Origin of the sequence: Halobacteriovorax sp. (genome assembly GCF_041587335.1) — a bacterium.
In the GTDB taxonomy this organism is placed as follows: domain Bacteria; phylum Bdellovibrionota; class Bacteriovoracia; order Bacteriovoracales; family Bacteriovoracaceae; genus Halobacteriovorax.
Window position 1 is genome coordinate 1 of record NZ_JBFGYP010000009.1, and the last position, 46,529, is coordinate 46,529.

At 34.7% G+C, this 46,529-nt stretch carries 53 protein-coding genes, 1 tRNA gene and 1 pseudogene; 29 read left to right on the plus strand and 26 right to left on the minus strand.

The features are described from left to right. Window positions 1–1,285: primosomal protein N' (gene priA / locus ABX784_RS02610; protein WP_372652214.1), on the plus strand; the 1,285-nt coding region annotated here is incomplete at its 5' end. 73 nt (window positions 1,286–1,358) lie between these two features. Next, the gene (locus ABX784_RS02615) at window positions 1,359–2,858 is read left to right on the plus strand and encodes a bacteriohemerythrin (RefSeq protein ID WP_372652217.1); all 1,500 of its coding nucleotides are present in this window, start codon (window positions 1,359–1,361) and stop codon (window positions 2,856–2,858) included. Here the strand turns inward: ABX784_RS02615 and ABX784_RS02620 are convergent. The 6 genes from ABX784_RS02620 to ABX784_RS02645 all read right to left on the minus strand — a co-directional run bounded on the left by ABX784_RS02620 (window position 2,855) and on the right by ABX784_RS02645 (window position 9,287). Then, window positions 2,855–4,372, minus strand: coding sequence for a S8/S53 family peptidase (locus ABX784_RS02620; RefSeq protein WP_372652219.1), 1,518 nt, complete (start codon window positions 4,370–4,372; stop codon window positions 2,855–2,857). The genes ABX784_RS02615 and ABX784_RS02620 overlap by 4 nt on opposite strands. Window positions 4,373–4,474: 102 nt before the next feature. Then, complete coding sequence (locus ABX784_RS02625) at window positions 4,475–5,098, minus strand: flavin reductase family protein (protein ID WP_372652221.1); 624 nt, start codon at window positions 5,096–5,098, stop codon at window positions 4,475–4,477. Further along, on the minus strand, window positions 5,098–6,399 hold the full coding sequence (locus ABX784_RS02630; RefSeq protein ID WP_372652223.1) for a deoxyribodipyrimidine photo-lyase: 1,302 nt from the start codon (window positions 6,397–6,399) through the stop codon (window positions 5,098–5,100). Before ABX784_RS02630 ends, ABX784_RS02625 begins: the two co-directional genes overlap by 1 nt. Continuing rightward, window positions 6,396–7,355 (minus strand): YbgA family protein, encoded by a 960-nt coding sequence (locus ABX784_RS02635; RefSeq protein ID WP_372652226.1) that lies wholly within the window; start codon window positions 7,353–7,355, stop codon window positions 6,396–6,398. The genes ABX784_RS02630 and ABX784_RS02635 overlap by 4 nt, the downstream gene beginning before the upstream one ends. Before the next feature lie 13 nt (window positions 7,356–7,368). Continuing rightward, window positions 7,369–7,899, minus strand: coding sequence for a lipocalin family protein (locus tag ABX784_RS02640; protein WP_372652228.1), 531 nt, complete (start codon window positions 7,897–7,899; stop codon window positions 7,369–7,371). Between the two features lie 11 nt (window positions 7,900–7,910). Continuing rightward, on the minus strand, window positions 7,911–9,287 hold the full coding sequence (locus tag ABX784_RS02645) for a TIGR01777 family oxidoreductase (RefSeq protein WP_372652230.1): 1,377 nt from the start codon (window positions 9,285–9,287) through the stop codon (window positions 7,911–7,913). An 86-nt stretch (window positions 9,288–9,373) separates the two neighbouring features. On the opposite strand from ABX784_RS02645, the gene ABX784_RS02650 reads away from it, so the two are divergent. Then, a complete protein-coding gene (locus ABX784_RS02650) occupies window positions 9,374–10,300 on the plus strand; it encodes a MerR family transcriptional regulator (RefSeq protein WP_372652232.1) in 927 nt (308 codons plus the stop codon). A 7-nt stretch (window positions 10,301–10,307) separates the two neighbouring features. Here the strand turns inward: ABX784_RS02650 and ABX784_RS02655 are convergent, their stop codons facing one another. From ABX784_RS02655 to ABX784_RS02670, 4 genes are read right to left on the minus strand one after another with little or no spacing between them, the layout of a single operon-like run. After that, entirely contained in the window at window positions 10,308–10,751 is a 444-nt protein-coding gene (locus ABX784_RS02655) for a 6-pyruvoyl tetrahydropterin synthase family protein (protein ID WP_372652234.1), read from the minus strand. A gap of 10 nt (window positions 10,752–10,761) precedes the next feature. After that, entirely contained in the window at window positions 10,762–12,084 is a 1,323-nt protein-coding gene (locus ABX784_RS02660; protein ID WP_372652236.1) for a D-alanyl-D-alanine carboxypeptidase/D-alanyl-D-alanine-endopeptidase, read from the minus strand. Window positions 12,085–12,124: 40 nt separating this feature from the next. Further along, window positions 12,125–12,340, minus strand: coding sequence for a membrane protein insertion efficiency factor YidD (gene yidD / locus ABX784_RS02665; protein WP_372652238.1), 216 nt, complete (start codon window positions 12,338–12,340; stop codon window positions 12,125–12,127). A gap of 43 nt (window positions 12,341–12,383) precedes the next feature. Next, window positions 12,384–12,809, minus strand: coding sequence for a hypothetical protein (locus ABX784_RS02670; protein ID WP_372652240.1), 426 nt, complete (start codon window positions 12,807–12,809; stop codon window positions 12,384–12,386). A gap of 237 nt (window positions 12,810–13,046) precedes the next feature. Here ABX784_RS02670 and lipA point away from each other — a divergent pair, with 237 nt between their 5' ends. From lipA to ABX784_RS02695, 5 genes are read left to right on the plus strand one after another with little or no spacing between them, the layout of a single operon-like run. After that, on the plus strand, window positions 13,047–14,012 hold the full coding sequence (gene lipA, locus ABX784_RS02675) for a lipoyl synthase (protein WP_372652244.1): 966 nt from the start codon (window positions 13,047–13,049) through the stop codon (window positions 14,010–14,012). Further along, window positions 14,009–14,743, plus strand: a complete 735-nt coding sequence (gene lipB, locus ABX784_RS02680) for a lipoyl(octanoyl) transferase LipB (RefSeq protein WP_372652246.1) — start codon at window positions 14,009–14,011, stop codon at window positions 14,741–14,743. Before lipA ends, lipB begins: the two co-directional genes overlap by 4 nt. A gap of 49 nt (window positions 14,744–14,792) precedes the next feature. Continuing rightward, window positions 14,793–15,449, plus strand: a complete 657-nt coding sequence (gene nth, locus ABX784_RS02685) for an endonuclease III (protein ID WP_372652248.1) — start codon at window positions 14,793–14,795, stop codon at window positions 15,447–15,449. Window positions 15,450–15,451: 2 nt separating this feature from the next. Beyond that, the gene (locus ABX784_RS02690) at window positions 15,452–16,135 is read left to right on the plus strand and encodes an alpha/beta hydrolase (RefSeq protein WP_372652250.1); all 684 of its coding nucleotides are present in this window, start codon (window positions 15,452–15,454) and stop codon (window positions 16,133–16,135) included. Continuing rightward, window positions 16,136–16,933, plus strand: coding sequence for a DUF2797 domain-containing protein (locus ABX784_RS02695; protein WP_372652252.1), 798 nt, complete (start codon window positions 16,136–16,138; stop codon window positions 16,931–16,933). It begins immediately after the preceding gene. Between the two features lie 2 nt (window positions 16,934–16,935). On the opposite strand, the gene ABX784_RS02700 is transcribed toward ABX784_RS02695, so the two are convergent. Next, window positions 16,936–17,352: an ApaG domain-containing protein gene (locus ABX784_RS02700; protein ID WP_372652254.1), complete on the minus strand. Its 417-nt coding sequence runs from the start codon at window positions 17,350–17,352 to the stop codon at window positions 16,936–16,938. A 311-nt stretch (window positions 17,353–17,663) separates the two neighbouring features. Here ABX784_RS02700 and ABX784_RS02705 point away from each other — a divergent pair, with 311 nt between their 5' ends. Beyond that, window positions 17,664–17,795, plus strand: a complete 132-nt coding sequence (locus ABX784_RS02705; RefSeq protein WP_372652257.1) for a hypothetical protein — start codon at window positions 17,664–17,666, stop codon at window positions 17,793–17,795. Here ABX784_RS02705 and ABX784_RS02710 read toward each other — a convergent pair whose 3' ends face one another. Further along, on the minus strand, window positions 17,796–18,227 hold the full coding sequence (locus tag ABX784_RS02710; RefSeq protein WP_372652259.1) for a gamma-glutamylcyclotransferase: 432 nt from the start codon (window positions 18,225–18,227) through the stop codon (window positions 17,796–17,798). Next, complete coding sequence (locus ABX784_RS02715; RefSeq protein WP_372652261.1) at window positions 18,224–18,607, minus strand: hypothetical protein; 384 nt, start codon at window positions 18,605–18,607, stop codon at window positions 18,224–18,226. Before ABX784_RS02715 ends, ABX784_RS02710 begins: the two co-directional genes overlap by 4 nt. Before the next feature lie 86 nt (window positions 18,608–18,693). Here ABX784_RS02715 and ABX784_RS02720 point away from each other — a divergent pair, with 86 nt between their 5' ends. After that, the gene (locus tag ABX784_RS02720; RefSeq protein ID WP_372652263.1) at window positions 18,694–19,545 is read left to right on the plus strand and encodes an alpha/beta fold hydrolase; all 852 of its coding nucleotides are present in this window, start codon (window positions 18,694–18,696) and stop codon (window positions 19,543–19,545) included. Between the two features lie 11 nt (window positions 19,546–19,556). Then, window positions 19,557–20,303: a GAF domain-containing protein gene (locus ABX784_RS02725; RefSeq protein WP_372652265.1), complete on the plus strand. Its 747-nt coding sequence runs from the start codon at window positions 19,557–19,559 to the stop codon at window positions 20,301–20,303. Here ABX784_RS02725 and ABX784_RS02730 read toward each other — a convergent pair. Then, window positions 20,295–20,930: a type 1 glutamine amidotransferase gene (locus tag ABX784_RS02730; protein WP_372652267.1), complete on the minus strand. Its 636-nt coding sequence runs from the start codon at window positions 20,928–20,930 to the stop codon at window positions 20,295–20,297. The two genes, ABX784_RS02725 and ABX784_RS02730, sit on opposite strands and share 9 nt — an antisense overlap. Between ABX784_RS02730 and ABX784_RS02735 the strand changes: the two genes are divergently transcribed. Beyond that, window positions 20,929–21,393 (plus strand): methylated-DNA--[protein]-cysteine S-methyltransferase, encoded by a 465-nt coding sequence (locus ABX784_RS02735; protein WP_372652271.1) that lies wholly within the window; start codon window positions 20,929–20,931, stop codon window positions 21,391–21,393. The genes ABX784_RS02730 and ABX784_RS02735 overlap by 2 nt on opposite strands. Before the next feature lies 1 nt (window position 21,394). Here ABX784_RS02735 and ABX784_RS02740 read toward each other — a convergent pair whose 3' ends face one another. After that, window positions 21,395–21,604: a hypothetical protein gene (locus ABX784_RS02740; protein ID WP_372652274.1), complete on the minus strand. Its 210-nt coding sequence runs from the start codon at window positions 21,602–21,604 to the stop codon at window positions 21,395–21,397. A 195-nt stretch (window positions 21,605–21,799) separates the two neighbouring features. Continuing rightward, complete coding sequence (locus ABX784_RS02745) at window positions 21,800–23,056, minus strand: M48 family metallopeptidase (protein ID WP_372652276.1); 1,257 nt, start codon at window positions 23,054–23,056, stop codon at window positions 21,800–21,802. A gap of 72 nt (window positions 23,057–23,128) precedes the next feature. Here ABX784_RS02745 and ABX784_RS02750 point away from each other — a divergent pair, with 72 nt between their 5' ends. The 4 genes from ABX784_RS02750 (at window position 23,129) to ABX784_RS02765 (ending at window position 27,380) form a co-directional block, all read left to right on the plus strand. Beyond that, a complete protein-coding gene (locus ABX784_RS02750; protein WP_372652278.1) occupies window positions 23,129–23,899 on the plus strand; it encodes a hydroxyacylglutathione hydrolase in 771 nt (256 codons plus the stop codon). Between the two features lie 9 nt (window positions 23,900–23,908). Next, window positions 23,909–24,382 carry a thioredoxin-dependent thiol peroxidase gene (gene bcp / locus ABX784_RS02755; protein WP_372652280.1) on the plus strand — a complete coding sequence of 158 codons (474 nt, stop codon included), beginning with the start codon at window positions 23,909–23,911 and terminating at the stop codon, window positions 24,380–24,382. A 138-nt stretch (window positions 24,383–24,520) separates the two neighbouring features. Beyond that, entirely contained in the window at window positions 24,521–25,618 is a 1,098-nt protein-coding gene (locus ABX784_RS02760; protein WP_372652282.1) for a hypothetical protein, read from the plus strand. Between the two features lies 1 nt (window position 25,619). Continuing rightward, window positions 25,620–27,380: an ABC transporter ATP-binding protein gene (locus ABX784_RS02765; protein WP_372652284.1), complete on the plus strand. Its 1,761-nt coding sequence runs from the start codon at window positions 25,620–25,622 to the stop codon at window positions 27,378–27,380. 1 nt (window position 27,381) lies between these two features. Here the strand turns inward: ABX784_RS02765 and ABX784_RS02770 are convergent, their stop codons facing one another. From ABX784_RS02770 to ABX784_RS02780, 3 genes are read right to left on the minus strand one after another with little or no spacing between them, the layout of a single operon-like run. After that, window positions 27,382–28,095: a substrate-binding periplasmic protein gene (locus ABX784_RS02770; RefSeq protein ID WP_372652286.1), complete on the minus strand. Its 714-nt coding sequence runs from the start codon at window positions 28,093–28,095 to the stop codon at window positions 27,382–27,384. A 4-nt stretch (window positions 28,096–28,099) separates the two neighbouring features. Further along, window positions 28,100–28,450, minus strand: coding sequence for a hypothetical protein (locus tag ABX784_RS02775; RefSeq protein ID WP_372652288.1), 351 nt, complete (start codon window positions 28,448–28,450; stop codon window positions 28,100–28,102). Further along, window positions 28,447–28,743 (minus strand): hypothetical protein, encoded by a 297-nt coding sequence (locus tag ABX784_RS02780; RefSeq protein ID WP_372652290.1) that lies wholly within the window; start codon window positions 28,741–28,743, stop codon window positions 28,447–28,449. Before ABX784_RS02780 ends, ABX784_RS02775 begins: the two co-directional genes overlap by 4 nt. Window positions 28,744–28,784: 41 nt before the next feature. On the opposite strand from ABX784_RS02780, the gene ABX784_RS02785 reads away from it, so the two are divergent. The 5 genes from ABX784_RS02785 to ABX784_RS02805 all read left to right on the plus strand — a co-directional run bounded on the left by ABX784_RS02785 (window position 28,785) and on the right by ABX784_RS02805 (window position 35,376). Further along, complete coding sequence (locus tag ABX784_RS02785; protein WP_372652292.1) at window positions 28,785–29,552, plus strand: hypothetical protein; 768 nt, start codon at window positions 28,785–28,787, stop codon at window positions 29,550–29,552. Continuing rightward, on the plus strand, window positions 29,552–31,693 hold the full coding sequence (locus tag ABX784_RS02790; protein ID WP_372652294.1) for a LysM peptidoglycan-binding domain-containing protein: 2,142 nt from the start codon (window positions 29,552–29,554) through the stop codon (window positions 31,691–31,693). Before ABX784_RS02785 ends, ABX784_RS02790 begins: the two co-directional genes overlap by 1 nt. Window positions 31,694–31,777: 84 nt before the next feature. Beyond that, entirely contained in the window at window positions 31,778–34,321 is a 2,544-nt protein-coding gene (gene topA, locus ABX784_RS02795) for a type I DNA topoisomerase (protein ID WP_372652296.1), read from the plus strand. Next, window positions 34,321–35,292 (plus strand): DUF368 domain-containing protein, encoded by a 972-nt coding sequence (locus ABX784_RS02800; RefSeq protein ID WP_372652298.1) that lies wholly within the window; start codon window positions 34,321–34,323, stop codon window positions 35,290–35,292. Before topA ends, ABX784_RS02800 begins: the two co-directional genes overlap by 1 nt. A 7-nt stretch (window positions 35,293–35,299) precedes the next feature. Then, window positions 35,300–35,376, plus strand: a tRNA-Arg gene (locus ABX784_RS02805). Window positions 35,377–35,450: 74 nt separating this feature from the next. Here ABX784_RS02805 and ABX784_RS02810 read toward each other — a convergent pair. The 5 genes and pseudogenes from ABX784_RS02810 to ABX784_RS02830 form a co-directional block, all read right to left on the minus strand. Further along, a pseudogene (locus tag ABX784_RS02810) lies at window positions 35,451–35,882 on the minus strand (recombinase family protein); the annotation flags it as partial. Between the two features lie 84 nt (window positions 35,883–35,966). Next, window positions 35,967–36,854, minus strand: coding sequence for a hypothetical protein (locus ABX784_RS02815; protein ID WP_372652300.1), 888 nt, complete (start codon window positions 36,852–36,854; stop codon window positions 35,967–35,969). Between the two features lie 65 nt (window positions 36,855–36,919). Then, a complete protein-coding gene (locus ABX784_RS02820; protein WP_372652302.1) occupies window positions 36,920–37,141 on the minus strand; it encodes a hypothetical protein in 222 nt (73 codons plus the stop codon). 145 nt (window positions 37,142–37,286) lie between these two features. Then, window positions 37,287–37,598, minus strand: a complete 312-nt coding sequence (locus ABX784_RS02825; RefSeq protein WP_372652306.1) for a PDZ domain-containing protein — start codon at window positions 37,596–37,598, stop codon at window positions 37,287–37,289. A gap of 106 nt (window positions 37,599–37,704) precedes the next feature. Continuing rightward, on the minus strand, window positions 37,705–38,112 hold the full coding sequence (locus ABX784_RS02830) for a hypothetical protein (protein ID WP_372652308.1): 408 nt from the start codon (window positions 38,110–38,112) through the stop codon (window positions 37,705–37,707). A 393-nt stretch (window positions 38,113–38,505) separates the two neighbouring features. Between ABX784_RS02830 and ABX784_RS02835 the strand changes: the two genes are divergently transcribed. From ABX784_RS02835 to ABX784_RS02850, 4 genes are all read left to right on the plus strand, one after another. After that, the gene (locus tag ABX784_RS02835) at window positions 38,506–38,877 is read left to right on the plus strand and encodes a hypothetical protein (RefSeq protein ID WP_372652310.1); all 372 of its coding nucleotides are present in this window, start codon (window positions 38,506–38,508) and stop codon (window positions 38,875–38,877) included. After that, complete coding sequence (locus ABX784_RS02840; RefSeq protein WP_372652312.1) at window positions 38,877–39,236, plus strand: hypothetical protein; 360 nt, start codon at window positions 38,877–38,879, stop codon at window positions 39,234–39,236. Before ABX784_RS02835 ends, ABX784_RS02840 begins: the two co-directional genes overlap by 1 nt. Then, window positions 39,236–39,505: a TMEM165/GDT1 family protein gene (locus ABX784_RS02845; RefSeq protein ID WP_372652314.1), complete on the plus strand. Its 270-nt coding sequence runs from the start codon at window positions 39,236–39,238 to the stop codon at window positions 39,503–39,505. The genes ABX784_RS02840 and ABX784_RS02845 overlap by 1 nt, the downstream gene beginning before the upstream one ends. A 107-nt stretch (window positions 39,506–39,612) precedes the next feature. Continuing rightward, on the plus strand, window positions 39,613–41,592 hold the full coding sequence (locus ABX784_RS02850; RefSeq protein ID WP_372652316.1) for an ATP-binding protein: 1,980 nt from the start codon (window positions 39,613–39,615) through the stop codon (window positions 41,590–41,592). Here ABX784_RS02850 and ABX784_RS02855 read toward each other — a convergent pair. Then, window positions 41,589–42,134 carry a pentapeptide repeat-containing protein gene (locus ABX784_RS02855; RefSeq protein WP_372652318.1) on the minus strand — a complete coding sequence of 182 codons (546 nt, stop codon included), beginning with the start codon at window positions 42,132–42,134 and terminating at the stop codon, window positions 41,589–41,591. The two genes, ABX784_RS02850 and ABX784_RS02855, sit on opposite strands and share 4 nt — an antisense overlap. A 144-nt stretch (window positions 42,135–42,278) precedes the next feature. Further along, a complete protein-coding gene (locus ABX784_RS02860) occupies window positions 42,279–42,782 on the minus strand; it encodes a murein L,D-transpeptidase family protein (protein ID WP_372652320.1) in 504 nt (167 codons plus the stop codon). Window positions 42,783–42,959: 177 nt separating this feature from the next. Between ABX784_RS02860 and ABX784_RS02865 the strand changes: the two genes are divergently transcribed. From ABX784_RS02865 to ABX784_RS02880, 4 genes are all read left to right on the plus strand, one after another. Continuing rightward, the gene (locus ABX784_RS02865; RefSeq protein WP_372652323.1) at window positions 42,960–44,924 is read left to right on the plus strand and encodes a hypothetical protein; all 1,965 of its coding nucleotides are present in this window, start codon (window positions 42,960–42,962) and stop codon (window positions 44,922–44,924) included. 64 nt (window positions 44,925–44,988) lie between these two features. Beyond that, window positions 44,989–45,591: a pyridoxamine 5'-phosphate oxidase gene (pdxH, locus tag ABX784_RS02870; protein ID WP_372652325.1), complete on the plus strand. Its 603-nt coding sequence runs from the start codon at window positions 44,989–44,991 to the stop codon at window positions 45,589–45,591. A 3-nt stretch (window positions 45,592–45,594) separates the two neighbouring features. Beyond that, window positions 45,595–46,152 carry a hypothetical protein gene (locus ABX784_RS02875; RefSeq protein ID WP_372652327.1) on the plus strand — a complete coding sequence of 186 codons (558 nt, stop codon included), beginning with the start codon at window positions 45,595–45,597 and terminating at the stop codon, window positions 46,150–46,152. Window positions 46,153–46,243: 91 nt separating this feature from the next. After that, window positions 46,244–46,529 (plus strand): hypothetical protein (locus ABX784_RS02880; protein ID WP_372652328.1); only part of this gene is annotated, 286 nt, incomplete at its 3' end.

A 46,529-nucleotide genomic window follows, 5' to 3' on the forward strand; every position in this document is an offset into this window, starting at 1 on the left:
CCTAGGTCTTGTCATAGTTGATGAGGAACACGATCAATCATTTAAGCAAAGTGATAGATGTCCATACAATGGAAGAGATGTAGCAATAAAAAAAGCTCAACTGTCCAATTGTCCAATAGTCCTTGGTTCAGCGACTCCCACAGTTGAAAATTTTCACTCTTTTTCTGAGAAGTCAGATAATTACTATCCTTTAGAAAAAAGAGCTTCAGGTGGATTTCCTGATATAGAACTGATTGATTGTAGAGAAGAAAAGAGATCTAGTGGCCCAAAGTTTGAAATTAATAACCTATGGCCAATTCATTCAAAATCTCTTGAGGCGATTAAAGAAAAACTAGAAAAAGGTGAGCAAGTACTAGTCTTTGTTAATAGACTAGGGTTTGCTAACTACATTCAATGCAGAGGCTGTGGAAAGAAGTTTGAAGATCCAAATACAAATACTCCGTTAAGATATTTCAAAAGAAAGAATGTTTTAAGAAGTGCTCACAGTGATTATGAAATTCCCATGCCAGAGATATGTCCGGAATGTGGAAATATGAGTCTACTTCAAAAAGGATTTGGAACGGAGAAGATTCAAGAAGTTCTTGAGGCCCATTTACCTAAATATAATATTGAACGTTTTGATAGAGATGAAATCAAAAATGTAACTCAGCTTGAGGATAAACTGAATCGTTTTCACAATAAAGAGATTGATGTATTTGTTGGAACACAGATGCTTTCAAAAGGTCACAATTTTGAAAAGGTAAATTTAGTCCTTGTTCTTGGTGTAGACTCTATAATGAACTTTCCTGATTTTAGGGCGATTGAAAAGGCATATCAATTGATCACGCAGATCAATGGCCGAGCTGGTAGGTATTCACCAGATGCAAAAGTTTTAATCCAAACTCTAAGTCCATCTAATAAAGTTTTTGAATATATTAAAGATCACTCATTTAAAGAGTTCTATGAAGATGAATTAATTATTAGAGATATTTCCAATTTTCCTCCATTCTCTAAGATGGCCGCAATATACTTCCACTCTCGCTTCAGAGAGAAGTTGACTGATAATGTGATCTCTGTGGCACAAACTTTGAAGGATGTTTGCTCGAAGAATAATTTAAATGTCGATATTTTAGGGCCAAGTCCTGCCATGATTGAGAAAAGATTAAATCAATTTACTTGGTATATAGCTCTGAAATCACATGATATAAATCATCTTCATAAACTCTTAACCTACTTTGAAAGGTCATATAATCGTTCAAATTCAATAAGTTACAAGATTGACGTCGATCCTTATCAAATTTTCTAGATTTTTTCTTAACCATAAATTAACTCACACCATAAAGTGACTTACCGTTATTGTTAGCATGAGGAGCTTTTTTATGAAGTATGTTAGTTATGTCGGTTTACCATTATTTATTGTGTCTATCACTGGAGTAAATTACTTCTTTGATGTTAATCAATATATTTGGGGGGGGACACTTCTAATAACAAATTTATTTCTATTTACATTACTTCTTAAAAAGCAAAAAACTATCTTCAAAGTGCAAGACGTTTTAAAAAGCTTAGAAAAATCTAATAGAGTTATTCTTGGGACCTCAGATCAAATATTAAATACAAATAGAGAGCTAGAAGAGGGATCTTTGGAACAGTCAGAGTCTCTTCATGAAACGGCAACTGCATTAGATGAGATTAATGCAATGTCTAGTCGAAGCTCTTCAAATTGTGAAAATGCAACGACTCTATCTAATGAATGTGTTAGTGCATCCAAAAAAGGGGCCGATGCCGTAGTTAATTTACAAGATAGTTTTAACAAGATTAAAGAGGGAAATATTACATTTTCAAATTATATATTAGAATCTAATAATAAGATTTTAGAAATTAGTAATGTAATCAAAGATATTAATACGAAAACAAAAGTTATAAATGATATTGTTTTTCAGACGAAATTACTTTCGTTCAATGCTTCTGTTGAAGCGGCTAGAGCGGGAGAACATGGAAAAGGATTCGCTGTTGTTGCAGAAGAGATTGGTAACCTTGCTAATCTAAGTGGAACAGCTGCAGACGAAATATCAACAATGCTTGAGGAGAGTACTGCCCGAGTTGATGGTATCGTTGAAGAAAGTGAGTTGGCAGTTAAAAGAATATCTGAAGACAGTGAGAAGAGTATCTCTATGGGTGAAGAAGCAGTTCTTCTCTGTGGAAAGTCTCTTGAAGATATCTCTTTAAGAATTGATGAAGTTAATAGATCTGTAAATGAAATATCCTCTGCATCAGTTGAACAAAGGCAAGGTGTAGAAGAGATTACCCAGGCAGTAAATCTTCTTAATCAAGTAAATCAAAAAATTAATTTAGTGGTAGGTCAGTCTAAGCAAGTAGCATACAGTGTCTCTCAAGAATCTCAAAGTTTAGATGAAATTGTAGATAATATAGTTTTATCTACAACTGGTAAGAAAAGGGTTACTTCTAATGATGCAGAACTCTTTGAATGGAAGGATGATTATTTGATTCATGTTGATGATATGGATGATGAGCACCAGATTCTTGTTAATAAAATTAATATCCTCGTTGATAGCCTCAACAATGAAACATCTGCAGAGATGTTACCTAAATTTAATGATATGTGTGATTACACTGTTGAGCACTTTACTCATGAAGAAGAGTTTATGAGAAGTTTTGAATATGAGGAGTATGATGCTCATAAGAAAATTCACGATAATCTCTTATCACTATTAAGAAGTCATGAGGCCGATATCAAAAATGGAACTGTTAATAAGCAAAAGCTTGTTGCATTTTTAAAGAATTGGCTAGTAAGTCATATTATGGGTGTTGATACTAAGTATGCCGGTGTCTATCAAGACACTAAGACAGTGGCAGCTTAGTATCTACTAAGCACTTGGTTGATGTAGTCTGTTAGCTCTAGGTTCGCCCCAATTAGGGATCTTTCTAGGTAACTTCTAACAGAGGGAAGAAGTGGAGACTTCAGTTCGGTTAAGAAATGAACAATCCAATATTTACTTATTTTCTTATCTAGCACTAGGGCCTTAGATAACTGAACTTGATAATCATCAGAAAAGTAATCTTGATATCTAAAGTAGGCTTCAAAGTATCGCTCATCATTGATTGCACTAAGCGCTCCTCTTTCCATCTGTGAAATGACTGTATGTGACAGTCTAAATCTATTTTTCAAATTACTGTAATACTCTGAGTTCTTTGTGTATCCAATTTTAGTGTAGATTGAATCAAGCTCACCCCAGATCTGTGGGGAGTCTAAAAGAAGAGATATTTTTCTAAGTCTTTTGAATTCTTTCTGTCTCTGTTCACAGCTCAACTCACTATTTAAAATATCGTCTTTACTAGGGAGTATCTGTACTTGATCTCTGAAATCAAAGTTTTCATCATTATCTAGTTGCTTCGAAACGCAGTCACTATCCTTTGAATCAATATTATAGAGGCACGCTAGAGCAATTCTTTTAGCGACCCTATACGCTTTGTAGGCATTAAAGATTCCTGGAGAATATGTATAGTTTTTATTTGTTTCAAAGCTAGGTAGATTGGTTTTCTTTATCAGCTTCTTTGTTTGTTCGTAAGTGATATTTGGAATTAAAGAAGCAATATTTACAATACTTCCTGCTACAAGAGGTGTGGCCCCACTAGTTCCACCAAAATTAGTATGTTCTCCTTTTCCATCTATACTTGCTTGGTAGTCATCTCCACCGGCAAGGGTGATAACATTCTCAGAAACCTGAGAAAAAGAAGACTGAAGTCCACTAGGAGCATGAGATCCTACTAGAAGTGCTCCAGAGTTATTTTCAACTTCTGAAATCTCTAAAGGGTAATCATTTCCTGAAGCGAGAAACCAAAGTATGCCTCTCTCTTTTGCCATAAGAGATAACTCTCTAGTTCTCTCTGTATTTTGCCATCCATATGAATTAGAAATTATTTTGGGATATTTTTTTATTTTCTCGTATCTATTAAATTCAGATCCATACATTGCGGAATATTTAACATTTCGAAGTCCAAGATAATCTACTTTGTTACTCACTCCATAGCTGTTATTTCCATTAATAATATTTGCAACACTTGTTCCGTGGTGGGCCGTCATCTTTCTATTTCTTATAATAAATGACGAGTCTACTTTTGTTGTTTGAGAGATATTAATAAACTCTTTTTCAAAACCACTATCAAATACTGAAACGTTAACTCTCTTGGCCCAAGGAATATTATCAAGCTCTTCCTTTACTAAGTCTGTTCCTGCGTACTCCTGGCTCCAGAATACAGATAGCTTCTTACCTGATAGAGAAATTGGTTGGTGTCCTTGGTTGTTTACTAGTCTGCATTCTATAGCGTGTACAGAGCTTAAGGTGAGAATTGAGACAAGGGCAGTTTTGAACAAGTAAGGACTCCAGTTATTGGTAAGTCCTTAAAATTTAACATGATTTGAGATTCTTCTATTGTATATTGAAATATTTCCAACCTCTGTCAAAATTGTGATCAGCTAAGGTTTTGCGTAGGGGAGTCTCTCGAGTTTAGAGATAGAGTGGTAGCTATCGAGCCCCGTTACGCATACCGATCCCGCATCTAAGATACTGATATGACCATCACTTTCAAGTGCTGAATCTGGAATCCAGGCCCCAAGAATTTTAGAAATTAACATATGGGTACCATTTTCAATAATAGGTACTTCTCTTACGAGTTCCATTGAAAGCTTTATATTTGACTCTTTAACAAAGGGAGCTTTAAATTCTTCTAAATATTCTTCAGTTAGCCCACAAGCATCGAACTCCGATACTTCTCTAGGGTAGCGAGCACTTGTCTGATGTGCTTTTTGGTAAATATCTTCATTTACATGATTTAGAGTGAAGAATTTTTCCTCTCTTATATTATCAAGTGTATGTCTTGGAGAAACATCTGGCCTAATAATTATTCCCATAAGTGCAGGTGAGGCTCCTAAGTGAAAGGCAGAACTAACAATACTTAGATTCGTTTGAGAGTCACCAGATATTGTTCCAATAAGGTTCGCGGACTTTACTCCACTTAGTGAGTTTACGAAGTGTGCCCTTTTTCTACTTTCAAAGTTAGCAAATGTTTCATTTGGTACATATATAAGATTCTTTTCCATTATTTAACCGCCCGGTTATAAGTAAAGATTGCTCTGTGATAGGCCTCTTTGTGGTCTACGATTTCTGAACAATATTCTTGTGTTCCATACTCTGGGACCCATTTTTTTACATATTTAAAATCAGAGTCAAACTTCTTAAGTTGAGTCTCTGGATTAAAAATTCTAAAGTAGGGAGCTGCATCACAACCTGTGCCAGCTGCCCATTGCCAATTTCCATTGTTAGAAGCAAGTTCGAAATCTAGAAGTTTACTCGCAAAGTATTTCTCTCCCCATCTCCAATCAATGAGTAGATCTTTAATTAAAAAACTTGCAACAACCATTCTTACTCTATTGTGCATATGTCCGGTAGCATTGAGCTCTCTCATTCCTGCATCTACAAGTGGAAAACCAGTTCTTCCTTCGCACCATAGTTTAAATTCTTTCTTGTTATTTCTCCATTCAATCCCCTCATATTTTTCTCTAAAGGGAGCGTTTTGAACGTGAGGAAAGTGATAGAGAATTTGTGAGAAGAACTCTCTCCAAATAAGTTCACTAAGCCACACTTTATTAGTATGAAAAGCAATAGATGCTAATTTTCTAACACTAACTGTTCCAAACCTTAAGTGGATTCCAAGTAGAGAAGTTCCATCTACTGAGGGAATATCTCGGGTGTTATGGTAATCATTTAATATTTTTTTTCTAATGACTCTTTTAGGTATTTTTATCTTCGAAGGAGTGAAACCAATATCTTCTAAGCTGTGAATTTTTTTTTGTGTTGTCGTTAAGAAATGTTGGATCATTTTCTCTGAACTGAAACTTTTGAAGTCCTCGGGAGTTAGAGTTTCTAGCCACTTGTTCTTGTAAGGCGTATAGACGGTATAAGGCTTTCCATCCTTTTTTAAAACATCATTTTTAGAAAATATACAATGATCTTTGTGCTGAATAAATTCTACGTTATTCTTATTTAATAGTTTGGAAACTTTTTCATCTCTAGATATCCCATATGGTTCATAATCTTCATTTGAGTAAACACAGTCAATATCGTAGCTTTTAAGTATTTCCTTCCAAGCATCTAGAGGAGTATCAAAATATGTATGAATATCTTTTTGGTGAGTTTTAAGCTTTTCTCTTATCTTAGAAAGTGAGTCATGTATAAATGTAACTCTTGCATCCTCATCATCAAGCCCTTTTAAAATATTTTTATCAAATATGAAGACTGGTATAACTGGATACTCTGCATTTAAGGCATGGTATAGGGCGGTGTTATCTTCTAATCTTAGATCTCTTCTGAACCAAAAAATATTTACTTTGTTTTTTTTCATATCTCTTTTAATAACTTTAATCCTTTTGGACAAGGAGCGAAGTAGTATTGTGTTAATAAGTAAGGAACATCATATTTCTTTGTAAGTAAATCAAAGTACTTCAAAAGCACATCATAATTCACAATATCGTCTCGATAGTCATCAAGTAGAGTTAAGACTTCGCTTTTTTCATGAGACTCAAGATTTTTTTTAAAGTAACCCATTAGGTGTTGGAGAGTATTACATCTTGTCTTAGGAGTTGCTTCAATTGAAAGTGTTTCAAAAAAGAGAGTGTAGTAATCATTAAGTGAATCATTTATAGTTTCTTTCTTTGCATCAGCTACAATTTTTCCAAGCTTCTTCAAGTTAATAGTTGAATGGTCCATCAGTATATACTTATACTTCTTATGAAATTCTTGAAATTTTCCAGGAGTTTTTTCCATTGTTTGAAAACGGTAGTGAGCATAAACCCCTTTTAGAAAGTTTTCTCTCAATGATTTATTTAAAAGTCTTCCACTATCTATAGTTGGAGTACTTGGGAAGTTTTCAAGTATATTTTTTGCAAATAGACCAACTGACCTTGTTACTACAGAGGGATCATCTTTTTGAATTGTTTTAACATTGTCTAGGCCACAAGAAGGTGATTTTTTAGTCAGAATAAAACCATCGATATTCTTAGTAAATAGATCGGTATTCATTCTTTTATATGTCTCTTCAGCTAGTTCTGTAAGATCACTTCCTTCATATTTATTTTTTAGTCTTATATCGGTCTTATCTTCCTTATTAAAATAGAGGTGAATCTCTTCTCTTGGAACTCCAAGTCCCATCTCCATCTCGGGACAAATAGGTACAATCTCCACATATTTTGATAGTTCTTGTAAGATCCATTTATCTTGACAGTGATTCTTATCATATCTAACTAGTTTACCAAGTAGGCATGAGCTTATTGCAATTATTGGCTTTGATTCTTCTTGCATTTTATACCTTTGGTTAATGAATAGTTTTTAGTAACTTGCTAGTGTCAAAACTCATGTCTTCTGCTTTATCAATTAATTCTTGATAGAGTTCTTCACTGATAGAACTTGTTCTGCTTAGGAACCAAAGGTACTTCCTTGAAGGGTCTCCTATTATTGCATATTCATAGTCAGGTCCTAGATCTAGAATCCAATAGTTACCTGCAAAGAATGGTAGTTTTATTGCTCTAAGAAAAAATTGAACTTTGAGTTTTGCATTTGTATCTTTATCGATAACCCAAGCTTTTGCTTTAGCAATCTTAAGCTCTCCATCTGGTGTGTGTTTTCTACAAGTATTTGTCACATCGACATCGCCATCTTTTCTTACACGATATGTTGCCGTGACGGCCGTGCAGTTTTTTTGAAACTTTTGTTCAAAGCGAGCAATTTCATACCACTTACCTGAATAACGCTCTAGATCCACACTATTAACAGTGTCTAGAGGAAGGTCATTTGCACTTAGAGTGGTGCAAGAAGCAAATAACAACATTAAAAATAGCTGTTTCATCAATTCTACCTTTAAACAAAAGTCTTGTTTATTACAGAGTTTCTAAAGTTAAAAATATTCGATACATCACGCTTGATGTACCAACCAGCAACAAGTTTTCCTAAGAACCCGAGAGGGATTTTATAGACAACTTTATCTGAAATTAGGGTTCCTTTTTTTACAGGAATAAAATCGTGCTTATGAATCCATTTTGAATAAGGTCCTTTCAGCTGCTCATCTATAAAGGAGTGACCTTCATTAAAGTCATTTATTCTTGTTTTCCACTTAAAAGGTACACCATGGATTTGTAACTTATAATCAATTAACGAACCTGATTCAATTTTTTCTGTATTCATCCCTAAGATTTTGAAGTTGAGATACGCTGGAGTAATCTTCTCTAAGTTTTTTGCCTCTGAAAAGTATGAGAATACATTATTTATTGGAGAATTAACCCACTGGTACCTTTTAAAAAGAACTTCTCCGTTAAGGTCGTACATTAGAATTTCTTTTAGGGCAGCGCTAAGTTCTTTATATTGAAAATTAAATCCTTCAGCCGTTAGCTCTGTTGGCATAACTCTCTGACCTTTTAATAGAATATCAGACATCTCTCCAAATATTAGCTTAAGCATGAAGCCTGGTGCAGGAGAGAAAGTTGGTCGGCTCAATACTTTTCCTAATACTTTAGTGAACTCTTTATTTGTAAGTGGGTTAGGAGAAACTCCATTATAGGCCTTCTGCTTACAGTCGTGATCCATAATAAAAATAAAAGCACTTACTAAATCATCTCTGTGAATCCAGCTCATATATTGCTTACCAGAACCTAGGATTCCTCCTACTCCCATCTTAAATGGGGTAAGCATTTTTGTTAAGGCGCCACCTTCGCTACTTAAGACAATTCCAGTTCTAAGAGTATGGGCCTTCATTCCCTCTATTTGATGGTTCAATAGTGTTGACTCCCAAGCTTTACAAACATCTGCCAGAAAGTCATTACCATGTTCAGATTGACTTGTTATAACCTTATCACTTAAGTCACTTCCATAAATACCAACAGCTGAAGAGGAGATAAATTTCTTTGGTTTAGTAGTACTTCTAGCGATCTCATCTAAGATTATTTGAGTACCTTTTACTCTTGAGTTAAGTATTCTCTTTTTTCTTTCCTCACTCCATCTGCCGTCAGCAACACTCTCTCCGGCCAAGTGAAAAATAATATCTACACCCTCAAGTGCACCTGATTCTATTTGATCTTTTAATGGGTTCCATTCAAATATTTCAACGGGGAAGTCGATACTTTTCTTAGCTCGGCTCTTGCTTGTCGTAAGGATTCTGATGTCCTCTCTACCACTGAGAATAAGCTCTTCCATTAGTCTCGTTCCGACTAGGCCTGTAGCACCTGTAATTAGAATTTTCATAACTTTCCTCGATCGTTGATTAATTAATGATTATGTATTATAGTATACATTAGTTAGTCAAATATTCTATATTTATTGAGGTCTTTATGAAAAATAGTGTCGGAATTAAAGTATTATCAAAGGCTTGTGGTGTTTTGCCACACTCAATCCGTACTTGGGAAAAAAGATATCAGGCATTTACACCAGAAAGAACTGAAGGTGGTCAAAGATTGTACTCTTTTGAAGACCTAGAAAGGGCGACACTAATTGGTGATTTGTTGAACCAGGGACATGCTATTTCAAAGGTTGGAATGTTATCACTGGAGGAATTGACTACACTTTCAGAGGCCTCTGGTGATGTAAAAGAGGATAGCTCCTATTGGACAGATGTAAGTATCTCCAAACTGTTTGAGCATCTTTCAAAGTATGCAATAGACGAAGTTGTATCAGAACTTCAACACTTAAGAATGAATTGTGGAGCAAAGGAATTCATTTTCAAAGTCGTTTTACCTGTGATGCAAGAGATTGGAATGAAAGTCAGTAAGGGGGATTTTTCAGTCACTCAAGAACATATTGTTTCAACAATTATTCGTGACCAGCTTGCACAATTAGCTCTTCCAAACTTTCTAGACTCAAATAATCGAGTAGCTCTGGCCACCCCTGATGGAAACTTACATGAGTTATCAATTCTTATTGCTGATATTATTTGTAGATCAAATAGAGTATCAACGAGCTATTTAGGAGCTTCACACCCAGCTGTATGCTTAGGTGAGGCAGTAAATGCACTTAAAATTAATACTATTATAATGGGGGTCGTTTCTTCTGATAAGTGGGATTATGAAAAGAATATGGTTCATTATTTAAGTGAGTTGGATAAGCATTTAACTATTGAGACTACTGTTATACTTGGTGGAGGATGGGACTTAGACTTTCCAAGGTTCAAAAAAATTAAAGAAGTTAGAGTGATTAAAGATTTTCAAACCTTTGATAAACTTATCCTCAACCCTAACTTCTTTTTAAATGCTTACTTATAATTACTTATTAATTTTTAGGAATTAGTATTGCAGAGTTCTTTTCATTCTCTCTTACTTCTAAGCGAGATATCCATGCTCTGTTATTTGTTAATTTCTTTATCATAGGGTTTACCTGTTCATATACGTATTGAGCAGTTCCTTCCATTCCTGCATTTGGTAAAACTCTAAGTTGGATAACACCATCTTTATCTAGTTGTTTAAATGTTTCTAAGAATGGATCATCAGAAGATGCAAGAAAAGTATGATCAAACATATCATCTAGCCAGATCTTTATATCCTTTAGTCCGCCAAAGTCTACAACCCATCCTTCTTTTGTGAGCTCTGTTGACTTAAACTCAAAGTAGAATGATCTTGAGTATCCATGTACATACTTACAATGTGAATCCGCTTTCCATTGTCTATGAGTACAAGGGAATCCAATAAAGTGCTTCGTTGAAATAAATTCTGTCATGTATATGTCCTTAGTTATTATCTATAAATTCTTTTAAAAAACTATCTGTTCTATCAAGAGATTTTTTTCTCCAAGTTTCGGCTTGATTCTTGAGAGTTTTATAGTTCTTTGAATCAAGTTCACTTATTGCTTCTCTTTTTTTATCTTCTGTATGGAGGAGACTAAAGCTATACCACTTTTCTGATCTCGTTCTAATATAGCCAGCAATATTATTAACAAAGTCTAGAGATCCTGTCTTTGCAAAAACTCTCATATTATAGCCAGGAGAGGCAAGTCTATTTCTTAGCCATCCTGATTGTCCAGAGTACGATAAAAGGCTTAGAAAAGTATGATTTTTCCAAGACTTCTGAAAGTTACTCTTTAGAAAGTTGGTCATATCTTTGGCCGATAGTTCATTATCTACGGATAGACCTGATGAATTGAATATTTTTGGTGGTGACTTTGAATTTATTGACTTAGAGATAACTTTGGCACAATTCTCTAACGTTAGTGGACTAATTCTTTTCTCTACACAGGCCCTAAGCGCAATGGCTTCAGCTAATAGATTATTAGAATACTCCATAGTTAAAGTCACTAAATTCCATAAAGGGAGACTCGCTTCACTAGAAATTAGAGTTGAGTCTTTAGGTAATTTTTTCATTGCGACTTTTGTTACTTCAACCCCAAAATTATTTAAGTGGTACTTTAGTAACTGTGCTGACCACTGACCAGCATCTCTTATAGGTAAATCTGTTCTTAAAGTTAACTTCGCATTTTTTCTCATCCACCAGGACTCCTTAGCGTCATCGTTTGATCTAAAGTCTTGAGTAGGCATAAAACCACTCTTAGCTTCCTTTATCTCTAGAGGCATTCCTGGAATAATTGACTTTGGAGGTCTAGTGCTTGTCCACAGACTCAGTCTATTAAATTCTGCATTTAGTGCTCCCACACTTGGATTATATGTCTGATCTCCAAGGCCAAGCTTAGATAACACATCTATCTGAGGAAAGAGGGTGTTATCATAATATAGATTACCGTTGACCTTTTTAATTTCTCTTCTGACTACTGAAAGTGCTGTGTTTACTAATTGTGGATGATTGAAATATGGATCCCCATCTCCAACAAAGTAAAGGTCTCCATTTAAAATATTATTTTCGATTTTTCCTGTGTGGAATATTTTTGTTTTAAATTTAAAGTTTGGACCTAAGACATTAAGTGCATATGTCATACTGAATATTTTAAGGACAGAGGCCGGAGCAATCTTCTCCTCGTCTGTTTGAGAGTAAACTTTACTACCGTTTATTTCAGAAAAGTTGATTGATACCTTTTCAGATTTATTTTTTTTAAAATTCAATTCATAACTATAGCTACTCATGACCATTAAAAAAATAAGACTAGCTTTTAGGAACTGGATCATAACCGCCTCGATTGAAAGGATGACATCTTAAAATACGCAAGGTGCTATAGTAGAGTGCCTTATATAGAGGAAGTTTTGAAATGGCTTCTTTGGTATAGTGAGAACAGGTTGGGTAGAATCTACATTTACTCCCAAAAAGAGGAGAAATCGCCACCTGATAAAGATTAATTAAAGAAATAAGTAACTTCCGCATGCTAATTTATAGCATTAAGAAGTTACTCTTGGCCAATATAGGACTAGATACTAACGACCTTTCTCTGGCTTAAGTTTTGGTGAAGATCCATTTGTTGTACCTCAACATTCTTCATTAAAGATATGAATTTTTTTCGACTATTATTCCATGTCTTAGATTTATATTCAGTTAGTTTTTCAAATTCCTCAATGGCCAAATTAAAATCTTTTACCATTTGTACAAACTGTCCCTTGTTTTGCATCATGACTCTTTTTGAGGACTCTAATATTTTCTCTTTTAATGCCTGTACTCTTTTATGTGTGACAATAAGCTTCATACTTTGTTCTTCTAGAAAGTAACCTCTCATAGTCTGGGTCTCTTCATTCAAATTAATATTGTGTGATATTTTTGTTGTAGGCTTAAAAGTAATGACTAGAGCTAGAATTATTATTGGTTTAATTATAAGTAGCGTTGTTAATTTGTTTTTCATGTGAACTCCTTTTCATTATTGCCTAAGATCCTCTTGATCTCACTATTAACTAAGCAAGGGATATGCCAATAGTAACGTATTGAAAATACATAGCTAGTAGTATCAACTTGTCTAAAGTTGGGGCTATAATGTCCGGAGTCTAGCTATTGGTAGACAAAAGATTCACTTATATAGACATACTTTTAGGACTGAAGCATATTAGTTCAAAAGTACTACTTATAAATCTAGGTCCATATTATGTACGATTACGATGAACAAAGAGAAAAGATTAAGAAAAAAAGAGAAATGGCCCAAGAGCTGCTCAAGAAGAAAAATAAGCAATCCTTAGAGAAAAAGCCTGATTGGTTTAAGATCCGTCTACCTGGTGGAGATAATTATACTGAGCTTAAAAAGAATCTTAGAGATAACAAGATATGGACAGTGTGCGAAGAGGCAAGTTGTCCAAATTTAACTGAGTGCTGGGATGCAAAGACTGCAACAATGATGATCCTAGGTGGAACGTGTACTAGGGCATGTAAGTTTTGTCATGTTGATACTGGAAACCCTAAAGGGGTCATAAATGAAGAAGAGATTGCTAACGCTGCTAATATGGCAAAAGTAATGTCCTTGAATTACCTCGTTATAACAAGTGTCGATAGAGACGACTTGCACGACTATGGGGCATCTCACTTTGCTAAGGTTATTGAATCTGTAAGAGATAATCATCCATCTACTCTAGTGGAGGTTTTAGTTCCAGATTTTAATGGAGTAGAAGAGCATATGGTAACTCTTGGTAACGCAAAGCCTTTTGTTATTGCTCAAAATATAGAGACAGTAGAAAGGCTTACTCACACCGTTAGGGACAGAAGGGCGGGATATCAGCAAACTCTAAACTGTTTGAAATTTTATAAAGAAAAATTTCCTAAAATATCCACTAAGACATCGATTATGGTAGGTCTTGGTGAAGAGAAAGATGAAATACTTGAATGCATGGATGATCTGAGAGCAGTAGACTGTGATATTGTAACTTTTGGACAATACCTAAGACCTACACAGAAGCACTTACCAGTTTCTAGGTACTACAAACCTGAAGAGTTTGAAGACCTTAAAAAAATTGCTTATGAAAAAGGCTTCAAGTTTGTAGCCAGTGGTCCACTTGTTCGTAGTAGTTATAAAGCTGCAGATTACTTAAAGCATCTAAAGAATCAGGGGCATGACGTTTGAATTTTTTTGATGGATTAACTTTATCTGAGTTTGATCTGACTTTTGAGAATATTCATATAAAGGGCAAGAATACCTTCTATGTAATAAAAGAAAATTGGAGTTATGAACTCGCACTTTTATTTCAAGAGGAAGTTGTCCAAAGAGTCTATCTAGATAAGAAGGTTAAGGTTATTATTCTTTGTAGTCATCCCCACTGTTTAACATTGGGAAGAGGACTTCAAAGAAGAACTAAAGCGGATACTTTTCTAATTGATTTTGATAATGAATTGAGAGAAGTCATAGGTATTCCAATTCATGATATAAAGAGAGGTGGAGGTGTAACTTTTCATCACCCCGGTCAATTGGTTTTATATCCAATTGTTAGTTTAGAGAATTGTAAGAAGAAAGTGATGGATTTTTTAAGAGAGATTTTAAATGAGGTTAAGGGGAGTTTAGAATCTCTTTATGATCTTACAAATCTTTCATGTGAAGAAGACCTCATTGGGATTTGGACCAATGATAAAAAATTGGCCTCAATCGGGTTGTGCTCCCACAAGTTTATTACTTATCATGGTTTGGCGCTAAATCTTTACCTTGATGAAAAAATGCAGAAGGTATTATCAAATATTTACCCATGTGGAATTAGTGGAGATCGCTATATTTCTCTCGATCAAATTACAAAGCATAAAGATAACTTTTTTGAAGAAATATCTAGTGAAATAATCCAATCTAGCTCTCTTTTTGGCGAATAATTCCCTTCATTATGTAGAATATATGTTGGTTATTTGATAGTTTGTGTCCATGAAAACAAAAAAAGAACGCGCAGCGTACATAGATAACAGGCTAGAAGAACTCTTTCCAGAGACTCCTGTTCCTCTTGACCATTCAAATCCTTTTACTCTATTGATTGCAGTTCTATTATCTGCTCAGTGTACAGATGAAAGAGTTAATAAAGTAACTCCAGCACTGTTTGAAAAGGCTACATGTCCAGAAGATATGGTTAAGCTAACAGTGGATGAGATTCAGGCGATTGTAAGACCTTGTGGGCTTGCACCTAGAAAAGCTAAGGCCATCCATAGGTTGAGTGAAATTCTTATTGAAAAGCATGGCGGAGTTGTCCCTGCTAACTTTGAAGACCTTGAAGAACTCCCAGGAGTAGGTCATAAGACAGCTGGGGTGGTACTAGCTCAATCTTTTGGTATTCCTGCTTTTCCTGTTGATACACATATTCATCGTCTTGCTCAACAGTGGGGACTAACTAGTGGAAAAAATGTTGTTCAAACAGAAAAGGATCTAAAGCGCTGTTTTCCAGAGGACAGATGGAATAAGCTTCATTTGCAGATTATATTCTTTGGAAGAAAGTACTGCGCAGCTAGACAATGTGATGGTTTACAGTGTGAGCTTTGTCAAACATGTTACCCTGACAGAAAAAGAGTAAAGAAATATCAAAAGGCCTAAATATGAAAGTTGAAAGAATTCAAGATATCGATGCAATAGTGAGTAAGAAAGACTCTAATATTGCAGTAGTAGTCCTTCATGGTTACGGGGCAACTTACCAGGACTTTGTTCCATTTTCAGATATTGTAATAAAAGATAAAAATCCATCATGGTACTTTCTAAATGGAATCACTCCTGTTGTTATGGGTCCTTATGAATCAGGTCGTTGCTGGTTTCCAATCGACATGATGGGGTTAGAGCGCGCATTAAATAATGGAACATTCTCAGATTTTTTTAAAGGACATATTCCTGAAGGAATTGAGGAAGCTAGAACAAAAGTTAAAAACGTATTACAAAATCTTCGAACAGAGTATGATCAAATATATCTTGGAGGGTTTTCACAGGGTTCTATGGTTAGTGCCGATATTGCTTTTCATAATCCTGAACTCGTAGATAAATTATTTCTTCTTTCTTCGACTATGGTTGCAGAAAGTGTTTGGAGTAAAGTCTGCCAGAATAAGCTCCCATTTAAAATATTTCAAAGTCATGGAACTGTTGATCCTGTACTACCTATACAAGGTGCAAGAGAATTGAAGAGCTTTTTAGAAGGGTCTGATAATACACCTAAGTATTTAGAGTTCTCTGGTGCGCATGAAGTTCCACCAGTTGTGGTAAATGAGTTAGATCAATTTTTAAGAGAGTCATAAATGAAAGTTAGTGGAAATATATTAAAAATGAGAACGACTCTCGAGTCTCCTGTTAAGTATGAACTTCCAATTGGAGATGAACTTGTTCTTATGAATGACTTAATAGGGAAGAAGATTAAGTTATCTTTTGATGGACAAATTAACTGTATCTCTACAGGTGAAAAAATATCAAAAAGTTATAATCAAGGCTATTCGTATAGAGCATCTCAAAAGCTTGCTGCTTGTGACATCTGTATTGTTAAGCCTGAGCTTTGTCACTTTGCTGACGGAACTTGTAGAGAGCCAGAGTGGGGGAAGGCCAACTGCTTTCAACCTCATATTGTATATCTTTCCGTTTCAAGTCATTTGAAAATAGGTATAACTAGACAGTCTCAAGTTCCTACTAGGTGGATGGATCAGGGGGCAACTTATGCACTTCCTATTCTTAGAGTCGAAGATAGGCTTACATCTGGTTTGATAGAGAAAGAAATCTCTAAAATACTTTCAGATAAAACTAACTGGAGAAAGATGCTCCAAAATGATGTGGACAGTATTGATCTAGAGGACGCGCGAGAAAGAATCTTTGAAGACTTTGCAGATCTTTTAGATGATTTTGATGCTGAGGACTTAGATGAAGAAGTTATACAAATTGATTATCCAGTAAATGAATATCCAACAAAAATTACATCTCTTGGATTTGATAAAAAGCCTGTGATTGAAGGTGTGTTAAATGGGATTAAAGGACAATATTTAATTCTTGATTGTGGTGTACTAAATATGAGAAAACATCAAGGTTATTTTATTACTATAGAAAGCTAGTATTACTCTGCTAGCTTTTGTAGGAATACTGTCTCTTCCTCTTTAAACATTCTAAAGAAAGTTAGAGGGATTTCAACTTCTACAATTTCATCTGTTTCAATAACTCTCACAAGAAGAGTACCTCTAAGGTTTCCAGTCGTTGTTCTCATTGTATGAAATTCTGAATACTCGTATGTATCTCCGGCTGCAACCCAGGCCTGCTCTTCATTTACATCTTCATACTCAACACATGTTTGAACTTTTCGACCATCTCTAAAATACAAGGTCTTACCAAGGATTTGAACATCACTCTCTTCACTATTAGAGATAGTAACATTATACTTGAATACATAATCGCTCTTGTGAGGACGTGATAATTCGTTGATGTACTCTTGAGTTATCTTTATAGTCAACGGCTGCTTCTTAATGAGCTCTAGCATTTCTTCCCCATAGTGAAATTAGTAGATATAATTTTATATATATTTAGAATTTAGTAAAATTAATATTCTCTAAAGACTCCCGCAATTTCTCTTAAGATTGGAGAATTGACCACTTTATATGCCAATTAAAAAGGACTTAGTGCCTGTGTTTTCCTATGAAAACGATAGATTATGTATATATCTTCACACTTTTCAATAGATTGTATTTTCTAATCTCTAGGACCTCTAAAGCTTTGAATATGTGTTCATAAATAAAGACATGCTAGCATAGCTATAGTTTTAAAAGTATCAATTGCCTCGAGGGGGGGACAATGTCTGATAAAGAAATAGAGATTGAGCTTTCGGAAGAAATGGAAAACGAGTTTGAGAAAATGGCAGAAAGAAAACTCAAAAAGTATACAGAGAGTATCGATACTATTCAGATAGAAGTCTCAGGAGAGTAGTTACCAGGGCGCTTCAATACCCTTATCAAAGTATGACATAAAACTTTTCACCCTAGAGATAAAGGCCGTGTGAATTGTAGATTTATACCAGTCTTCATAAGACCAATGAGTAGTACTAGCAGGTAAACTTGAATCAGCTATAAAAGCATAGAGAGAGTCTTCTTGGCCTGTTATCAAAGTGAGTGGGTTCTCGTTTCCTTCATAGTAGGCAAGTCTTTCTAGATGTTTGTTAGATTCAATAGATATAATTTTACCTTGAGTAGTGCTACCTGTTTGTTTAATTAACATTGGGTAGTCTTCATCTTGGACGTACATTGCTTGATAGTTTGAAATTGTAAATAGGGGGATTTTGTTTAAGTCTCTATACTTTTCTCCGATCACTGTATTCAAAACTTCTTGGCTTAACAGTGAGCCGAATATAAAAATTTTCACATTAAGTCTTGGCCCAATTCAATCGTCATATTATATTTTTCTGCTGTAGTATTTAAAATCTTAAGAAGTGTAGACCTTTTTATTAATAGGTCTATAACAGAGAGGTTGTGCTCAATAGGTATTGGGCATCCGTCCTCACAGCTAAAGTCGCTAGTAAAGAGTTCTATTACAGCGATAGGTTCTTGATTTTGAAAATTAGAATACCATTTGAAAAAGCTCTCTATCTTTTCTGTAAACGATTCTAAGAATTCTTCATTTGATATCTCTCCAAAGTTAAAGAGAAATCTTCCTGAGTCCATTTTCTTACCATTTATCATTAGGTGAACTACACCACGAGAGTTAATTGCTAAAGTATTATTAAAACATTTTGGACAGTACATAGGTCTATTCTAGAGCATAGTTAATATTTCTCAAAGTGAAAATATAGTAAAAGTAGGCTATTATATTAAAAATAAAAGGAGTTTACGTGATACGTGATTATAAGTTTTTAAAAACTATTGATGATAAAGAGTTACATCTTGAAATTTCAGAAAGTGGAAAAAAGAAATGGTTAATTGTTACCCATGGAATTGGAGAGCATTTAAACAGACATAGCTATATCGACGAAATATTTGGAAATAGTTTTAATATATTAAAATATGATTTAAGAGGACATGGCAGAAGTCAGGGATGTAAGAGAGGCTATGTTGATAACTTCTCTCAATTCTTTGATGACTTGAATGAAGTGATTCAATTCTTAAAAAAATCTTATAAAATGGAAGAGTTTTGTTTATTTGGACACTCTATGGGAGCTTTAATTACTGCTGGCTATATGCAAACGTTAGCAGATGAGGAAAACTATCCTGAAGCTGTTTTCTTGAATGCTCCTCCTGTTGGTTTTCCGGGAGTGTTAGGAGAGTTAATGAATATCTCTCCTGTAAGCTTTGTTCAAAAATTAGCCTCTATGCCAGTGTCATTAAAGCTTGGTGGCTTAGTTGATCTAGATTATCTTTCTCATGACTCTAGGATAAAAGAAAAGTACGTAGAAGATGAGTATAATATTTTGAAACCTCACTCTAAGTTATTATTTGAAATGGTGAAAGCATCTAAAGAGATATTTTCCAGACCTCTTAGGATTACTTGTCCAGCATTTGTTTCATATGGAACTGAAGATAAGGTTGTAAGTATTAGTCAATTGAAACACTATCTTGCTATGGTTGATAAGAGTTTTAAGGTTCATCCAATAAATGGTGCCTATCATGAAACTCATAACGAAATAGAGAAGTATAGAACTCCTTACTTTGAGTTTTTAAAAGAATCTCTTGAATCTATTTTATAGTAGGAATTATCGTGGATGTAAGTACTGATATTAAAAATTTATTTTTGTTAAATGTTTTAGAGATTGATTACTCTCTTAGTGTCTATATTCAGGGAGGAGAGTCTCTTGAGTTAATCTCTTCAACTGGAAACGCCCTTGGTGTATTAAACTTTGAGAAAAAGAAACAAGAGAAAAAGAAAGAGTTAATGCTACCTATAGAGTTGCTTGGTAGTGTTGTTGGTGCTCTTCAAGTTAAAATTCCTCATAAGCATGAGCTAACTAAGAAAGAAAGTATTAGGCTTGATGAGCTGACTAAGAGTCTTGCTCCTATTTTAAGAAATGGTGGTGACGCCAGAGAGCTCTATTATAATACTGAGGTCTATAAGTGGGTTCTTGGCGCTAAAGAGAAAATTTCTCAAATTGCTGATTGGATTGGAGTTTATTATAAAACTGAGTATATATCAGGTTTAAAGTCTGAGGATTTAGTCTTAGGTCCATATATTGGAGAGTCTACTGAGCATGTGAAGATTCCTATATCAGAAGGACTTTGTGGACTTGCTCTAAGAGAAGACCGAGTAGTTAATGTCGAAGATGTTCAAAGTGATGAAAGACATATTGCATGTAGTTTGAAAACAAAGTCAGAGCTAATTATTCCACTTAGAAATTCATATGGAGATTCAATAGCTGAGTTAGATATTGATTCAAATCGCTTATCTGCTTTTTCTAAGGAGATTGAAGAGGAGATCAAAGAGTACTGCCTCAGCTTTCCTCTAAAGTAGAGAGTACTCTTTTAGAAAGCTTTCAATGAACTCAATTCCATCTTTTGAAGCGAGTTCAATCTCTAGTTTTGTCATCTTAACACCTTTAAGCGTTGTATCTAGAAAGAACTGAGAGGCCTCAGGGTGTCCTTGGATACCAGTGAAGGGAAGGTCTCTGTGCTTGATAATTTCATTAGTACATAGACTTGAAGCTCCTAGGTTCATAAAGCAACTAGGGACTTCCTCTACTTGATAAGAGTGGGCCACAAAAAGAGATAGCTCTTTATTTTGAGTGTTTACTTTTCTAACACCTTGATAGGATTCATTGTTTATATTGTTTACGACCCTTGCACCATAAAAGTCTGCCATTAGTTGATGACCAAAACATATTCCTAAAATAGGGATTCCCTCTTGGAGTTTCTTATCTATAAATAGAGCTAAGTCTTTTTGCCAATTCAGTCTATCAACAACATTTGAGTAGCTTCCAAAGATAATGTAGGCACTTGAGCTATCATCTTTCAAGCTATCCATCCCATAGAGTGATGGGCAGTGGAATTTCATTGGTATTGTGAAATATTCGACTAGTCTATTGTAGCAGTTATTTGTTAACGTCTCGGTTGCACAATCAATAATGGAGATAATACTCATGGATGCGATCCTAAATACTAAACTTGGAAAATTCTATATTCAATATACTAGTAAGGGCTTAAGTCTACTCTCATTTACAATACCTCGCAAAGTAGAATCAAAGAACAGTGAGAGTAGCTTTGTTGATCAAGTGACAAGAGAGATTAATGAGTATGCAAATGGAGAAAGAAAGACATTTTCAATAAAATTAGATCTTTCTGGTACAGACTTTCAAAAGAGTGTTTGGAAGAAGTTACAGAAGATTAAATACGGTGAAGTGAAGTCATATGGGGATATTGCTAATGAACTCTCTCTCAAGGGTGGTCAAAGAGCAGTTGGAGGAGCGAACAATAAGAATAGAATACCTATTATTATTCCATGTCATAGAGTAATCAGAGCTGATGGCGCTCTTGGAGGCTACGCCGGAGGATTAGACTTAAAAGTTAAGCTACTCGCAATAGAAGGAGTAGCTATAGAGAAATAGTTTAGCCTTTCTTTCCGCCTGGGCCTTCATCGTTAAATGGAGGCTTCTTGTCAGTAAGAATAATAGTAGACCTATCTTGAACTCGTTTATCTTGCTTTCCGCAGCTGTCTTCACAGACAGGACCTTCGTCATTAAATGGTCTTTGTTTTTGACCAGCATTCGCACTAGCCATTACACTTAAGAAAATTGCACAGATCATAAATAGCTTCATAATTCCCTCTCACAGAAATAATTCATACAAGTCTAAAATGAACCTATTAGTCCTACGTGTCAAAAAGATATTTTCTATATAAAAAATATTGACACGGTGTTTCGGTAACTTAGAAAATAAATGTAAGAAAGGGGGCTAAACTGACAGAAGAAAAATAGGAGCTGGTGTCAAAAGTTAACCAACTCCTAGGTATTGTTACGACTTTATAAGTGACTCAAGATGCTTCACTCTAACTAATGCAGGAGGGTGAGAATGATAGAATTTACTATATCCAGGGTCTGGAGTTAGTGTACTTGCATTGTGTTTATAGAGTTTAACTAGTGCTGTTATTAAGTCCTTCGCATTTGCGTACTGGCTCGCAAATTCATCTGCCTCAAACTCGTACTTTCTTGAAGTCATCGCATTTAGTGGAATAAGTCCAAAAGTATAAACACCTGAGACCATCATAAATAATAATAGTGCAGCATGTGTACTTGGCGTTGCAACTCCGTGACCTGTAAAGAAAGGTACCCAGTCAGCTAAAAATCCTAGTATTGCAAAACCTATGAAACTTAAAACAACAGACTTAACTAACCCTTTAACGATGTGTTTCTTTTTAAAGTGACCAAGTTCATGAGCAAGAACGGCCGTAACTTCATCAGCGGAGAGGTTCTTTATTAAAGTATCAAAGAAAACAATTCTTTTATTTTTACCAAAGCCAGTGAAGTAGGCATTCCCATGACTACTTCTAATACTTGCATCCATTACAAAGAGACCATTACTTTCGAAACCTGTCTTGTCTAGGAGTGCTACGACCTTATCTTTTACTTCCCCTTCTTCTAGCTCAGAGAACTTATTAAAGAGAGGTGCAATAAATCTTGGGTAGGCCCAAATAATTACAAATTGTGTAAGAGTTAAGAACGCCCAAGCGTATGTCCACCAGAATTCTCCTAAGGCCTCCATGATCCAAAGAATTGCATATAAAATTGGAAAACCAATAATGGCTCCAAGGGCAATTCCCTTAAGAGTATCTATGAGAAATGTCTTTGGTGTAGTCTTATTGAAACCAAACTTCTCTTCTAAAACAAAAGTAGAATAAAGTGACTGAGGAAGCCCAAGTAGTAGGCTTACAAACATATATATTGCAAAAAATAATACTCCTGTAAGTAGTTCACTTAAACCAAAAGTTTTTGCTAGTTTGTCGAGTGACTCAATACCACCACCAAGTGTCCAAAGAAGTAGTATTACAAGTTCTACAAAGTTAAATATTTTAGAAACTTTAATTTTTTCAATAGAGTAGTCGGCTGCTTTTTGATGATCTTCTAAAGTTATTTGATCATTAAACTTTTCGGGTACAGAATTTCTATTGGCCAAAATATGCTTTCTATTTCTATTATCGAGATAAGACTCAATTAGAGATTTCGTGAAAAGAAAAAATAAGAAGGCCTTTGTTACGGCTTCAGCTGCTTGCATAGTTGTCCTCAGTGATTTTGAGTTTACGGAATAACTTAATGATTTTACTCGTATTTAAAAAAAGGTGTCAAAGTGCTTATTCATCAAATCTATACATTTAGCCCTCTTAGAAATTTTTCTTATTTAATTGAGAGAGAGAATGGCAGTGCGTTGTGTGTCGATCCTTTTGACGCATATCAAATGTTAGAGTTCGCAAAGTCTTTAAATTTAAAAATTGACCTTATTGTTAATACTCATGAGCACTTGGATCACTATTGTGGCAATGCTGGGATCGTTGAGGAGACAGGGGCAGAGGTCTACGCACATGAAAATGCCAAAGGTAAGATTCCAGGAGTTAACCATTTTTTGAAAGTGGATGATGAAGTTAGTGTGAAAGATGGAGTGCTTAGTATTATGGATACGCCTGGTCATACATTCGCTCACCTTTGCTTGAAGTATATTTATAAAGGTAATGCTGTTGCTGTGTTGACCGGAGATACACTATTTAACGCAGGAGTAGGTAATTGTCATAATGGTGGGGACCCTGGAGCTTTATTTGAAACTATCAAGAAACAATTTCATACTTTGAGTGATGAAGTTATTTTATTTCCTGGGCATGACTATATTGAAAATAACCTTGAGTTTACTCTAGACAGAGAGCCTAGTAATAAGTGCGCCTGTGAGTGGCTAAGTAAGGTAAAGAGCTCTGACTCTACTAAGATGACTTTCAATGTTGGAAATGAGAGGGAGTTCAATACTTTCTTTAGGTTAGACAATGAAGAAGTTGTCAGTGGGCTCAAGGGTAATGTAGATTCTGAAAAAGAAGTATTTTTAAGATTAAGAGAATTAAGAAATAAATGGTAAGGAGAAAGTATGTCATTTCCAAAAGTAGGTAATTTAGCACCAGCATTTACAATGCTTAACCAAGACGGTGAGAAAGTTTCACTTAAAGACTTTAAAGGGAAGAAGAATGTTGTTCTTTATTTTTACCCAAAGGCAATGACTCCTGGTTGTACTGTACAGGCCCAAGGTATTAGAGATAGCAAAGCAATTCTTAAGAAGTTAGATACAGTTGTATTAGGAGTTTCTCCAGATGAAGAGAAGAGACTTGTGAAATTTATTGAGAGAGATGAGTTAAACTTTGATTTATTATCAGACCCTGAGCACAAGATCACTGAGAAGTATGGTTGTTGGTCACTTAAGAAGTTTATGGGAAAAGAGTATATGGGCGTTGTTAGAACAACATTTATCATTGGAAAAGATGGTCGCCTAAAGCACGTTATGGATAAATTTAAAACTAAAACGCATCATGATGATTTAATTGAATGGTTAAAAGCAAATCTATAAGTGATTGATATAAGGGGCGATTTCTTCGCCTCTTTCTCTAAAAAATATTCAAAATAATCAAACTTTGACATAAGAGATATGGAAAAAGAGCAATGACTTTGCTAAAAGGAGTAAATCTAACCCTAACGGAGAATTACTTTGAAATCACTCTTAATTTCTTTAGTTATATTTGCAAGCCTTCCATGCCTTGGAAAAACAATTGAGATCATGTCTTACAATGTTGAAAACCTTTTTGATATCGCTCACGACGAGGGGAAGAATGACTGGACTTTTCTTCCTAAAAAATTAAAAGGAAAAAAAGAAGCTTGTGACAAAGTTAAATCTAGTTATAGAAAAAAAGAGTGCCATGAAACTGATTGGGACAAAGATAACCTTGAAGTTAAAATTGAAAACATAACTAAAATGGTTAGAAGAGATGATAAGCTTCCAAATATTCTAGCTCTATCTGAAATTGAAAATGAAAATGTAATTGCTCAATTAGCAAAGTATATTGGATATAAGAAATATACAGTCTCTGATTCTCCTGACAAAAGAGGAATAGATCTCGCGATTCTTTGGAATGAGACTGATGAAGTAAAGTTTGTTTCTAAAAAAGAGCATGTCCTTAAAGGTGAGTACTTCAAAGAAAGACCATCAAGAAATATTTTAGAAGTTGAATTTTTAATTGGTAAAAAAGAAAAGTTAACTATTTTTGTTAACCACTGGCCTTCATTAGGTAATCCTACTGAAACAAGATTAATTGCAGCGAATACGCTTGCTAAGAGAACAAAAGAAATTTTAAAGAAAGATAAGTCTCATAATATTATGGCAGTGGGAGACTTTAATACTATTGATGAAAACTATCCACACCCATTTAAAAGTGTTCTTTATAAAGACGAGCTTTACACTGATCTTCATACTTCTTTTAAAGATGACAAATCAATCAGCTGGAATGTTAAAAACCAAATGGCCCCTGGGACTTACTTCTATGGAAGAGGTATGACTTGGAACTTACTTGATAGAATGTTTTACACAAAGAATCTTTTAGACAAAAAGGGATTAGAGATTGATATACCTTCTTATCAAATTTATTCACCATCGTTTGCTACTAAGACATATGAGTATAGAAGTAAGGGAAAATATCTTTATGGCTCATCTATAAAAGGCGCTCCATTTAGAGCTGAGCACAACTCTACATCAAATAAGAGAGCAGGCTACTCTGATCACTTTCCATTAATTGTTAACCTAAAGTATTAATTTGAAAGAAGAAACAACTCCACTTAAAAGATTATTGAAGTATATGCAGGCCAGACGACAAGATGTCTGGCTGGCTTCTATATATTCAGTTTTAAATAAAATTTTTGATATAGCTCCTCCCTTACTTATTGGTATGACAGTTGATGTTGTCGTAAAGAAAGAGGACTCCTTCGTCGCAGGCTTTGGGTTTAAGACTATGATGGAGCAGATTTACGCTATTGCTGCACTTACGATCGCAGTATGGGTATTGGAGTCGTTCTTTGAATATCTATTGAAAGTAAAGTGGAGAGGTCTTGCTCAAAATGTTCAAAATGATTTAAGACTAGATACTTACACTCATGTTCAAAAGTTAGAGCTAAGTTATTTTGAAAATAAAAGTACTGGTAACTTAATTTCAATAATGAATGATGATGTTAATCAACTTGAGCGCTTTCTAGACGATGGAGCAAACTCTCTCATTCAAGTAGCAACTACAGTTATAAGTATTGGAATTATATTTTTCTACTTTTCTCCTCTTATTGCTGCACTTTCATTTCTTCCTGTCCCACTGGTTCTTTTTGGGTCATACTTTTTTCAAAAAAGAATCGAAAAACTTTATAGAAATGTAAGAGACAATGCAGGTCTACTCAATAGTATTTTAAATAATAACCTTGCAGGTATTGCCACGATTAAGAGTTATTGTGCTGAAAAGTTTGAAATATCTAGAATCAAAGATCAAAGTACAAACTATGCTGAAGCAAACTTTTCAGCAATTAGACTGAGTTCTCTTTTTTCCCCACTGATTAGAATGGTTATTCTTTGTGGCTTTTTAATGACTATGATCGTTGGAGCGCACAAAGTTCAAACTGGATATCTTGAAATTGGTTCTTATAGTGTATTGATCTTTTTAACTCAGAGACTGTTGTGGCCTTTGACATCTTTAGGTCAAACATATGATCTCTTTCAAAGAGCTATGGCCTCTGCGAATAGAATCTTCGACTTAATGGAAACTCCTCTTGGTATTCAAGACGGGACTATGATGGCCTCAGATAAGGTAGGAGATGTACATTTTAGTAATGTTACTTTTGCTTACGAAGAAGGATTTGAAGTTTTAAACAATATAGATATTAAAGTTGAGTCTGGTAAGACGATTGCTATCGTAGGCTCTACTGGTTCGGGTAAGAGTACGCTTGTTAAATTGTTACTTCGATTTTACGACTGTTCTAAAGGCTTTATATCTCTAGGGGATAATAAAGTTACAGATATATCTCAAGAGGACCTTAGACGAAATATTTCTTATGTCGGACAAGATAATTATCTTTTTCACGGAACTGTTGAAGAGAATATTGCTTATGGACTTACAGATGTAAGCACAGAATCCGTAATTGAAGCAGCTAAAATGGCCGAAGCCCATGAGTTCATCATGTCGCTACCAATGAAGTATAAAACTATAGTAGGCGAAAGAGGTCAGAAGCTCTCTGGGGGTCAGAGACAGAGGATTTCAATTGCGAGAGCAGTAATGAAGAATTCTCCTGTGTTTATTTTTGATGAAGCAACTTCAGCTGTTGATAATGAAACAGAAGCGGCAATTCAAAGGTCTTTAGACAAGATAACGAATGAGAAGACAACTATAGTTATCGCTCATAGACTTTCTACTATTAGACATGCTCATCAAATTTATGTACTTGAAAGCGGTTCCGTTAAAGAGAAAGGAACTCATGAAGAGTTATTGATGATGAATGGTCTTTATAAAAATTTATGGAGTGTTCAAACTGGAGAGTAACTTAGAAGTTAAGTAACTCTTCATACATATCTGTTCTTTTTAACTTTCTTAATCCTTCGTCAAGTTTTTTTGAGAGGGCCTTAGACTTAGGACTATCTTTATTGAAGGCCAGGTAGATACTACTTGTATGACTGGGCTTATTCTTTATATTTTTTTTAGTACCTGGCATTCTATCTAGGTGGTACTTTGCAACTTCATCATACATTATGGTTATTGCTGGCCTGTTACTAATAAGCATATTGATTATTTGCTCTTGGCTATGAACGTATTCAATATCAAACTTATGCTTATGTTGTTCAAAGTCCTTACCATATTCAAAGCCTCTAATTAGAATAAAGGCCGTGCCTTTTGGTAAGTCCTTTAAGCTTCTAAATTTGAACGATCTTTTTTTATGGTAGAAGAATGAAGCTTTCGCTTTTAATATTGGCTCTTTACCAAAGTGAAACTTACCTAAAGTTGATGGCTGCTTTGATACATTAAAAAATCCATCTAGTTGTCCATTTAATACTTTCTTTTCTGCACGTGCATATGGATAGGAGTCAATCTTTACTTTAACTCCTGACTTTTGAAATGCTTTCTTTATGATGACTTGAGAAACTCCAATTTCATTTTGGCCGGAGTATGGTGGCCAATTGTCTTCAGCTGCTAGGTTCGCCTCAAGAGCTATAGTGCTAGCTGATATAGAAGCGATTATAAGTAGCAGGATTGTTTTCATACAATTATAGTTCGTACGGATACACACACTCATAGTCAATAAATCGAACTTTCGAACCAATGAAGACCTTCATGTTTCCACCATACTTCTCTTTCTTTTCTTCCGGTGCAAGTGTTTCTTCTTTTACTATTTTAAATGGCGTAGGGTGACAAACTGATCTTATTCTAGCTATGGCCTTATTTCTGCGCATTTTTGTAAGATGCTCAATTCCATAAGGATTATAGACAACTGTTCCACCAATATTTTTGCCTTTCTTGGTTAGAATTACTTCTAATTCTGGTGCAATTCCATTTGTTATGCTTGAGCAACCGGAAATAAATGCCGTCGTAAGTAATAATAGAATCATTTTCTTCATATACTATCCTCTTTAGACTCATCGAGTAAAATTTCAAATGGAACTTTGTTTTGCAGTGTGTTCAAAACGTGACGTAATTCTTGTTCAAGTCCCGCATGTGCCTTTATTGTTATATCTCTATAGGTTTCTTTTAAAGATTCTTCTAAAGTAGAGTAGAAACATAGCCCCTCATTTGCCTCTAGTTGAAAATACGTAAAAGCTGCATCGGCTTTAGGAACCCTAATTATTAAATGAATTACTCGGTTATTGTCAGATTTGTGAGTCATTGCGTTGCCACCAATTTCATTTTCCATTACTATATTATTAAGAGCTTATATGTCATGGAGGACGAAAAGTGAAAAGTATTTCTGAAAAATTCTTGTTAAAGTTTACAAGTGCTTTAACTCTTCGAAATTTTTTAAGTTTCTCACTCGTTTTGACTCTTTCTTCGTGTTCTTGGATTAGTAGTAAAAGAAGTTTATTTGGTGATGATACCAATGAAACTAAAGATGAAGTAAGAAGTGCTAAGCTACAAACTGTTCCTAAGGAGCAGTATGAACAACTTCAAAAAAAATATAACGAGCTTTTATCTAAGACTAAAGAGCTTCCTGTTCAACAAGAAGCGCCACAGATGGCCCCTGAAGATATTGTAAACCAACTCAACCAAGCAAAAGAGAGTTCTGACTTAGTAGAGACAGTAGATGTCTTTGGTAAAGATCCTATTCCTAAGAAAATTAACTCTATCGATACTAGACAAGTTGTTGCAGCTGTAGAAGTTCCGGCTTCAGAGGTAGAGTCACAAATTATTAAATTAGAAAGAGCACAAATATTAACATCACAAAATAAATTTGATCAATCTCTATCAATTCTCAAGGGGCTTGAAAATTCTAACGTTAGGCAAATAAAAGTTAGGGCCAAGTATGAAATAGGTGAGTTGCTATTTATCCAAGGTGAGTACGATCTTGCAATGCAAGTCTTTGAAGAAATCATACATAGGGAAGCATTTTCGGGAATTGTCCTAAAAGTTTTAGGGCGATTAATCGTTTGTAGTGACAAGTTAAAGTTATCTAAAAAGAAGCAAAAGTATTATTCAATTCTTCATGACTTTTTTGAGCAGGCTTAATGAAAAAAAATAAGATACTAAATTTATTTCTACTTATTCTTATTTCTCAGAGCTCTTTTGCTCAGGATTTAGACGGATTAGATCTGATGGATGAATCTGATATATCTGTTTTAAGAGAAGAAACAAGTAGTCCAAGTAGTGCAATAGATCTCTCTTCTATGGAAGAGATAGATGACTTAGAGTCATTGAAAGAAGATGTTGGCGAAGAGCTATTTGAAGATAAAGCTGAAGCAGCTATTAAAAAATCTCAGGCAACAATCTCTCTTGATGAAGAACCAGAAATAGTAATAAAAGAAAATGTGACTATTAGTAATGAGAATACTCGAATCGGAGATACATCTTCAGAGAAGACTGAAATATTTGATGTAGGCCAAGAGGAGAGTGAGCTCTTAGAGTTATCAAAGTATGTAGAAACCAAAATACCATCAAAAGAGTGGGAAGAGATATCCACAGGATCAAAGCTTGATAGATATATCATTCAAGAGGGTGATTGGTTATGGAAAATTTCTCAAAAGCTATTTGGTTCAGGATTCTATTACTCTAAAATTTGGTCATTAAACCCTCATATCACAAATCCTCATGAGATTGAGCCAGGTATGGTTCTTGCCTTTGATACAGGTAGTTCTGAGGAAATGCCTTCGATTGAGGTGAGCTCATTTGATGAAGCACTAAATCCTTCAAAGAAGGGTGGAAACGATGGGATAAAGTCTCAACAACTTGATTTCTCTTCTTTTGGTGAGAATGTTGAGCCCGATTGGATTAAGGAAAGAAATAAACTCATCTCTGAGGGAGCATATTTTCAATATGCTTCTGTGGATACATATGAAGATCTATTTGAGATTGGAAATCTACAGCTTAGAAATGAATACAAAAAGTACGACCCACCAGTTCCAGATATTGTAATCCAAGAGCCTGGGGATGAGTATGATAGTTCTGGTTTTGATAGAAGCTCTAGAATTACTTTTGATATTAAAGAAGGATTCTATTTAAATACATTTATAACGACAAATGTAGTGCAGGACTTAGGAGAGATTGAGGCAACTCAAAAAGAGGCCATCTTTATTCAGAAGTTTGATAAGATTTATGTGAAGTTTGATAACTCAGTTAAAGTTAAGCCAGGTGACAAGTTCTCTGTATACTCAGCTGCAGGTAAGAGTACTCATGCAATATCTGATAGATCAGGATATAAGTACTACATATCAGGACAAGTTAAAGCACTTAGAAAGATTAATCACCTTTGGGAGTGTGAAGTTTTTGATCTTACAGGAATGGTTTCTAGAAAGGATAGATTGACTGTCTATACTCCTAAAATTAATAGAATTACTAAAACATTTAATAAGAGAAATATTGAAGGTGCAATTATTGATACCTTTAAAGACACGATTAATGGAATATCATTTGGTGATGTTGTCTATTTAGATAGAGGGCGCGCTGATGGAGTAGAACTTGGAAATGTCTTTGAACTATTCTCATTTAAAGATTACGGAACGGAAAAGAAGATTACCCCAGATCCTACATATAAAATAGGTGAAGCCGTAGTTATAACGCTTACTGATAATTTCTCAACAGTTCTAATTACAAATAGTAAGCTTGATATACCTGTCGCAACTCTTGCGCTGTCAAAAACAGAAGAGCAAGCCGCGAGGGCTTCAATGCTTAGAAAGGGTGTCGACTTAGCAGAAGTTAGTGCCACAGAGCAAAATGCCCTTGATGAATTGGATGTTGAATTAAATCTAGATGATATATCTGAAGATTTACTCAAGGCAGCAGATAGAGTTCAATTAACGGACGATGAACTCGAAGAGCTAGAAAGACAAGAGCGTGAGAAGTCTATTATTAAAGACCATGAGAAAGATCTTCTAGAACTTGAAAGACTAGAGTCAGAGATAGTAGAAGCTGAATCTGCACTAAACGAAGCAAGAGTAGATGAGGACAAGTTCTTAGAACAGCAGAATCTTGACACAGTGGAAGGTAATCTAACTCAGAAAGATCCTGACGCATTCGAGTCATTAAATGATATTGAAAATGAGGCCGGACTCAAGTATATGGATGAGGATATAAATTCTAAAGAAAACCCATACGGTTTAACGGAATTTGATCTTGAAGAGATTGACGAGTTGTTAAATACTGACACATTATAGAAGTCTCTATAAGAATTTAAATTATGCTAATAGTCAAAAAAGGGTGAAGCTTGCTTCGCCCTTCATTTTAATAAGGATATTCATATGGCCAGCTCAGAAGCTGTAGAAGAAACAAAGTCTTCTAAGAAAACAGCAAAAAAGACCGCCGCAAAAAAAGCTACTTCTAAAAAGAAGACTGCTAAGAAGAAAGTTGCTAAAAAAGCAGCCAAAAAAACGGCAAAGAAAACAACATCTAAGAAAAAAACCTCAAAGAAAAAAACAGGTAAAAGAGACCTCGGTGATTACAGTCTTGTTATTGTGGAGTCACCTTCTAAGGCCAAAACAATTAAGAAGTATCTTGGTCGTGGCTACCAGGTTGTAGCGTCAAATGGACATATTAAAGATCTTCCAAAGTCTAAACTTGGTGTTGATGTAAAAGAAAACTTCCAGATTGACCTTGTTCCAATTACTGGAAAGAAAGATAAAATTGAAAGAATTCAAGAACTCGCTAAAGATGCTCAAGCTATCTACCTCGCTCCCGATATGGACCGCGAAGGAGAGGCGATCGCTCACCATTTAGCAGAAGAAATCGGTAAGAAAAAGAAGATGTTCAGAGTTGTATTTAATGCGGTAACAAAAGCTGCAGTAAATAACGCAATTGAAAATCCAACTGAACTAAATAAGTCTATGTATGAGTCTCAGCAAACGAGACGTATTCTTGATAGACTCGTTGGTTATAAAATTTCTCCTATCCTTTGGGATAAAGTACAAAGAGGAATTTCAGCGGGTCGTGTACAGTCTGTTGCTCTTAGAATTATTGTTGAAAGAGAAGATGAAGTTAACGCATTTGTCCCAGAGCAATGGTTCTCAATTCATGGTGTGTGCGAGAAAGATGCACAAAAATTTGAAGTTAAGTATTATGGTGAGTCTGCATCAAAGAAGACTGACCTAACTGATAAAGATCTTGTAGATAAAATCCTTAAAGATGTTAAAGGAAAAGATCTAGAAGTTATTGACGTTAAAAAGAAAGAAAGAAAACAAAACCCAACGCCTCCATTTACAACATCTAAACTTCAGCAGGAAGCGGCCAATAAACTTGGTTACACTGCTAAGAGAACAATGATGACAGCTCAAAAGCTGTATGAAGGTATTCAGCTTACTGAACACGGTATGCAGGGTCTTATTACTTATATGAGAACTGACTCTGTTAGAACTGCTCCTGAAGCAATGGCCGAACTTAGAGAGTTCGTCTCTGATAAGTATGGAAAAGATTATTTATCTGTAGAGCCAATAGAATATAAGAAAAAAGGAAGCTCTAAGGTACAAGATGCCCATGAGGCCATCCGTCCAACAAGTTTAGCTTTTACTCCTGACTCGGTTAGAGGGGATTTAGAGCCTGACCAACAAAAACTCTATGAACTGATCTGGAATAAATTTATTTCTTCTCAGATGAGCCAGGCCATTATTGATCAAACAACTGTCATGATGGAAAGAGAAGGTCACTTCTTTAAGGCCAATGGGTCAATTATTAAATTTCCTGGTTTTAGAACTGTCTATCTTGAAGCTGCTGCAGAGAAGAGATCTCGAAAGGGTGGAGAAGATGAGGACGACAATGAGTCTGGAGATGTTAAGAGTGGTATTCTTCCTGTTATCAATGAAGGAGAGTCTTTCACTCCGATTGAAGGTCCAAAAGAGCAAGAACACTGGACTTCACCACCTCCAAGATATAATGAAGCTTCGCTAGTTAAGTCCCTTGAAGAGTTTGGAATTGGTAGACCATCTACATATGCTGCAATTATTTCAAATATTCAAGACAGAGGATATGTAGAAAAAACAGAGAATAGATTCCTTCCTACAGAACTCGGTATTGTCGTTTGTAGAATGCTAGTAGAGAGTTTTCCTAATGTAATGAATATTAAATTTACTGCAGGGGTAGAAGAGCTATTAGATCAAATTGAAGATGGAACAATAAAATATAAAAAAGTTCTTAAGGAGTTTTGGAAAGAGTTTGAAGTTACTCTAGAAAAAGCAAAAGAAGAAATGAAGAACCTTAAGAAGCAATTGATACCTACAGGTATTAACTGTGTTAAGTGTGAAGACGGTGAGTACCACATTAAGTGGGGAAGAAACGGACAGTTCTTTGCTTGTTCAAATTACCCTGACTGTAACTCAACTCAAGACTTTAAAAAGCATCTCGATGGAAGTTATGAAATCCTTCCTAAGAATTGGTTTCATGATAACTGTCCTACGTGTAGTAAGCGCTTAGAGGTTAAAAAAGGTAAGTACGGAAGATTTGTTAGATGTGAGGATTATCCTCAGTGTGATACTACTCTTCCATATACTCTTGATATCAAATGTCCAGAGTGTAATATTGGTAAATTTGCTGAAAAGAAAAGTCGTTACGGTAAAATATTTTACGGTTGTTCTCATTATCCAAATTGCGAGAACGCATCATGGACTAAACCGTATGTTCAAGATTGTCCGTCTTGTGGTTACGGAATCATGGGATTCAAAGAAACTAAAAGAGATGGAAAGCATCTTGAGTGTGCTAAGTGTAAGTTCAAATTAGAATGGGAACAGACTAAGTACGGTAAAGAAGAGCTTGAAAAACAAAAGAAAGAAGAAGAAGCGCTAAAGGGAAATAGTTAATGCAGACTTGGAAAGAAGCTTGGAATGAAACTCCTGGTCCAAAGACTAAGGCAGAGTATTTAAAGATTTCTCTTAAAGGTTTCTGCATGGGGACAGCTGATCTAATCCCAGGAGTATCTGGTGGTACAGTTGCCTTTATTACTGGAATTTATGAGCCTTTACTTGAAGCCGTTGCATCAATAAAGAAAGACTTTTTTATTAATTTAGTGACTCTTAAGTGGAAGGATGCACTGTCATCTGTTCACTTAAGATTTTTAATCCCACTTGCATTTGGAATGATCTTTGCGATTCTCTCACTTGCTAGGTTAATGCACTATTTGATTAATGAGCAGCCTATACCAACTTGGTCAGCATTCTTTGGACTAATCGCTGCTTCAATTATTGTTATATGGAAGGATATTGAGAACCCTACTAAGCCATCTAATATGATGTTCATTGGACTAGGGGCGATTATAGCTTGGGTATTAGTGAGTTTAATTCCTGTGACAACACCATTTGATTGGTGGTTTATTTATCTCTGTGGTGTGATTGGTATTACAGCAATGATTTTACCGGGCCTTAGTGGATCATTTCTTCTTCTTATTCTAGGTAAGTATGAGTATATAACTGGTGCAGTTAAGAATCCTTTTATTGCTGATAATATTGTGACTTTATTGATATTTCTATGTGGTACTATTTCTGGTTTATTAGGGTTTTCAAAAATTCTAAATTACTTTATGAAGCACTATAGACCTCAGACTATGGCTATCTTGACTGGTATTTTAATTGGTTCAATGAAGAAAGTTTGGCCATGGAAAGAAGTTCTAGAAACTAAGGTCATTCGTGGTAAAGTTAGAATACTTAGAGAAGCAAATATTTTTCCATCTGAATTTAATTCTCAAACAGCTTTAGCTATAGCTTTAATTATTGGAAGCTTTGCTGTAATTTTATTAATGGAAAAATACGGATCAAGAAAAGCAGAAAATATTTAAGGCATAAGGGGCGTTAGCTCAGCTGGATAGAGTAGGAGGCTTCGAACCTCTTGGTCGGGGGTTCGAATCCCTCACGCCCCGCCATTTTTCTATATTTTTTATATCAACGAACATATCGAAGGGCTTTTTGTAATCATATCGTACACTTGCATCTTCAATTACAGGGTTCGATAGTACCAAACTAATGAGTTCTCGTTTTTTAGTTTTTCATCAAGACCTTTTCTGACTTCCTCTGAAAGGTTATCAACGTAGTTCTTGGCCATTAAGACTTTTATCCCATGCATGAAATTTTGACTTGAACCTGACTCCTTAGAAATTATCTCTCCTTCTTTAGCTAAGTGAATTTCTAAGTTCATTGCTTCATAGTCGATTTTAGTCCAATCCTTTATGTTGCGATAAAGCCAATCTGTCTTTTCAATAAGAATGATATTTATATCATCATGTTCAGTGATGTAGTCGAGTATACTTCCAAATTGCTTTCTTCTTGCTTTTTTAGCAGTTTCTGCTTCTTTGAATGCCTTAGATACTTGGATGTTGTTCTTTGCTGCATAGTCTTCGAGGTATCTCAACTGAGCGGGTATAGAAAATCCTTTTTCTTGCTCTCTTGAATAGCAGTAAACTTCTTTTTTAAATTCTCAGGTTCAAGTGCAAGTTTACGAGGCATTACAAATTACTTATAGTGAATTGTTCACTAATGTTGCTTTACCTAGCATCTTCTCAAGAACAAGTTTGCTTTTTACAAAATGTCCGCCGCCATAAACGATAAGAACTTTTTTGTGATTATTTAAGGCATTTGCAACTCTACTGAGTAGGTTCCTTTCTCGTGTTATTCCTATTTTATGATTCACCTGTTGAAAGAAAGAGCCATTTGATATGGGAGCAACGTCGTTATTCTTCAACTGTTTGATGTTGTAGTTATTGCCTGACTTTTCTGAGTACCAAACTTTAAAGCCATCGTAGCTTATGTTTACAGTGTTATTAAACCGCTTTTTTATCACAGGTATAAAATTAGAAAGCATTTCTTTAGCATTTAAGTCACTAATTTTGTTTTGTCTTTTCCATTGGATAGAAATTCTAAGAAGGTAAAAATAAGCTACATCCTCACCGGCAAGACCATTTAGTTTCGCTGATTCAATAACCTGCATGTCACTTGGTTCTCCTCCCTCAAAAGGAATTTTTTTATTGAGAGCATTGAAAGAAACAAAAGAAGGTTCACCACATCGTCGATTATCATCTTTAAAGCACTTTTTGACATGCTTTATAAAACCCCTTGAAACTTCACCAGACTTAATCCCTTCAACAATTACAAAATCAGGCCTAAAGTCATTAAATGCCTTTGAGATAATTTTAAAGGTTTTACTATTTCTATCTGATGTATGATCAGCAGCTATATAGAAAAGTTCCTTACCATTTTTGTTAAATTTCGAATAATAAGGTGCTTTAAAAGGTTCTTCTTTTTGAAGATCAAAACTATAGTTTCTAATAAGAGAGTAGTCTGGCTTAAAACTAGTTGCACATGCAGTTAAACTCATTGATAGCAATATCAAAACCATTATTTTCATTTAGAAACCCCTTAACTTATATTTGAATGAATTGTCGGATATAGAAGTGTTTTTCTATATTAAACTCATCTCCTTCTTAACTTTGATTCGACCTGTTTGATTAAATGTTTAACTTGGTTCAGATTTATTGGCTTATTATCGGCCATCCATTCAAGTGCATTTAAATGATGCAGTAAGTCTCCTGTTAATACATCCTTATTATTAACCTCTTTCTTTATAAGGTTTAAGCGTTTACTTAATGAAAGACCTTCATCTAAGGCTAACAATATCTTTTCAGCTAGTTTCATAACGCTCTTCCTTGGAGTAAAACTTGATTTTTGGTGATTAAGAGTTCACGGCAAATGGTTCGAAATTCGTCCACTTTGCCCCGCCATTTTTCTATATTTTTTATATCAACGAACATATCAAACGGCTTTTTGTAATCAGAACGAACTAATCTTGAATAGAGTAGTTGAGTTCTTTTTCTTTACCTTCACGAAATACAGTAATGCTTTTGACATTTGCCATACCATTCACGACATCGGAAAGATTGTTGACTTTTTTTCCATTTATTTGAGTTATTTTGTCGTTAGATTTGAGACCAAGTTTTTCGTAGATGCTACCTGTTGAAATATCTTTTAAAAGAAACCCTTTACTCTCACTAGCTTTTAGTTTTATGTCCCTGGCCTTATTAAGAGTATCGTCTATTTCATTTGAGAAGCTCGTTAAAGAAAATAATACAAATAGTAAAAAAGCTAATTTCATTTAAATGTCCCTTATTCATTTTTTTAAGCTTTATCCTTTAGAGGAATTAGTGCAGAGGAACCACTAGTCATCTCCAAAAGTTTAGCCCCTTTTATCAAGCGAGCTATTATAAAGAGCTAGAACATTTATTTAGTGAAACAACACTGTAATCAGTTTCTTTTAAATCTGTTTGTAGGTTTTTTAATTCTTCATAGACACGGTTCTTATCGCCTGTTGAGCTAAATTCAAAACAAAAAGTCGAACCACCCTCTGTTCCAAAAGAGTGCTCCTCAACATTTTCTATATCACCACTATCTTGGAGTCTTTGAATTTCATCTTCAACACTTCTCCAATCAGGGGTACCCATAAAAGCACCATGAACTGAAACTTCAGCCTTTGACTTTGAATCATCGATACTGAAACTTCGACTACCTTGATATTCGGTCTCTTGGGAGTTTATGTATTGAGCTTGAGGTTGGCACGAGCTGATAATGAATATAAGTGTTAAAAAACTTAATGCTTTTGTTATGTTCATAATAAATTCCTTTCATGTCGTATCGTAATAATTATAACTTTATTTAAGAAAAAAGTTAATTTGGAAGGAAGATGGAGCCTAACATACCAAAATTATAGGTTCTTGATAAATACATACATTGCCCACAATAGTCGTGCCCTTATCCTTTTTTAGAAGAAGGTTGAGCAACTCTCTAGTACATGTGTTGTTTGAGCTTCCAACTAGATAAGTCTTAATCGCTTGCTAAGTGAAAAACCTTCATTTATCCTGAAGAGGATTTGTTCCGCAAGTTTCATAGAACCCTTCCTTGGAGAAATTCTTGATTCTTGGTGACAAAGAGTTCACGGCAAATGGTTCGAAATTCGTCCTCTTTGCTAATCAAAGGGTAGTAGCCTTTTTATTTCGAAGAGAAATATGTTTAAGTCAAATTTATCACATTACATACTTGGTTACTCCCTCTCTTTTTTGCTGGGATGTGTTCTTTGTAATTTTCTTTTTATTTACTTCAATATTCCAATGGTTTTAGGTTCATCGTTAGTTGGAATTGTTGGGACATTTATATTTTATAAAAATAAAGAGATTCAAGCAGCAATTTACTGTGGAAGCTTTGCTGGAATGACTGATCCAGTATTATTTTATTCTTGGATCGAATTAATCATCATAAGTATTATTGGTGGAATGATTCTATTCTTTCTTAGGAGAAGTTTAATTGGCCTTGGTGGTAAGCTTGGTGCAGTAGCGTTTTCGAGTCTTTTAACCTTGATGCTATTTAGGGAGATCTTTTAATGATTTTCACTATACTTACTTCATTAGTAACATATGAATTCTCTAAGTTACGTTATGTTGGGGCAATCCGAGCATCTTCTATCGTTGGAATCTGTATCTATTTTATTTGTCTTGAATTTGAATCGTTAGAGCCAAGCTTATTATTTGGAGGAACTTTTGTTGGAATGTGTAGTTCTAATAGGATAAATAGACTAGAGCTTGTATTAGCAACTTTAGTTTATTTTTTTGCTTTATCTTTTCTAAAGAGTTACTTTAATGGAGTTGGAGGACTGCTTGGAATGAGTTCATTCATAGGAGTATCTTCAGTTTTATTATTATCTGTAATGCATAAGAAAGTTTTTTCTTATCGGAGTAAGTAGTGGATTGGTCTGTCTTTAGTGCAACTTTTATTACAATATTTATTGCAGAAATAGGGGATAAGACTCAGTTTGCTGCTTTGGCCGCAGCATCTGAAACTAAGTCTACTTATTCTGTACTATTTGCAACTATTTTGGCCTTATCTTTAGCGGGGACTCTCGGAGTTGTTTTTGGAAGTCTGTTAGGTAAGTATATTGATCCAGTAAAGATGAAGTATGCATCAGGAAGTGCTTTTATTTTGATGGGAGTTTGGATTCTGGTAAAAAAATAAGATCCTGAGCTTTTTTCTCAATCAATCCTTCATTAATTTTTCTTAATATATTCAAAAAATATCATTTATTTCTTTAATCTTCTGTAAAGAATCCGAATAGTTATTCAATGAATGAAAAACCTAAGTCACATTTATCCTTCGAATTGTTGAAGTGGATTTTAATCTGTTCAACTTTTTTTACTTTCTTAGGAACTGGAGTGCAGCTTTATACTGATTACAAGTCTGGGTTAAAAGCCATTCACTCTACGATAGAGCAAATTAAAGATAGTTACGTTCAGTCTATATCAAATAGTTTGTGGAATTTAGATGATGAGCAAATTTCAATTCAAGTTAAAGGGATAAAGAAGCTTAAAGATATTCAATATATTAAAATATCAGAAAAAAGAAATAATAATCTTAAAATCTATTCTGAAGTAGGTGATTATAAGAAAAAAAATATCATTGAGCAGGAGTATGTTCTTGAGTACCGTAGTGGCGATAGCGTGATTGTTATTGGGACGCTCTATGTGCAGGCAACTCTAGAAGGATTATTTTCTAGGTTATTTGATAAAGTATTAGTCATTTTAATCACACAAACGGTAAAAACTTTTATTGTATCTTTTTGTATCCTCTATATCATTCATATTTTAGTGTCTAAGAAAATCATGACACTGGTCTCATTTGCTAAACAATTGAGAATTAAGAATTTAGATTCTCCGATCATTATAGATAGAGAAAATAGTAAACTTGATGAAATTGATGAGCTTGCAAAGTCAATGAATCAGATGAGAGTTCACTTAAAGCTTTCAGTTGATAAAATGAAGCGTAGTGAAAAAAATATTATTGAAGAGAGAGATTATTCAAATGGGCTAATCAATGGAAGTCCTTATATTATTTGTGGTTTAACTACTACTGGGGTTGTTAACTTCCTAAATCCTGTTGGACTTAATATTACAGGGGTTAAAAATAGTGAAATCATAGGAAAAGATTTTTTCAAAACTCTGGGTGTTGAAGGAAATGAGAAGCTTGTAAAAGAGTTCTTAGAAGAAAGTAAGTTTACTGAGGTGAAAGACTTTATTTTACCACTTATTTCAAAGAGGGGTACAGAGATCGTTATAAACTGGTCTACTTTACTTCGAAGAGATGAAGAGGGTGACATTATTGAGATAATAGGTTTCGGTTCTGATATTACTCAAAAACATGCCGCTGAAAAAGAACTCAAAAGGTATCAGCAACAGCTAGAGGTTCTAGTCGAAAAAAGAACTGCTGAAGTAGAGCAAAAGAATGTTGAGCTAAATACAAACCTCAATGAGTTGAAAAATATGCAAACACGTTTAGTTGCCCAAGAGAAACTTGCCTCTCTAGGTAGTTTAACTTCAGGCATTGCTCATGAATTAAATAATCCTTTAAATTTTATAATTAATTTTTCAGATGCCAATAAAGAATCATGTACAGACCTTGAAGAAGAATTAAATAGCACTAGCCCTAACTTTGACGAAATAAAGGAATCCATCAAAGAGCTGAAAAAGTTTAGTGGTATTATTCATATGCATGGAAAGAGGGCCGAAGTTATTATTAGGTCAATGTTGGATCATTCAAGATCTAAAGATTCTGAAAAGTCTCTTGAAAATATTAATCAGTTAATCGAGGACAATGTTAACTTTGCACATCATGCAATCAAAGCTAAGTACCATGGGTTTAACTCAAGGGTTAACTTAGAGTTAGATCCTAAGCTTCCAAGCCTTCTAATTGCCAAGGGAGAGTTTGGTCGAGTTCTTCTCAATATGTTTACAAATGCTTTCTATTCAATGAATTTAAAAAAAGAGAAAGAAGACTCTAATTATGAACCAACTCTTAATATCTCATCTCTCGAAAGTATAGACTCTATTATTATTGTTATTCGTGACAATGGAGTCGGAATAGATAAAGAGAATTTAAGGGATATCTTTGACCCTTTCTTTACCACTAAACCTACAGGTGAGGGCACGGGACTAGGACTTTCATTAAGTCATGAAATCATAGTAGGTATCCACCAAGGTGAACTTGATATTTCAAGTGAAGTTGGAGAGTATGCAGAATTCACAATTAAGATCCCAAAGGAATCTTAATTAACACCTACAAAGTTCATACCTAAGCTATTTGCCATATCTCTAGTAAAAGGAAGTCTTGTATTTATATTATACATAGCACCTTTTAGGTTGCACCCTTCAAATATTACATTTCGAAGATCTGTGTTAGAGAAGTTTGCTTCTTTCAAATTACAATCAATAAACCTACAGTTGATAAGCTTTGACCATCTAAAGTCAGACTTCTGTGCCTTGCAGCTGATAAGTCTAGAGTTTGATAAGTCGACAAATTGAAAATTCACATTTGAAATATTGTCACTTAAGAATTGGTTCGATTGTAAATTAGACCAAGCAAATGATGACTTTTCTAAATTTGTATTTTGAAAAGAAGCCTTCTTAATATTACATTTCTGTAAATTAGACTTAGTCAGGTGAGAGTGTCTTACCTTAATACTATCCATCTTTGAATTTTGGAAAGTAGCTTTTGCCAAATGGCAATTATTGATACTTCCAAGGTTTTCGAAGTTTTCTAGAGTAAAGCAGTTAATCTTTTTGTTCTTAATGCATTGTGTTTTGTTTTCCATATCGTCAATCCTTCTGTGGAATGCAGAAGTATCGTACAAATAAAATTTAAGAATATCGAGTATTTTTCTTTATAATTCGGTTTTTTTATCAATAAAACCTCTTCATATGAGCTAATTACGGAGTGCGCATTGCGTCTTCTTAAGCTAAGGAAGTATTTCTAGCGTAACGCCATTAGGTGTATTATCCCAGATTTCTTGCATATCACTATTAGATACGGCAATACATCCGTTGGTCCAATCCATGTTTAAAAGCATGGATTCTGCAAATCTTCGCTCACCATCTGATAATCTTTGAATCTTATTTGGAAGGCCATGTATAAAGATATTGTCTCCAGGGTCGACTCCAAGCTCTTGAGAGTTACGTATATCATCTCTATTTGGATAAGAGACGTGTAAGCTAAGAAAGTAAGAACTCTTAGGGTTTCTCCAGTCAATTTTATATACGCCTTCAGGTGTTTTATTGTCGCCGCGTTTCTCTTTTGGGCCGATAGGATTTTTACCAAGCATTATATCGTAAGTCTTAAAGACGTTATCATTATGATCAATCAACTCCATTGTTCGAGCAGACTTTTTAACTTCAATCCTTACAATCTTAGCAAAAGTTGCCTGAGAAAATAGAAGTGTAAATAATAATAATAGTTCTTTCATACTGAGGATATAGCCCTCTATTTGATTATAATCAATAATCTGTGAATAATTTACGTTGCCTTGAGCCGTGATTTTAGTAGGTTATAAATTGACAGGGGCTGTAAAATCTCCAATGATCGCTCATTTGAAAAATAATTATTATATAGTCTATCAAAATAAATAGAATCTGGAGCCTAAATGAAAAAGTGGATCATACCCTTATTAATCCAAGCAACTATTAGTTCTACTGCTTTTGCAGGATTAGGAGATGTTTTAAAGCCATCAAATATCCAAGAGAGAGTTAGGACAGAGGTTGCAGATCTAGATATCTCATTTAGAGTTAATTTATTTGACGTGGACCTCTTTGAAGGTCTAGGCATCTCATCTCGCTATAGATATGAAGTAGAGCCTTCGTATATTGCGAATTATTTTACAAGAGTAGATCGTTGGGAGATGAAAACAGATGTCCGCGCTGGTGATATAATTGATGAAGTCATCAAAACTCCTATCTATTTGAATATTGATAGAGATTCAAGTGTCTACTTTGTAAGACAATTTCAATCTAAGTGGGAAGCAACAAAAGCTCCACCTTATTTATTAAATAGACTACCTGTTTCAGCAAGTAGAGCAATAAAGTACCTTGAACCAGGTGACTTTGTGAGTATTCCTTCTGAGATGACTGTAGCATTTGGAGCTTCTTCAGGCTTTCTTGACCAGGTAGATGGTCTGGATGCTGAGGCTGAAGTTTACTATATGCTTAAAGGTAAATTCTTAATCCACATCTTTAGAATGAAAGAGAACAAAGTGAGAGTTAAGCTAATTGCTCAAAAGGTAAATGGAACAGCTGGAGAAGTGTCGGTTGGTGCAGACCTAGAAGTATTTGGAGTTTCTATTGTTGATAAACAAATACGAAAAATATTTGAATTAGATGCTCTAAAAGTAGGGCTTGGAAAAGGAAAAGGGTCTCAATTTCTTATTGATTATATTTTTGACCTAAATGATGAAAAGGCAATTGAAGCCTATAACTCAATTTTATCTTCAACTTATAAATTCAAAGACCTTTCTATATTTAGAGACTTTGTCTCTGGAAATCAGTTAGAGTCAAGCCTGCTTTCTTCATATGAAAAAGCAGATGTTCTTTCAAAAGAAGATAGAGATTTGAAATCTAAAAGAGTTGAAAGAGTTTTTAAAGGATCAAATAACTATGACTACGATAATTCTAGGTTAAAGCTTGGTCTTATTCTTGCGAGTTTTGATAGAAATAACTCATATACTGAAAATCTAGTTTCTTATGACTCTACAGACGGTGAGAGACATTACTACTTCTACCCAATTCATACTAAAACTAAAGATAAGAAAATTGGTATTAGCCCATTTAAGTACAAGGAAAGTATCAAGGTTTCATACTTTGGGTTAGTTCCCGTTGAGAAAGAAGAAGATATTGGAAGTACTTTTTCTGACTATGGTTTTACATACGATCTAAAAGATAAGTTTTTTAGACAATCTGAACAAGTTAAGTTGAAACAGTTGATTAAGGATAATATCCCTAAGTCTGTTTATAATACTATCGACTGGGCAGAGTTCAATGAAACAGAGGCCCATAACTCTGCAAGAGGCTTCTTTCAAGTTATCTTTAAGGCCGAGGCATTTGAAAGTATAAGAGGAATTACTCAGAATGAACTTCATAAGAGACTATTAACTTTCTATAAAGAAAGAGAGTTATTATCTGCTGGACCAGTTCATGGGACCTGGAGAAGAGTTTGGAGAGCAATAACAATTTTAGGAATAACTGAAAGAAGATCTTTAAAGAAAATATCAACAGCATTATATTCAGCAATCAATGATACTGAAATAGGTGCTAAAGAGAGAGTTCGAAAGTTACTCTCATTAAGAGAGAATAACCTTTTTGAAAAAGTTGGAGTAGGGTTCTTAGTGAGTCTTCTACCTAAAGATATTCTAGAAGATAAGATCTTTATTACTCTAGACCTTCACGCTAGAGATACAGAGAATATTAAGTTAAAATTTGGAGATCAAAAATTCTCGAATATATATAATGAATTACGCTTTGCTCACGGTGCGATTAATGATCGCTCTTGGGATCTTAGAATGATGTCTGAAGAAGATATTACTCCAGAAGAAGAAAGTTTTTTATTAAATGAATAACCTAAAGGCCCCATGAGGGCCTTTTTTATTTGTCCAAGAGATTTAAAAATGGCATATTTTATCTATGGAAAATTTAACTAAATTTGATATTTCAAAAAATCCGATTGAAACCTTTTTAAACTGGTTTGATAAAGCAAAAGAACTTGATTCTTACCCAGATGCATTTGCTCTTGCCACAGCAGACAATGAGGGCAATGTTTCTGTTCGATACCTTCTTTATAAAGGTGTAATTGATAATCAATTAGTCTTTTATACAAATTATAATAGTTCAAAGGCCAAGCATCTAGATTTAAACCCAAAGGCCTCGATGGCATTCTTTTGGAGGAACCTAGGTAGGCAGGTAAGAGTTACTGGTACAGTGAAGAAAATGTCTCGAGAGCTTTCTAAGAAGTACTTCGAAGGTCGTGATCGCGATAGTCAAATAGCATCTTATATATCAAGTCAAAGTGAAGTGATTTCTGACAAAGAAACTTTGTTACGAATTCATGCAGAAAAATCAATAGAGTTACAAGGAAAAGATGTTCCATACCCAGAGAATTGGGGTGGTTACTTAGTAGATCCAACTGAGATTGAATTCTTTATCTATGGTGAACATAGGCTAAATGATAGAATTTTATTTAAAGCTCAGTCAGATCAGAACTGGCAGATCAACAGGTTGCAACCTTAATAAATGAATCAATATCTTAGGTTTCTATTACTTCTTTTCGTTCTTTTTTCACATAGTGTATATGCAGCAAGCCTATATGGTGGAGCAGGGTATACTTATAATGTCTTATCTTCTGATATCGATTTTTGGAATGGTGGAGACGGAGTTGACCCATACTTTGTCATTGGTACAAAGATCAATAAACTCTCTCTTGAGTTAACTTATAGATCACTTGAAATTGAAAATATTCATACTACTGCCAGCGGTACTTATGATATTTTGATCACTGATAATTTAATAACACTTGGGAGTAGACTTGATTTGAGTCGTTTTACTCATGCTAACTTTGGTATTGTTAAGCACAGTGTTGATATCTCTTATACTACAAACTCTACAGCCACTCTCAATAAAAACTCTATAGCTGGTGATTCATTTAGTTTATTTGTAGGCGGAGGTTTTCATGGAAGTCTATTTCTTCCTAATTTGAGCTACATAGTTGACTTTAACTACTATCACCGTAGTTCAAAGTTTGGTCTTTTCTCTATTGAAACCGGCATTTTCTACAACTTTTATAATTTCTAAAGTTAATTTTTCTTAATTTAAAAAATAATTCCGATAGGTCAGTTACTCTATGCTTAGAAATAAATCTAGGCTGTTGTTAGGTGTAAAAAAAATGTTCTACAAGTTTTGTACCACATTAATTACAGGCCTACTTTTGGTGCTTTTAACTTCTTGTAATGCTGCTAAGGAAGTGGTTGAAGTAAAGGATCAAGGGAGATTTAACGAGACTCCAACCACGGATCCAACCGAGCCTTCTAATAGTGACATTTCAGCGGTTGATTCAATAATAAAAATTAATAAGACTGATCTCTATATCGGAGAAGAGACAAATATAACCTTCATTGCAAAAGACTCCAATGGAGTTGCAATACAAGAGGGGGGAATGACCGTAACTTTTA

What these genes read in the sequence shown, in the direction of transcription:
- ABX784_RS02830 (WP_372652308.1), bottom strand. Translation starts at nt 38,112, where the DNA reads ATGAACATAACAAAAGCATTAAGTTTTTTAACACTTATATTCATTATC.
- ABX784_RS02860 (WP_372652320.1), bottom strand. Translation starts at nt 42,782, where the DNA reads ATGAAAGAACTATTATTATTATTTACACTTCTATTTTCTCAGGCAACT.
- ABX784_RS02820 (WP_372652302.1), bottom strand. Translation starts at nt 37,141, where the DNA reads ATGAAACTAGCTGAAAAGATATTGTTAGCCTTAGATGAAGGTCTTTCA.
- ABX784_RS02875 (WP_372652327.1), top strand. Translation starts at nt 45,595, where the DNA reads ATGAATCAATATCTTAGGTTTCTATTACTTCTTTTCGTTCTTTTTTCA.
- nth (WP_372652248.1), top strand. Translation starts at nt 14,793, where the DNA reads ATGAAAACAAAAAAAGAACGCGCAGCGTACATAGATAACAGGCTAGAA.
- ABX784_RS02650 (WP_372652232.1), top strand. Translation starts at nt 9,374, where the DNA reads ATGAAAAATAGTGTCGGAATTAAAGTATTATCAAAGGCTTGTGGTGTT.
- ABX784_RS02625 (WP_372652221.1), bottom strand. Translation starts at nt 5,098, where the DNA reads ATGGAAAAGAATCTTATATATGTACCAAATGAAACATTTGCTAACTTT.
- ABX784_RS02640 (WP_372652228.1), bottom strand. Translation starts at nt 7,899, where the DNA reads ATGAAACAGCTATTTTTAATGTTGTTATTTGCTTCTTGCACCACTCTA.
- ABX784_RS02775 (WP_372652288.1), bottom strand. Translation starts at nt 28,450, where the DNA reads ATGAAGAAAATGATTCTATTATTACTTACGACGGCATTTATTTCCGGT.
- ABX784_RS02730 (WP_372652267.1), bottom strand. Translation starts at nt 20,930, where the DNA reads ATGAGTATTATCTCCATTATTGATTGTGCAACCGAGACGTTAACAAAT.
- ABX784_RS02840 (WP_372652312.1), top strand. Translation starts at nt 38,877, where the DNA reads ATGATTTTCACTATACTTACTTCATTAGTAACATATGAATTCTCTAAG.
- ABX784_RS02735 (WP_372652271.1), top strand. Translation starts at nt 20,929, where the DNA reads ATGGATGCGATCCTAAATACTAAACTTGGAAAATTCTATATTCAATAT.
- ABX784_RS02740 (WP_372652274.1), bottom strand. Translation starts at nt 21,604, where the DNA reads ATGAAGCTATTTATGATCTGTGCAATTTTCTTAAGTGTAATGGCTAGT.
- ABX784_RS02655 (WP_372652234.1), bottom strand. Translation starts at nt 10,751, where the DNA reads ATGACAGAATTTATTTCAACGAAGCACTTTATTGGATTCCCTTGTACT.
- ABX784_RS02800 (WP_372652298.1), top strand. Translation starts at nt 34,321, where the DNA reads ATGCAGACTTGGAAAGAAGCTTGGAATGAAACTCCTGGTCCAAAGACT.
- ABX784_RS02780 (WP_372652290.1), bottom strand. Translation starts at nt 28,743, where the DNA reads ATGGAAAATGAAATTGGTGGCAACGCAATGACTCACAAATCTGACAAT.
- bcp (WP_372652280.1), top strand. Translation starts at nt 23,909, where the DNA reads ATGTCATTTCCAAAAGTAGGTAATTTAGCACCAGCATTTACAATGCTT.
- topA (WP_372652296.1), top strand. Translation starts at nt 31,778, where the DNA reads ATGGCCAGCTCAGAAGCTGTAGAAGAAACAAAGTCTTCTAAGAAAACA.
- ABX784_RS02635 (WP_372652226.1), bottom strand. Translation starts at nt 7,355, where the DNA reads ATGCAAGAAGAATCAAAGCCAATAATTGCAATAAGCTCATGCCTACTT.
- ABX784_RS02850 (WP_372652316.1), top strand. Translation starts at nt 39,613, where the DNA reads ATGAATGAAAAACCTAAGTCACATTTATCCTTCGAATTGTTGAAGTGG.
- ABX784_RS02790 (WP_372652294.1), top strand. Translation starts at nt 29,552, where the DNA reads ATGAAAAAAAATAAGATACTAAATTTATTTCTACTTATTCTTATTTCT.
- ABX784_RS02690 (WP_372652250.1), top strand. Translation starts at nt 15,452, where the DNA reads ATGAAAGTTGAAAGAATTCAAGATATCGATGCAATAGTGAGTAAGAAA.
- pdxH (WP_372652325.1), top strand. Translation starts at nt 44,989, where the DNA reads ATGGAAAATTTAACTAAATTTGATATTTCAAAAAATCCGATTGAAACC.
- ABX784_RS02745 (WP_372652276.1), bottom strand. Translation starts at nt 23,056, where the DNA reads ATGCAAGCAGCTGAAGCCGTAACAAAGGCCTTCTTATTTTTTCTTTTC.
- ABX784_RS02695 (WP_372652252.1), top strand. Translation starts at nt 16,136, where the DNA reads ATGAAAGTTAGTGGAAATATATTAAAAATGAGAACGACTCTCGAGTCT.
- yidD (WP_372652238.1), bottom strand. Translation starts at nt 12,340, where the DNA reads ATGCGGAAGTTACTTATTTCTTTAATTAATCTTTATCAGGTGGCGATT.
- lipA (WP_372652244.1), top strand. Translation starts at nt 13,047, where the DNA reads ATGTACGATTACGATGAACAAAGAGAAAAGATTAAGAAAAAAAGAGAA.
- ABX784_RS02855 (WP_372652318.1), bottom strand. Translation starts at nt 42,134, where the DNA reads ATGGAAAACAAAACACAATGCATTAAGAACAAAAAGATTAACTGCTTT.
- ABX784_RS02700 (WP_372652254.1), bottom strand. Translation starts at nt 17,352, where the DNA reads ATGCTAGAGCTCATTAAGAAGCAGCCGTTGACTATAAAGATAACTCAA.
- ABX784_RS02825 (WP_372652306.1), bottom strand. Translation starts at nt 37,598, where the DNA reads ATGAAATTAGCTTTTTTACTATTTGTATTATTTTCTTTAACGAGCTTC.
- ABX784_RS02865 (WP_372652323.1), top strand. Translation starts at nt 42,960, where the DNA reads ATGAAAAAGTGGATCATACCCTTATTAATCCAAGCAACTATTAGTTCT.
- ABX784_RS02705 (WP_372652257.1), top strand. Translation starts at nt 17,664, where the DNA reads ATGTCTGATAAAGAAATAGAGATTGAGCTTTCGGAAGAAATGGAAAAC.
- ABX784_RS02645 (WP_372652230.1), bottom strand. Translation starts at nt 9,287, where the DNA reads ATGAAAATTCTAATTACAGGTGCTACAGGCCTAGTCGGAACGAGACTA.
- ABX784_RS02715 (WP_372652261.1), bottom strand. Translation starts at nt 18,607, where the DNA reads ATGTACTGTCCAAAATGTTTTAATAATACTTTAGCAATTAACTCTCGT.
- ABX784_RS02670 (WP_372652240.1), bottom strand. Translation starts at nt 12,809, where the DNA reads ATGAAAAACAAATTAACAACGCTACTTATAATTAAACCAATAATAATT.
- ABX784_RS02815 (WP_372652300.1), bottom strand. Translation starts at nt 36,854, where the DNA reads ATGAAAATAATGGTTTTGATATTGCTATCAATGAGTTTAACTGCATGT.
- ABX784_RS02770 (WP_372652286.1), bottom strand. Translation starts at nt 28,095, where the DNA reads ATGAAAACAATCCTGCTACTTATAATCGCTTCTATATCAGCTAGCACT.
- ABX784_RS02615 (WP_372652217.1), top strand. Translation starts at nt 1,359, where the DNA reads ATGAAGTATGTTAGTTATGTCGGTTTACCATTATTTATTGTGTCTATC.
- ABX784_RS02630 (WP_372652223.1), bottom strand. Translation starts at nt 6,399, where the DNA reads ATGAAAAAAAACAAAGTAAATATTTTTTGGTTCAGAAGAGATCTAAGA.
- ABX784_RS02835 (WP_372652310.1), top strand. Translation starts at nt 38,506, where the DNA reads ATGTTTAAGTCAAATTTATCACATTACATACTTGGTTACTCCCTCTCT.